This window comes from Saprospiraceae bacterium (assembly GCA_016717265.1).
In the GTDB taxonomy this organism is placed as follows: Bacteria; Bacteroidota; Bacteroidia; order Chitinophagales; family Saprospiraceae; genus Vicinibacter.
The window spans coordinates 4,000,172-4,057,842 of the sequence record JADKFX010000001.1; the positions used below are offsets into that span (position 1 = coordinate 4,000,172).

The 57,671-nt window shown below is 34.2% G+C and carries 26 protein-coding genes (2 of these 26 running past the window's edge); 20 read left to right on the forward strand and 6 right to left on the reverse strand.

What is annotated here, in order from left to right:
- Positions 1 to 311, reverse strand: the 5' end (the start) of a protein-coding gene (locus IPO86_15630) for a sodium-translocating pyrophosphatase (protein ID MBK9729537.1). 1,933 nt of this gene lie to the left of the window's left edge; only the first 311 of its 2,244 coding nucleotides appear in the window; its start codon is at positions 309 to 311; the stop codon falls past the left edge of the window.
- A 277-nt stretch (positions 312 to 588) separates the two neighbouring features.
- On the opposite strand from IPO86_15630, the gene IPO86_15635 reads away from it, so the two are divergent.
- The 5 genes from IPO86_15635 to IPO86_15655 all read left to right on the forward strand — a co-directional run bounded on the left by IPO86_15635 (position 589) and on the right by IPO86_15655 (position 10,161).
- The gene (locus IPO86_15635) at positions 589 to 993 is read left to right on the forward strand and encodes a DUF393 domain-containing protein (GenBank protein ID MBK9729538.1); all 405 of its coding nucleotides are present in this window, start codon (positions 589 to 591) and stop codon (positions 991 to 993) included.
- Positions 994 to 1,244: 251 nt separating this feature from the next.
- Positions 1,245 to 3,335 (forward strand): carboxy terminal-processing peptidase, encoded by a 2,091-nt coding sequence (locus IPO86_15640; protein MBK9729539.1) that lies wholly within the window; start codon positions 1,245 to 1,247, stop codon positions 3,333 to 3,335.
- Between the two features lie 201 nt (positions 3,336 to 3,536).
- Entirely contained in the window at positions 3,537 to 6,884 is a 3,348-nt protein-coding gene (locus IPO86_15645; GenBank protein ID MBK9729540.1) for a gliding motility-associated C-terminal domain-containing protein, read from the forward strand.
- Between the two features lie 68 nt (positions 6,885 to 6,952).
- Positions 6,953 to 9,523, forward strand: coding sequence for a zinc-dependent metalloprotease (locus IPO86_15650; GenBank protein MBK9729541.1), 2,571 nt, complete (start codon positions 6,953 to 6,955; stop codon positions 9,521 to 9,523).
- Positions 9,524 to 9,642: 119 nt separating this feature from the next.
- Positions 9,643 to 10,161: a thioredoxin family protein gene (locus IPO86_15655; protein ID MBK9729542.1), complete on the forward strand. Its 519-nt coding sequence runs from the start codon at positions 9,643 to 9,645 to the stop codon at positions 10,159 to 10,161.
- Between the two features lie 478 nt (positions 10,162 to 10,639).
- On the opposite strand, the gene IPO86_15660 is transcribed toward IPO86_15655, so the two are convergent.
- Together IPO86_15660 and IPO86_15665 are read right to left on the reverse strand one after the other, a co-directional pair.
- Positions 10,640 to 12,625, reverse strand: a complete 1,986-nt coding sequence (locus IPO86_15660) for a tetratricopeptide repeat protein (protein MBK9729543.1) — start codon at positions 12,623 to 12,625, stop codon at positions 10,640 to 10,642.
- Positions 12,625 to 14,184 (reverse strand): 5'-nucleotidase C-terminal domain-containing protein, encoded by a 1,560-nt coding sequence (locus tag IPO86_15665; GenBank protein ID MBK9729544.1) that lies wholly within the window; start codon positions 14,182 to 14,184, stop codon positions 12,625 to 12,627. Before IPO86_15665 ends, IPO86_15660 begins: the two co-directional genes overlap by 1 nt.
- A gap of 303 nt (positions 14,185 to 14,487) precedes the next feature.
- Here IPO86_15665 and IPO86_15670 point away from each other — a divergent pair, with 303 nt between their 5' ends.
- The 11 genes from IPO86_15670 (at position 14,488) to IPO86_15720 (ending at position 49,997) form a co-directional block, all read left to right on the forward strand.
- Positions 14,488 to 16,683 (forward strand): T9SS type A sorting domain-containing protein, encoded by a 2,196-nt coding sequence (locus IPO86_15670; protein MBK9729545.1) that lies wholly within the window; start codon positions 14,488 to 14,490, stop codon positions 16,681 to 16,683.
- Positions 16,684 to 16,700: 17 nt separating this feature from the next.
- Positions 16,701 to 19,598 (forward strand): CHAT domain-containing protein, encoded by a 2,898-nt coding sequence (locus IPO86_15675; protein MBK9729546.1) that lies wholly within the window; start codon positions 16,701 to 16,703, stop codon positions 19,596 to 19,598.
- Between the two features lie 414 nt (positions 19,599 to 20,012).
- Positions 20,013 to 23,561, forward strand: a complete 3,549-nt coding sequence (locus tag IPO86_15680; GenBank protein MBK9729547.1) for a tetratricopeptide repeat protein — start codon at positions 20,013 to 20,015, stop codon at positions 23,559 to 23,561.
- 821 nt (positions 23,562 to 24,382) lie between these two features.
- The gene (locus IPO86_15685; GenBank protein MBK9729548.1) at positions 24,383 to 27,592 is read left to right on the forward strand and encodes a tetratricopeptide repeat protein; all 3,210 of its coding nucleotides are present in this window, start codon (positions 24,383 to 24,385) and stop codon (positions 27,590 to 27,592) included.
- Positions 27,593 to 27,637: 45 nt separating this feature from the next.
- Positions 27,638 to 30,514, forward strand: a complete 2,877-nt coding sequence (locus IPO86_15690; GenBank protein ID MBK9729549.1) for a CHAT domain-containing protein — start codon at positions 27,638 to 27,640, stop codon at positions 30,512 to 30,514.
- A gap of 443 nt (positions 30,515 to 30,957) precedes the next feature.
- The gene (locus tag IPO86_15695; GenBank protein ID MBK9729550.1) at positions 30,958 to 34,089 is read left to right on the forward strand and encodes a CHAT domain-containing protein; all 3,132 of its coding nucleotides are present in this window, start codon (positions 30,958 to 30,960) and stop codon (positions 34,087 to 34,089) included.
- Positions 34,090 to 34,135: 46 nt separating this feature from the next.
- A complete protein-coding gene (locus IPO86_15700; GenBank protein ID MBK9729551.1) occupies positions 34,136 to 37,252 on the forward strand; it encodes a CHAT domain-containing protein in 3,117 nt (1,038 codons plus the stop codon).
- A gap of 227 nt (positions 37,253 to 37,479) precedes the next feature.
- Positions 37,480 to 40,497: a CHAT domain-containing protein gene (locus IPO86_15705; GenBank protein MBK9729552.1), complete on the forward strand. Its 3,018-nt coding sequence runs from the start codon at positions 37,480 to 37,482 to the stop codon at positions 40,495 to 40,497.
- A 335-nt stretch (positions 40,498 to 40,832) separates the two neighbouring features.
- A complete protein-coding gene (locus tag IPO86_15710) occupies positions 40,833 to 43,811 on the forward strand; it encodes a CHAT domain-containing protein (protein ID MBK9729553.1) in 2,979 nt (992 codons plus the stop codon).
- 30 nt (positions 43,812 to 43,841) lie between these two features.
- Positions 43,842 to 46,709 (forward strand): CHAT domain-containing protein, encoded by a 2,868-nt coding sequence (locus IPO86_15715; protein ID MBK9729554.1) that lies wholly within the window; start codon positions 43,842 to 43,844, stop codon positions 46,707 to 46,709.
- Between the two features lie 252 nt (positions 46,710 to 46,961).
- Positions 46,962 to 49,997: a CHAT domain-containing protein gene (locus IPO86_15720; GenBank protein ID MBK9729555.1), complete on the forward strand. Its 3,036-nt coding sequence runs from the start codon at positions 46,962 to 46,964 to the stop codon at positions 49,995 to 49,997.
- A 321-nt stretch (positions 49,998 to 50,318) separates the two neighbouring features.
- On the opposite strand, the gene IPO86_15725 is transcribed toward IPO86_15720, so the two are convergent.
- The 3 genes from IPO86_15725 to IPO86_15735 all read right to left on the reverse strand — a co-directional run bounded on the left by IPO86_15725 (position 50,319) and on the right by IPO86_15735 (position 53,003).
- Entirely contained in the window at positions 50,319 to 50,777 is a 459-nt protein-coding gene (locus IPO86_15725; protein ID MBK9729556.1) for a nuclear transport factor 2 family protein, read from the reverse strand.
- A gap of 149 nt (positions 50,778 to 50,926) precedes the next feature.
- A complete protein-coding gene (locus IPO86_15730) occupies positions 50,927 to 51,169 on the reverse strand; it encodes a hypothetical protein (GenBank protein ID MBK9729557.1) in 243 nt (80 codons plus the stop codon).
- Complete coding sequence (locus IPO86_15735; GenBank protein MBK9729558.1) at positions 51,129 to 53,003, reverse strand: T9SS type A sorting domain-containing protein; 1,875 nt, start codon at positions 53,001 to 53,003, stop codon at positions 51,129 to 51,131. The genes IPO86_15730 and IPO86_15735 overlap by 41 nt, the downstream gene beginning before the upstream one ends.
- Positions 53,004 to 53,688: 685 nt before the next feature.
- Here IPO86_15735 and IPO86_15740 point away from each other — a divergent pair.
- From IPO86_15740 to IPO86_15755, 4 genes are all read left to right on the forward strand, one after another.
- Positions 53,689 to 54,105 carry a hypothetical protein gene (locus IPO86_15740; GenBank protein MBK9729559.1) on the forward strand — a complete coding sequence of 139 codons (417 nt, stop codon included), beginning with the start codon at positions 53,689 to 53,691 and terminating at the stop codon, positions 54,103 to 54,105.
- A 210-nt stretch (positions 54,106 to 54,315) separates the two neighbouring features.
- The gene (locus IPO86_15745) at positions 54,316 to 55,872 is read left to right on the forward strand and encodes a hypothetical protein (protein ID MBK9729560.1); all 1,557 of its coding nucleotides are present in this window, start codon (positions 54,316 to 54,318) and stop codon (positions 55,870 to 55,872) included.
- Positions 55,873 to 55,930: 58 nt separating this feature from the next.
- A complete protein-coding gene (locus IPO86_15750; GenBank protein MBK9729561.1) occupies positions 55,931 to 56,854 on the forward strand; it encodes a T9SS type A sorting domain-containing protein in 924 nt (307 codons plus the stop codon).
- 478 nt (positions 56,855 to 57,332) lie between these two features.
- Positions 57,333 to 57,671, forward strand: the 5' portion of a protein-coding gene (locus IPO86_15755; protein ID MBK9729562.1) for an ABC transporter permease. The gene runs 414 nt beyond the window's last position; only the first 339 of its 753 coding nucleotides appear in the window; its start codon is at positions 57,333 to 57,335; its stop codon lies off the right edge, out of view.

Below are 57,671 nucleotides of genomic sequence, written 5' to 3' on the forward strand. Positions count from 1 at the left end.
ACACGCATTCCAATAAATCCAGCGATTATAGAAAATAAGGCACCTAAGATAAATGCAATAACTATAGTCCAATGCGTAGTTTCTACTTTAAAACTTAATAAACCCAATAGGAGCCCTGCAACTACTACATAAATAGCTAACACTCTATATTCTGCTTTTAAAAAGGCCATAGCACCTTCCGCTATATTATCTGCAATTCCCTTCATTTTTGCATCTCCTGCATCTTGAGAGGATACCCATTTATATAGATACGCCATATAGAGTAAGCCTATAATTCCAAAGGCAGGTAATAAATAAACCAGATTTTCCATTTAATTTGAATTTTAAGAGGTGCAAAAGTATAAAAAAACACAGATTTTAGACCTAGAATAAGCAGATTAAACGAATTCTTACATAGTATTGCATATAAAATGCTCTTAAACAAAGCAGGAAATTGCCTATAATTTAGCGCTCGTTATAAAATTTATAAATCAGTTTAAGAAACTAAATATCAAGAAACTATATTTATAAAAATAGTAAATTACCAAAGTATTGGAAATATTTAACAACAATCTATAGGCTAATTCAGCATTTTAATGTTCTAATAATATGGATATAGATGGAAAAGGGATCGTTTTTTATGATGGTGAATGCATTTTATGTAGCAAATGGATCTATTTTTTATCAAAAGCGGACAAAAAGAAAAAGCTGCTTTTTGCTTCATTGGATAGATTTCCAGAATTGACAAAAGGATTTGAACTTATAAAAGATGTCGATTTACCAGATTCCATATATTATTTCAAAAACAATCAATTGTATTATTATTCAAAAGCAATTTTAAAAATCCTAATGGACTTGGGTGGTTTTTGGAAGATTTTTAGTATTTTATATTTGATTCCCAAGGTATTACGAGATTCAATATATAAGTGGATTGCCAGACATCGATATTCTATTTTTGGTAAACGCACTTCTTGTTCTATACCAGATGAATTTGAGAAATCCAGGTTTTTATAAACTATCCATGGCAATTTATTAATTGAATGCGTAAAAAATCTTGAAAATTGAGGACTGCATAATCACATTTGGAAATAAAAATTTTAACCTCTTGTTTTTATTACGAAACATTTCGTAGTACATTTGTGTTAATTCCGTCAAGGACCACTGAAATTATCATCTTTGTTAAACTTTTTATAAAGTAAAGCATTGTTGATAATTAATTAGGACTTATAACGGTTGTATAGATTAATTCAAAAATGAAAGAGAAAATGAAATCTAAAAAAAGTTGGTTTTTATTATTGCCATTAATTATTTTAATTGCTTATTTTTCAGGGAATTGCAGTCAAACTCAAGGAGATCCTACATCAAAAGAAAGCCATCTATTAAAGCTGGTTTACGAAAACTCACAAAGATTTCATTATGCACCTCCTGTTATTGATGATTCTTATTCCCAAAAAGCATTTGAAGACTTTTTAGTAGATATGGATTCAGGCAAGCGATTTTACACTCAAAAAGACGTTAAACAACTTGAAAAGTATAAAAATGACCTGGATGATCATTTTAAAGAAGGTAAATTAGAGTTCTTCGATCTTTCTTTAAAACTTATTGACGAAGGCATTAAAAAATCTCAAACATATTACCAGGAATTTATCAATGCCCCTTTTGATTTTACAAAAGATGAAAAAATTGAATTAGATGCAGAAAAACGAAAATGGGCATCAGATGATAAAGAAATGAAAGATTATTGGAGAAAATCTATTAAATATGAAAGATTAAGTCGCTATATAGAAGACCATCAGCAATTAGAAAAAGAAGGTAAAAAACGACCTGAAGATTCTATTCAAATGGACATCAACAAAGAAGTAAAAGATGTGATGGACGGATGGTTTGATCGTTTATCTAAATTAAAACGTTCGGATCGATTCGAATTATTTGTCAATACTTTTATCCACTTATATGATCCACATACGGATTATTTAAATCCTAAAGAAAAAGAAGATTTTAATATCAATATGTCCGGAAAACTAGAGGGCATAGGTGCCCGATTACAAACAGAACGCGAATTTACAAAAGTCAGTTCTATTGTTCCGGGTGGCCCTGCTGCAAGACAAGGAGAATTAGAAGCCAATGACTTAATCATAGGAGTACAACAAGATGGCTTGGAGCCTGTAGATATTAAAGGAATGAGAATTGATGATGTGGTTAGTAAAATCAGAGGCAAAAAAGGAACGAAAGTTACTTTAAAAGTTAAAAAACAAGATGGCAACCAAAAAAATATCACCATTACAAGAGATGAAGTAATTATGGATGAAGGATTTGCCCGATCTGCAATTTTGGAACTTGAAGGAGATCAACAAAAAATAGGATTCATCCGATTGCCAAGATTTTATGCAGATTTTAATGATCCACAAAGCCCTTCTGCTGCAAAAGATATTGCCATTGAATTAGAAAAATTGAACCAAGCCGGGGTTACGAGTTTAATTTTAGATTTGCGAAATAATGGCGGTGGTTCTTTACAGGAAGTGGTAGATATGTCTGGTTTATTTATTGAAGAAGGCCCTATTGTACAAGTAAAAGATAAACGAGGCACCAGAGCTTATAATGATCAAGATAAAAATGTAAAATTTACAGGACCCATGGTGATACTTGTAAATAGCAATAGTGCTTCAGCATCAGAAATTATTAGTGCTTGTTTGCAGGATTATAAAAGAGCGGTGATTGTTGGTGGAGAACCAACTTTCGGAAAAGGAACAGTTCAACAATTTAGAAATCTTGACCAATTTACTAACTATCCTGAAATGCGACCTTTAGGAGAAATGAAAGTAACAATTCAAAAATACTATCGTGTAAATGGTGGTTCAGTGCAACTTAAAGGGGTAGAACCGGATGTCTTATTGCCAGATACTTACAGTTATATTATTAATGGAGAAAAAGAATATGATCATCCATTACCTTATGATGTAATTGAAAAACAAAAATATTATCAGAATACATTTCTGATCAATAATATAGAAGAAGTAAAAATGAAAAGCATGGAACGTGTCAAATCAAACACAGAATTTAATTTGATTGATGAAAATGCAAAACGCTTGGCTAAAAACCGAGAGGAATCTGAATATCCATTAGAACTTAACAAATATAAAAGTCTTGTAAAACAACGTACAGAAGAAGTTAAAAAATATGAAAAAATAGGAACAACAGCAATTCCTGGAATCAAAACCGATAATTTAAAAGAAGATCTAGCATATATTAAGGCTGATTCATCTCGAATTGCCCGGAATGATGATTTCTTAAAAGGATTAACAAAAGATGTTTATGTATATGAATCCATGCATATCCTAAAAGATCTTCACAAGTAATATATTCCAAAATCAGTATTATTTCTGGGTTCATCTCTGTCATGGAGATGAACCTTTTTTTTTGAAGGATTTCTAAATCTTAACGAAAGAATTCCAGGCTGCTTATTTTGATTGATTTTAAATAAAATTCTACTTGGCTTGAAATTTGAAATTGGATGTTGAGACCGAAATTTTATTACTTTCGTAGAAAATATCAACGACTTGTTTCGATTTACAATCCTTGTCTGTTTTGTAATCCATTCACTTCATACTTTTGGGCAAAACCAACACTTTGTTCCACTAGTGATGGGTGGCAGCTGTTGTTGTGGAGAATTTGTTGAAATTTTTTACCCAAATTTAGATTTTGAAGATTCTCCTGCTCCTCCACCGGGCGGTTTAATCCTTTATTCAGCCGGAGATTTTTTTTCAGGTTGGACCTGCACAAGAGCTACCATTGATCACAAGGATGGACTTTTTGGTAATCTAACCCTTGGAAATCCTAATGGACGATCTAATTTTATCGACTTACATGGTTCTCCTGGTTTTGGTGCCATTGAATATAATTTAACAGGTCTTACTCCCGGAAATACTTATCGGGTTGATTTTTGGACAGCACAAAATGGCAGTGGATATACATCTACTGGAACCTTAAAAATAGCGGGTGGCGCCTGGCGCAATGTAAATTGGATTGTGAATACAGACGGCAGTGTTTTTTGGTTTAAAGAGTCTCATCTTTTTATGGCAATGGCTACTTCTGCAAAAATGGAATTTAGCAGCGTTGGTGGAAGCGAATGGGGCGGAACATTACTGGACGATATTAAAATATTTGAATGCCCCGGTGATCAGGAAGAACCTATCGTAAACAACCCACCAGAAGATTTTGATGTTGAATGTGATACCGAGATTCCTAAAGTTCCGGTATTAAGTGTCAGTGATAACTGCGATCTGAATCCAGATTTCACGTATAAAGAAACCATAGTTCTCCTAGACCCCTGTACAAAAGTTATTACCCGTACCTGGGATATAAAAGATGATTGTGGTAATATCCACAAAGAAGATCAAATCATTAAAATACAAGATAACACAGCACCTGAATTCATAAAAGACCCCGAAGACAAATGGGCTGACTGTGCAAGTGATGTGCAAAAACAATTCAACGATTGGATTAAGAAAAATGGAAATTCAATTGCAACGGACGCCTGCGGTAAAGTGAGCTGGAGAACTACTATTGATCACGATCCTAAAAAATCATGCGATACGATTTTGGTAGAATTCATTGCCATTGACCATTGCGGTCAGGAAAGTTCTGCTTACGCGAACTTTTATATTCTTGATACAATGGCACCAAAAATCATCAAAAAGGCAGAAGATAGAAACTTTTTTTGCATCTCAAATACGAAAGACTCTTTAAAAATATGGCTACGCAATAACGCATTTGCAAATGCAATAGATAATTGCGATACAACCCTTTGGTCAAATAATTTTGATGGTGATTCTTTAAAGTCAACTATTAAAGTTCAATTTTATGCCCGGGACTTATGTGGAAATTTAGATTCTACGGAAGCCACCTTCCAACAAAGAAACAATAGTGATACATTTCGAATATTTCAAACTTCATGCACCATTTCTCAAAGCACTTTGGATACTCTCGTTTATACCCTCAATGGTTGTGATAGTATTGTAATTCTAGAGAATACCAAAGTCAATTCAGATACCACGCGTTTCATTTATACAAGCTGCGATGCTTCTCAAAACCCATCAGATACGAACACTTTAAAAAACATATATGGATGTGATTCATTAATCATAAATCTATACATTTTAAAACCAAAAAATACAACTTTACTTCAAGACTATTCTTGCAATTACATTTTAAATACATTCGATACTATTTTTATTCAAGGTCAATTTTGTGATTCTATTGTGATTACAGAAAGAATCCCACTAAAAACTGATTCGATTTTAATCCTAAATAAAACCTGTGATACTACGCAAAGTGGTATCGTTTTTATTCAATTAAAAAACCAATTTTCCTGCGATAGTATCATTCAGATTATTACCAGCTATGCAGCTGAAACGATTACAAAACAAACGTCCTTCGAATGTGGTTTAAAATCTGCATTTACGGATACCTTAAAATTTAGCACAAGCTTCTGCGATAGCTTGGTAATTATAGATCATCTACCACTTTCAACAGACAGCATCTATTTAATAACACATACCTGCAATTCTAAAAATGCAGGTATTTTTAAAAATAAATATCAAAATAATTTTGGATGTGATAGTATTGTTGTTCAAGAAATTGTTTTAGACCCTACAGATTCCATATCCATCTATAAAACTTCGTGTAATCCTTTGGATACTGGAAATATAACTACAATATTCACAAATAAATATGGTTGTGATAGTATGATCGTTACTAAAACCAGTTTCATTCCTGGGGATAGTACATTCTTACTTAATTTGAGTTGTAATCCAAATGAAACTGGAATTAAAATAACGTACTTAAAAAATAAAAATGATTGTGACAGTGTCATTGTAAATCAAACTGATTTTCTAAAAGCTGATACTACTTATATAAATAAAATAACTTGTAATCCTTTAGATCAAAAAATGGATACTACTGTATTTCAAACCAATTTTTGTGATAGTACGGTAATTACAAATATTCAGTTTATACCATCTGATACTTTAAGGGTCACAAAACAAACCTGCAATGCAGCATTCGCCGGATTAGATACTTTAGTTTTGAATAATTCCAAAGGCTGTGATAGTATAATATTCATAAATACCCAATTTGTAGCTTTAAAATTAAAATATGAAATAGACTCAATATCCTGTTTTGATAAAAATGACGGCTCTTTCCGGATCTTAAATAAATTAGATTTCGGCAGTCCTTTTCAATTAATTAGTAATCAAAAATCAAATGGAAACATAGATCATTTAGATCAATTAAAACCAGGAATGTATCAAATATATGTTAAAGACAATAATGGTTGCATTACCGATTCAATAAACTTTAACTTATTCAATCCGGCAGTCTTGATTACAGATTTAGGAACTAATCTTCTCGTTGAAAAAGGTGCTACCGTAGATTTGAAACTACAATCAAATGCAACATTACAACAAATATTCTGGCAACCTACTTCATTGACTTCATGCCAGAATTGTCAACAAATCAGTTTGGTAGCTAATCAAGATATCTGGATTTACACATTGGCAATAGATGAACGAAATTGCAGTAGTTTAGACTCCTTGTTTATTAAAATCAAAAAATCTTCCTATGTTTATGCACCCAATGCGATATCGGCAAATGGAGACCAAATAAATGACTTTTTCTATCTGATAGCAGATGAAACATCCATTATAGAAATATTAGAAGTTTATAATCGTTGGGGTGAATTGCTTTTTTCAGCAGAACATATTCAACCAAATATACCAGAACTGGGATGGAATGGTAGTTTTAAAAATAAAAAAATGAACCCAGGCGTTTATATATATTATGCAAAGCTTAAATTAAGTGATGGGCGTATAGAAATCCTAAAAGGAGATTTTACATTAATCCGATAAGCTTTTCAATTTTAAACAAGTGCACAAATTTTATATTATTTGACCATTAATTTTTAAAATTCTCATTTATGAATCAAAAATTACTTTTAATTATTCTGCTATTCATTGGATTTGAATTTCCAATGCTGTTACAAGCCCAGGTTAAAAAAACAAATCTAAAAAAAGAAACAACGATTGATTCTGTTAAAGTTGCAAAAGATACTACTAAAAAAGTTTCACTTCAAGAAAAGGTTAAAAGCAGTCAAAAAATAACAGGTTTATTTACTTTATTTCAAGATACAGCAAATGGTTCGATCCAAATGTACATTACCAAAGCACAGTTAAATAAAGAGTACATTTATCAAAGTTTTAGTTTAGGTGGTCCGGCTGAATTATTTTTAAATCAAAACATGATTCGGGAAACCTGGGTTTTTACAGTTAGAAAAGTATTTGATAGAATTGAATGGATTCGTACGAATACCAATTTCTATTTTGATCCAAATAATCCAATAAGTAAAGCAGCGAATGCAGATGTGTCGGATGCCATTTTCTATTCGGAAAAGGTAATGGCTGAAGATTCGTTAGGATTTTTAATAAATGGTGACAACTTATTTTTAAGTGAAAAATTAGACCCTATAAGACCATTTTTACCTCCAACACTTCCACCTGGTGTTGTATTTAATTTAGGATCCCTTAATAAAGACAAATCCCGATATATAAAATTGCGTTCATTTCCACAGAATACCGATGTTGTGGTAAATCTTGCATATGAAAATGCTGCTCCAATAAATTTTGGAGGAAGAGATATCACAGATGCTCGATATGTACAAGTTAAAATGCAACATAGTTTTATTGAAATGCCTGTCAACGATTATAAACCTAGAATGGATGATCCGAGAGTAGGATTTTTTACACAAGAAGTTAATAACATGACAACTACAGAGATCCCTGGTTATAGAGATTATATACAACGTTGGCATTTGAAGAAAAAAAATCCTAAAGAGGCATTAAGCGAGCCCGTTGAACCCATTGTTTGGTGGGTAGAAAATACAACCCCACTGGAATTGAGACAATTCATCCTAGAAGCTGGTAACAAATGGAATGTCGCATTTGAAAAAGCAGGCTTTAAAAATGCAGTGGTTATGAAAATGATGTCTGATACTGCAAGTTGGGATCCTGCGGATATCAGATATAATGTAATTCGATGGGTTAGTTCCGATTTGGGCTATGCCATTGGACCCAGTTTTGTAAATCCCAGGACCGGACAAATTCTTGGTTCTGACATCACGATTGATTATGGTTTTATGAGGGCATTTACAAGAGAAAGTGATTTATTTGAAGCCACTGGACATCAACATCCAGTAAATCATATAAATCCTAAAAATTGCAGTTTGGGAATGGGTATGAGAATGCAACATTCAGCAGGACAAGCTTATCTTGAATGTATGGATGCTACAGAAAAAGAATTCAAAGAATTACAAAAACAATACATCACAGAATTAGTACTTCATGAAATGGGCCATACTATGGGTTTGATGCATAATATGAAATCCAGCCATATGTTAAGCCCTGAAGAACTTTTAAACAAAGAAATCACTGGTAAATATGGTGTCACTGGTTCCGTTATGGATTATTCTGTAATAAACCTATCTCCAGATCCAACAAAGAAAGTAGATTTTTATACAAGCATTACGGGTCCATACGATGCTTGGGCTATAGAATTTGGTTATACACAATTTCCAGAATCAGAAGAAAAAGAAGGACTTGCAAAAATTTTATCAAGAAGTACTGATCCAAAATTAATTTTTGGGAATGATGCAGACATTACATTTACAGGTAGTGGCATCGATCCTCGGGTGATGGTTTGGGATATGAGTAATGATATGGTTAGTTATGCAGAAGGTAGATTTAAGTTAGTAAATAAATTAATGCCCACTTTAAAAGCGCGATTTATTAAATCCGATAAAACTTATGAATCTTTAGTAGAAAAATACTATTCCCTACTGTATCAGCGATATGGTATGGCAAATTCGGTTAGTAAATATATTGGTGGCATTTATATTGACCGAAGCTTACCAGGACAAAACTCTGGAAACCAACCTTATACTCCGGTTCCGGCATCTTATCAAAAGAAAGCCATGAATTTATTAAACAACTATGTTTTTTCACCAAATGCATTTGAAGCAGATGCTCAATTATTCTCCTATTTACAAAGTCAACGCAGGGGCTTCAATTTTTTTGGTGGAACTGAAGATCCAAAATTAGATGGACATATTCTTGGTTTACAACAGTCTACTATAGACTATCTTTTAAATACCACTACTTTAAGACGTGTTAACAATTCTAGCTTATATGGAAATACGTATTCTGTTGTTGAAATATTAGAGGATTTAACAAAGGGTATATTTGATGGCGACCAAGCAGGAATAGTGAACATATATAGGAGGAATATTCAAACCAAATTTGTTCAAAAATTAGGATCTATAGTTGGCAATTCATTAAATACTTATGACCAATCCTCAAATGCCGCGTTATATAATTGTCTCCTTTCAATCCAAACTAAAGTTAAAAAAATGAAAGCAACGGATGCTCAAACTAAAGCTCATAAAAGTTATTTAATCTACCTTATTGAAAAAGCTTTAGATACCAGTAAAAAATAGTCATATAGTATTTGTTAATACATTTTAAAATCAATTAGAAATAGCTGATTTAGGTTAAAAATCAGTTAAAATTGGAGTATTTATAATCATTTTGTTTCAAAATAAATTTAGTTTTACGCATGCAATCAACTACTTATTTAAAATCGTCTTTATTCTTCTTGTTTTCATTCTTGGCGTTCAATATGACCTCGAATGCTCAAGCATCCAGTTCAAGCTACAAAGCAGAAAATGCAGGCTGGCTTGTTGACCTCGATGAAGCTTATAAACTATCTAAAAAAACAGGTAAACCAATTCTGGCAAATTTTACTGGAAGTGACTGGTGTGGATGGTGTAAAAGATTAACTGCTTCCGTATTTAGCAAACCTGAATTTAAAACCTGGTCAAGCAAAAATGTTATTCTATTAGAACTCGACTTTCCAAAGAGAAAAGAGATTCCAGCTAATATTAGACAGCAAAATGCTTCCCTTCAACAAAATTTCCAAATACGAGGTTATCCAACTATTATTGTTTTTGAATTAGATAAAGATAAAAAAACGAACCAATATAATTTTGGCATTTTAGGTCAAACAGGATACAAAGCTTCAGTAGATGAATTTACAGCGGATGTAAATCAGATGATTGCAAAAAAACGTAAATAAATATATTTCATTAGCAATTATTGCTAAGGTTTTAATTGCACTTTATGGTCTAATCTAAATTTATAAATTTAGATTAGACCATTTTTATTAATTGCCATTTTACTGCTTTGTAATGTAACAATTATAGTATCGTTTCAAATAATTTAAATTTAGTTCATGGAAAAATTCTATCGTTAAGAACTAAACATAAAATCCTTTGAAAGTGATTTCCTGAAATTAAAAAAAATATACTTCCAGCATTTTTTGTTTAAATTCCACGGCATACAGAAAGAATGCACAGGCTTAATCTACCTATAAAAAATATAAACCTTATACTTTCAACAAAAAATGATCCGCTAGATAAAATAATTTCGCAAACAAATTCATACTCCAATTAAATTGCATGAAATAAATCCATATTTCCAATTAAAACTTGAAGTAAAATTATAGATCTATAAATCGATTCCACGTATAAAGATTCCAGTTCAAAATTTCAGGTTTATTTTTTTGGTGGGTTGCGTTGTGCAATTTCAAAAAAGGACATTGCTTTTGCTGTATCTCCTAAATTTAGATATGCTAAACTTAGGAATTTTAAATTTTCATCATTCGTGGAATCTCTCAAAAATGCTTTATCCAGGTATACAATTGCGTTTTGATACTGCTTAAGATTAATATAAGCTCCACCAATATTAGTCCATGCTTTTGCAAAAGTAGAATCTACTTTTAATGCCTGGAAACTTGCATCAATTGCTTCTTGATTTAATCTCTTGTTAAGGTAGCATACTGCCAAATTCGAATATCCTTCAGCATCATTTTTTTGCAATTCCAGATATTTTTTATAATCCATAATTGCCAGATCGAATTCTTTTAATAAAAAATAAGCTGAGGCTCTATTTTTATAGGCTACATCAAATTTAGGATTGAGTTCCAAAGATTTATTTAAATCTGCCATGGCAAGTTCTGATCGTCCGAGCTTTGCATAAACTGAACCCCGACCATTTAATGCATTCAAATAAGATGGATCCAATGCTAAAGCCTGATTATATTCCAAGATGGCCTGACTATCCTTATTCATATTAAAATAGATCACCCCTCTATTATAGAATACTTCTTTATCAATTACATTTAATTTCAAGGATTTTTCATAGGCCGACAATGCTTTTTCTTGCAAGCCTTCCTGTTGGTAAACATATGCTAAATTGGAATAGGCTTTAGCCGTTGGAAAACTTTTGATCGCACCTTCCCAGAGTGCTCTTGTATTTTTCCAAACAGCGGCCTGGCGAAAACTTAAAAAAGTACATATCACGCCAAGACACATAACCAGTATATATGCGTTCAATTCTTTCATTTTCAATATCTTATTTATATACCAAAACAATAAATAAAAAAGTCCGATATATGGCACATAAGTGTATCGCTCAGAAATGATTGCACTACCAACTAAAAAAAATTGAAGAACTAATACTAAATTGAATAAATAAAAACTGAAACCAAATGTAATCTCCTTATACTTCTTAAAAGTCTTCAAACACAAATAAACCGAAGCAGCAAATAGGAATGGAGACAATAAATAACTTTTAGACAATGCCTCATTGATCGGAGAAAATGGATAAAATGCAGACAATTTTAAGGGCCAAAACATTTTAAAAATATACATCATATATCCATAAAATGGAAAAAAAATACGCTTTGAAAGTTCGATTGTATTTTTTGTATCTGTGGCACCTGCCGTTGTCTGACTATGCAATGTTAGGTAGACCATGATACCTGAAAAAATAATAAACGGAACTTTTTGTTTTATTGCATTTAAATTGAGGGGTCGATCTTTATAATAATCCAATACAAATAAAATTGCCGGGAATACTAATGCCGCAGGTTTGGATGCTAATGATAAAAGAAACCAGATAAACGTTTTAAAATAGTCAGCTTGTTTATTAGTATCCAAATAATTAAGATAACTGGAAAGTCCTAAAATGAAAAACAAGGTATATAATACGTCTTTTCGCTCTGTTACCCAAGCTACAGATTCAACGTGCATTGGATGAACACCAAAAAATAATGCTGTAGCAAAAGCAATAAAAATAGTTCCTCCAGATAATTTTAAAATAAACTTATAAACTAAATAAACATTAATTAAATGAAATAGAATATTAAAAAGATGATAACTAAATGGATCATAACCTGAGATTGCATAATTAATTGCTAAACTTAGCATCGTAATTGGATGATAATTTCCCTGCACCGGTGTAATGAAAAACTTACTAAAATCCGAAAAACTTCGAATCATTTTATTATTCATCACATAGTCATTGTCATCCCAATTTACAAAATCGGCAGTCAGTGAAGGTATATATGCAATAAATGTAAGTGCCAGTGCAATGCAAACTAACCAAAAACCTGCATTAGGAATAGCAAATACTGACCGCTTAGGTACGTCTATTTGAATCACAGGCTTTGCATCATTCTGTTGTTTGTTTTTCTTCATTATCTGCCACCTTTTTTCAAATAATCAATAATTGCCAATCGTATATCATTTCTTAAATCCTTTGGATCTTCTTTATTGCCGTATGTAATTTTAATGATCTCCGGATTTTTAGGTGTTAAAAATTCCATAGCCTTTTCTCCACCTGTTAGTAAAAAATCATTCATTGCAACCTGATAATTATTACTTAAATTCAATAAATTCTTCTGTATTTTCCAATTCCCATCCTGCATTCGCTCTATTTGATCCCACTGCAAATATCCTCCTGACCCTTTATTACTCCATCCAGCATCCAATACTTTTTTTAATAAACTTCCTTTCAGTTCTACTTCAACAATACTACCTCCAAAAGGTAATGAACGTAAAATGTCATATTGAGACAGATTATCTTTTAAAATATCATCCACCCTAACACTTCCGGAATTTAAAATTGAACATACACTTTTTGAGCATGCTTTAATCATTGATTTACAAATCATCTGACAAAATGGAGCTTGCTCATTTCTAACAATCACTTCTCGAGCATCGTAGGGAGTAAAAAGTTTAGTCAAAATTTCATCCGGATCAAAACCCATTTCACGCATAACTTTATTCTCAATAGCTTTCCATTTTTGGACTAATTGGTGGACCTCACCATCTAACTCGATGGATTTATCTAAACTTACTAAACTAGATCGTATAATAGATTTTCTTGTTAATGAATTAAAATAAATGCGATGCACATAAGCAGTTTTTGCATTTGCATCCGCTTTTGTCAGAATTGTATTTCCAATTTTATACTTCATATTTTCATGCTCGTGCCCACCAACTATTAAATTAATACTTGGAAAACGCTTTGCCATTTTAAGATCATCTTCTTTGTTTAAATGACTTAATAAAAGAATAAAATCAGCATCCTTTTGCACTTTTGAAATTTCCTTTTCTACACTTTCAAAAATATCTTCGTATTGAACATAACTCACTTTGTTTGCTGGAAGGCATGGTGAGATTACCGCGATCCTCACTTCATTGCCAGTTGCATTCTTAAATCGAATTGAAATGTGTTTTGGTATTGGAATTTTTTGTCCATTTGTTTCTTTCATAAACGGATTGCTAATTCCTGATTTTAATTGTGAAACATTTGTAGAAACCCAATCAAATTTAGATTCATTAATTCTTTTTTGTAAAGATGCTTCATCAATATCAAATTCATGATTTCCAAATGTTACGAGATCAATACCCGTTGCATTTAAAACATCTACCATATGTTTCCCCTTAATTCGTTCACCTTCCCATTTTAAAGTGCCCAACAAGGAAGGACTTAGAAAATCTCCTGCAAGCACCGTCAGGGTATTTGAGTTTTCTGTCATCAATTTTTTTCGAATAGTCGCAATTCTTGCAGCTCCTCCAATAGTTCCATTATCCAATGGTGCTATTTCATAAAAATCATTTATCTGCAAAATCGTAAACTGAACAAGCTCTTTGTCGTTTAATTTTTCAGATTCTATTGAATTATTTTTTTTACTTACAGCACATCCAAAGAGAAAAACTGCACATAAAATAATATTTATTAAAACTTTCATTTAAATTGGGTTCAGGTTAATATTAGATATTCGTTAAAAATAGTATTGGTTTTCAGGTAAATGTATTCTAAATTATTAAAAAATCTATTACAGTTTGAAAATAAATTGATTTTTTTACTACAATTCCCGCTTATAAAGGATCTTATAGATAACATTTATTAAATTTCGGTAAATTATCTGAAGATTCGTAATTTTATAAATTGATTCATCAAGCTCTTTAAGCTTTTTTTTTGCAAAAATAATATCAAAAGGTTTATGCTCAAATATTTTAACTACTTGTTGAAGGCTGCAATATGGATTTTTATGACATTTTGTTCTTTGCAACTTGAGGCCACTCATATAATTGGCGGGGATATTAGTTACCGATGCCTGGGAGGTCAAGAATATGAGATCCGATTAACCCTAAGAAGGGATTGTATTAATGGCAATCCTGGTTTTGACAATCCAGCCAATCTGGGAATTTTTGATTCAAAAGGGAAACTCCAGATAAATCTTGGCCAAAATGGTGTATTGTTAATGCCGTATCGGACAGATGATACCCTAAATGAAGTTTTACGCGAAAATTGCGGTATCATCGGTGGTGATTTGTGTGTACACACCACGACCTATAAAGACACCTTAACTTTACCCTATGTAACAGGCGGATATATTTTAGCTTATCAGCGGTGTTGCAGAAATTACACAATTTTAAATATTGTCGATCCGCTTGCAACAGGAGCCACTTATACCGTTCATATAACCGAGAATGCTTTGTTAAATTGCAATTCAAGTCCAGTTTTAAGTCCTTATCCACCCATTTATATATGTGGCGATCAACCGATTAAATTTCATCTGGCAGCAATCGATGAAGAAGGAGATTCCCTGGTTTATAATTTATGTAACCCCTATTTAGGTGCAGATCAAACAAGACCAGCTCCATCTCCACCATCATCACCACCCTATGCTTCTGTTAGCTTTAAGCCACCCTATAATTTTCTTGATATGATTGGTGGAAATCCTGCATTAGCAATAGATCCAAAAACGGGTATTATGACAGGATTTGCAGTACCTATTATAGCTCAATATTTAATTGCTTATTGTGTAGAAGAATACCGCAATGGTAAATTACTTTCCATTTTGCGAAGAGATTTTCAAATTAATGTCAGAATATGCAATTCTGTACCTAAAGCAAATTTTGAATATACCCTAAATACCTGTTCTGATCCTATTGAATTAAAAATTCTCGATCAATCAACAGATCTATTTTCTCAGATAAATTTTTGGGATTGGAAAGTGATTTTGAATTCAATAGAATACAATTCTTCTAACCAAAATCCAAGCTTTAAATTTCAGGATACCGGACTTGCAAAAGTACAATTAGTAATACGCTCGAAAGAATTATGCAATGATACATTGATACAGAATATATTTATTAAATCTGTCAAACCAACTTTTGATAGTTTAAACTATACTATTTGCAGAGGAGATTCCATAAATTTAATCAAATCATTTAATACCAATGCAAGATATACCTGGACACCTGCTACGGGTTTATCCTGTGCGAATTGTCCAAATCCAAGAGCAAGTCCACAAAAAGATACAAAATACGTATTGACTACAAGCGATAGCACTTGCACACGAGCAGATAGTCAATTTGTTTTTGTAAAAAATTGCACTATTGATTCCTGCGCGATTGAAATTCGAAAAACATGTTTAGCGAATGGGATGATAGAACTTGCAGCAATTGATGCATATGGGAAATTGATTCAAGCGAAACCAAGAGTTCATGAATTATTTTGGGATATAAAACAAAGCCAACAGGACCCAGCTGTTTCCTTGCTCAATCGCAATCCAATTTTATTAAGGGCTCATCGCATATTTAGTTTAACTTCCAAGATATATAACTGGGAGCAGGGAGTCCCTAAAACCATAGAGTTTGCAAACATTTGCAAACGCATTTTAATAGATTCTTCTAATCTCGAATGCGCTGGTCCCTGTGCAGAAATTCAATTCATTCTTTCTTCCTGTGAAGATGACTATGATCAGGAACATAATTTAAACTTTCCTAGCGCTATTTGTGAATCTATTTGCAGTAATGCATGCAATTATATTGTTGCGCTATTTGAAACAAATGGAACTTTAATTGATCCTTCAAAATATAAAATTAAATGGTCCACTGGTGGAACTGGAGCTTATGTAATGATGATGGGACCTTATTACAATACACTCACCGCGGAAGTTCAATATGGAGATTGTATATGGTATGGAAGATATTGGAAACGTTGTAAAAATTATTCAGGAAATTTTCAATCGAATTCTAGTGGTTGGAATTTAATTACTGATGGAATTATAGACATTCAGAAAACGCAAGAACTTATTCGTCAATCAGAATCCAGTGCCATTTATAATTTGACAGGACAGTTAATTGAAAAAAGTCAAATTGAAAATTTGCAAAAAGGAATGTATTTTCTTCTTATAGGGGAGGACGCACAACAGAAAGTCTATAAATTTATTAAGTAAATTGATATTACAAAGCCATGTATATTCAATTTATTCTAATTGGGTTAATCGTTTTCTGTGATTCAGAATTAAAGGCACAAAATTCAGATTCACTTATTATTAATAGGAAGGTAGATAGTCTAATGCAAGTTGTACAGGACTATTTAGATATATTTGATTTTCAAAAAGCATTAGAAATAAATTCTGCCGCTGAAACCATAGCTTTACAAAAATTTGGCCACTATTCTTATTTATATGGCAAAACTAGTTTTAATCGTGGAAGAATATATGACCATAAATCTGAATTTACCAATGCAGTAAAATGGTATCTTGAATCGTTATCAATATTTGAAGAAACTAAAATTAAACCAACCTTTGATATAATTAAAAACCTAAATAAATTAGGCAATATTTATAGAATATTAGGTCAATTTGAAATTGCGGAATCTTGTCTATTGGAGTCTCTTAATTTACAAGAAAGCCAAATTGAAGCAAATCCAATAGAATTTGCCTTTTGCTTAAATAATCTTGGAATAATCTATTTCTCTTTAAGTCAATATGAAAATGCTGAGTTGTATTACCATCGTGCATTATCCATAAAAGAAAAGAGCGTAGGTAAAAGACATCCCGATTTTGCAGTAAGTTTGAACTGCCTAGCAAATCTATATTCTACATTAGAAAATTATCAAAAAGCAAATCTCTTATATTTACAAGCCAAAGAAATTTATGACATAAATCAAAATACAAAAAGTGCTGAATATGCATTATTACTAAATAATCTTGGAATTAATAATTTACAGCAGAATAACTTTGAATTATCTGAAAAATATTACCTAAAAGCAATCTCAATTCAACATGAATTGCTTGGAAATGAACATCCTGAGTATGCAACGAGTATAAATAACTTAGCCGCACTTTATTTCAAAATAGGTAAATTACCACAAGCTGATTCACTATTTTTAGAAGCCAGCTCAATTTGGCTTAAAACACTTGGAGAAGCACATCCTGAATACTTAGCTAGCCAAAATAATTTGGCTGCAATTTATTTTGCAATAAGTAATTTTGAAAAGGCAAAAGCAATTCTTAAAAAAACAAATGCAATTTGCAAAAAATTACTTGGTGAAAAGCACCCTGATTATATTCTAAATCTCATAAATTTAGTAAGTATTTATTGGCTTACAAAAGATTTTGATACAATTAAATCATATCTATCAGAAGTAATGAGTGCTGAAAAAACAATATTATATCAAGCTTCAAATTACCTTACTGAGTTTGAATTATCGAAATTTATTCAAAATTTTTCAGAAAAACAGAATATTGCATTATCAATTAATCAAGAAAGCTTGAATTTAAACGAAATTTGTTTTGACAATGCACTTTTCTTTAAAGGATTTATACTTAACGCCAGTGTGCAATTAAATAGACTAATTAAATTGGATACTAAAAATTATGAAAAATTACAATTTTGGAAGCATTGCAATCAAAATTTAGCTACACTATATGCAACGAAAGTTGTCGATAGAGATAGTCAAAATTTTGAATCTCTAATTGAAATTGCAAATACACTAGAAAAGGAACTCATTCAAACTGTAAAGGATTTCAAAAAAACGAACATGCAAGTTTATTGGAAAGACGTACAAAATAAATTAACGAATAAAGAAGCTGCTATTGAATTTGTTAGCTACTCCTTATCAAACTCTGAGTTCAATACAGACAGCATAATGTATGCTGCATTATTACTTAAACCTGATGAAAGCCAACCTATATTTATTTCCCTTTTCGAGGAAAAATCATTAGATTCTTTATTACAATTAAATGCAGAGCGGAAAACTGATTATGTAAACAATCTATATTCAATTGCAGGCCGAGGTGCTGTTGCATTAGAAACTCCAAAAAGAACTTTATATGAAATGATCTGGGAGCCAATAGAAAAATATATGGAAGGAATCAAAACGATTTATTTTTCTCCAAGTGGATTACTGCACAGAATTAATTTGGATGCAATACCTGTTTCGGAATCCGAAACATTAGCCGATAAATATAGACTCATTGAATTGAATAGCACCCGTCAATTGGTTATCCCGGATCAAGTCGAAATAGTGAATAACGATGCCGTATTATACGGGGGAATACAATTTGAAGCAGACACCACATTTCATAAAAATGAACCTGTAATTGCATCCCGATCAAGAGGAGAATTATCTTTTTCTAGTGTCGACTCAAGCCTGCGAGGGGGAAGTTGGAGTTATTTACCTGGAACTGCACGAGAAATAAATTCAATTGAAAGTATTTTGAAAAAATCAAAAGTAAAAATAACTTTGAAAACGGGAAATGGTGCTACAGAGGAATCATTTAAAAACTTAGGAGCAAATAATACATCTTCACCGCGAATATTACACATAGCAACACATGGATACTTTTTTGAAGATCTAATAAAAAGTAGTCAAAAGTCAGAAATTAATAGTCAAAATGAAAATGTTTTTAAAATGTCTGATCATCCGATGCTACGTTCAGGATTAATCATGGCAGGAGGAAATGCAACTTGGCAAGGTAAACAAACAATAGAAGGAAGAGAAGATGGAATATTAACTGCCTATGAAATTAGCCAAATGAATTTATCCAATACTGAACTAGTAGTGCTCTCGGCTTGCGAAACCGGATTAGGAGACATTCAAGGAAATGAAGGAGTGTATGGATTGCAGCGCGCCTTTAAAATTGCCGGTGCAAAATATCTCATCATGAGTCTTTGGCAAGTACCCGATAAGCAAACTTCATTGTTGATGACTACTTTTTATAAGAAATGGTTGAATGCCGAAGGTCCCGACAACGGCGGGAAAAAAATGACTATTCCGGATGCATTTCATGCAGCACAAAAAGAACTGCGAGAAATTGGATTGGATCCATATCAGTGGGCGGGGTTTGTACTTGTGGAGTAATCAATTTTTTATTCTTGCTCTTCTTTTCTAAAGTAATTTATTCGGTTTCGTCAGCATTTGTATCAATGGAATAATGATTATTTCATTCTCGCTCTCATTCTCCCTCTTTTCCTTGCGGTCTGCATGCTGACAAGCCTAATGGCTTCGTCAGCATTTGTGTCGGTGGAATAAACTTGAACATTGAAAATTGTTTGTTGAATATTGAAGAAATAGTCAATATTTTCCAAAGACATCGTAGTGGAAAAAATTGAATCAAATCAATTTTCCAATGCTCAATATGCAATGTTCAATACACAATGTCATTATTGTACAAACACTCAAATCCAAACCCATGCTGGATTCAGGCCATGTTTATTTTAGCGTGGTAGTTTTTATAAAAAAATGTTTATTTTTAATGGCATAAAACCTCATTTGATGAAATACGCAATTCTATTTTTACTGGTATCAACTCTAACTGGTGTTTCCGCACAAACGGTCGATTCAGATACTATCAAACGGGTTGACAGCCTCATTAAAGTTTCCCGTGAGCTGACAGGTAAGAAAGATTTTCAAAAAGCATTAGAATTGAATGCTATCGCTGAAAAGCTTGCATTGGAAAAGTTTGGGAAAGAGTCCGCAGCATATGGCAGTTGTTGTTTCAACCGAGGTAGAGTGAGTAGGAATAAAGGTGATTACCCCGAGGCCGAAAAATGGTACCTTGAATCCAAAGCCATCCGGGAAAAAGTGCTTGGAAAGGAGCATCCGGATTATGCCTTAAACCTGACCAGCCTCGCAATCCTTTACAAAGACATGGGCAACTACGAAAAAGCCGAACCGCTATACCTTGAATCCAAAGCCATCCGGGAAAAAGTGCTGGGAAAGGAGCATCCGGATTATGCCTCTAGCCTGAACAGCCTCGCAATCCTTTACAAAGACATGGGCAACTACGAAAAAGCCGAACCGCTATACATCGAAGCCAAAGCCATCCAGGAAAAAGTGCTGGGAAAGGAGCATCCGGATTATGCCTCTAGCCTGAACAGCCTCGCAATCCTTTACAAAGACATGGGCAACTACGAAAAAGCCGAACCGCTATACCTTGAATCCACAGCTATCCGGGAAAAAGTGTTGGGAAAGGAGCATCCGGATTATGCGTCTAGCCTGAACAACCACGCAACCCTTTACAAATACATGGGCAACTACGAAAAAGCCGAGCCACTCTGCCTTGAAGCCAAAACCATCCGGGAAAAAGTGCTGGGAAAAGAGCATCCGGATTATGCCTCTAGCCTGAACAGCCTCGCAAACCTTTACAAAGACATGGGCAACTACGAAAAAGCCGAACCGCTCTGCCTCGAATCCAAAGCCATCAGGGAAAAAGTGCTGGGAAAGGAGCATCGCGATTATGCCTCTAGCCTGTACAACCTCGCAATCCTTTACAAAGACATGGGCAACTACGAAAAAGCCGAACCGCTATACCTTGAATCCAAAGCTATCCGGGAAAAAGTGCTGGGAAAGGAGCATCCGGATTATACCTCTAGCCTGAACAGCCTCGCAACCCTTTACAAAGACATGGGCAACTACGAAAAAGCCGAACCGCTATACATCGAAGCCAAAGCCATCCGCGAAAAAGTGTCGGGAAAGGAAAATCTCGACTATGCTAATAGCCTGAACAACCTGGCAAACCTATATTTGGATCTGGGCAACTACGAAAAAGCCGAACCACTATACATCGAAGCCAAAACCATCCGCGAAAAAGTGTCGGGAAAGGAGCTTCCAGACTATGCTCGAAGCCTGAACAACCTGGCAATTCTGTACAGTAGGATAGGCAAATACGAGAAATCCGAACCGCTTTACCTGAAAGCCAAACCCATTTTTGAAAAAGTGGTGGGAAAGGAGAGTCTTGATTACGCCGTGTTCCTGGAGAACTTCGCAGATTTTGTCGGTAATATAGGCAATTATGAAAAAGCCGAACCGCTATACCTTGAAGCCAAAAGTATTTACGAAAAAGTGCTGGGAAAGGAGCACCCTGTTTATGCGATAAGCCTAACCAGCCTCGCGATCCTTTACAAAAATTTGGGCAACTACGAAAAAGCCGAGCGGCTCTGCCTCGAAGCCAAACCCATCTTTGAAAAAGTGCTGGGAAAGGAGAATCCCAATAATTCGAGTAACTTGGGAAACCTCGCGGATTTGTATGAAAGACTAAGTCGATTTTCTCTATCTGCACCTTTACTTGCAGAAGTGTACTCCCTGAACCAAGCAAGGCTGTCGAAAGCCATTTCTTTTCTTTCCGAACAAGAACTCGCAATCTACACGGCTACTTTTCAAAAACAAGCAGACGCTTTGGGATCCTATATCCTCGCTCGTCTTACTCCGGGAACAATAGGAGCAGAATTTGACCAAGCAGGAATCCTGCCAGCCCTCCAATATAGCAATGCCCTTTTTTACAAGGGCTTCCTGCTTACTGCCACCACTCAGATAAATACACTGTTAGCGTCAACCCCGGAAACACAAGAAATCAACCTTCGCTCAAAAAGCTACCGTCGCCGCCTGGCAGTCGAATATGCCAAACCTATTGCAGATCGAAAGAATGTAGCCGAACTGGAAGAAAAGACCAATTCCGCTGAAAAAGAACTTGCTCGCACCATGGCAGGTTACGCAGAAGCGAAGCGACAAGTAAAATGGGAAGAGGTCATGTCCACTCTAAAAAAGGAAGAAGCAGCTATAGAGTTTGTTTCTTTTAAAGTGAATTTTCCAAGATTTACAGACAGCCTAATGTATGCTGCATTATTACTTAAACCTGATGAAAGCCAACCTATATTTATTTCCCTTTTCGAGGAAAAATCATTAGATTCTTTATTACAATTAAATGCAGAGCGGAAAACTGATTATGTAAACAATCTATATTCAATTGCAGGCCGAGGTGCTGTTGCATTAGAAACTCCAAAAAGAACTTTATATGAAATGATCTGGGAGCCAATAGAAAAATATATGGAAGGAATCAAAACGATTTATTTTTCTCCAAGTGGATTACTGCACAGAATTAATTTGGATGCAATACCTGTTTCGGAATCCGAAACATTAGCCGATAAATATAGACTCATTGAATTGAATAGCACCCGTCAATTGGTTATCCCGGATCAAGTCGAAATAGTGAATAACGATGCCGTATTATACGGGGGAATACAATTTGAAGCAGACACCACATTTCATAAAAATGAACCTGTAATTGCATCCCGATCAAGAGGAGAATTATCTTTTTCTAGTGTCGACTCAAGCCTGCGAGGGGGAAGTTGGAGTTATTTACCTGGAACTGCACGAGAAATAAATTCAATTGAAAGTATTTTGAAAAAATCAAAAGTAAAAATAACTTTGAAAACGGGAAATGGTGCTACAGAGGAATCATTTAAAAACTTAGGAGCAAATAATACATCTTCACCGCGAATATTACACATAGCAACACATGGATACTTTTTTGAAGATCTAATAAAAAGTAGTCAAAAGTCAGAAATTAATAGTCAAAATGAAAATGTTTTTAAAATGTCTGATCATCCGATGCTACGTTCAGGATTAATCATGGCAGGAGGAAATGCAACTTGGCAAGGTAAACAAACAATAGAAGGAAGAGAAGATGGAATATTAACTGCCTATGAAATTAGCCAAATGAATTTATCCAATACTGAACTAGTAGTGCTCTCGGCTTGCGAAACCGGATTAGGAGACATTCAAGGAAATGAAGGAGTGTATGGATTGCAGCGCGCCTTTAAAATTGCCGGAGCAAAATATCTCATCATGTCGCTTTGGCAGGTTCCGGATAAACAAACTTCCTTATTGATGACTACTTTTTATAAGAAATGGTTGAATGCCGAAAGTCCCGACAACGGCGGGAAAAAAATGACTATTCCGGATGCATTTCATGCAGCACAAAAAGAACTGCGAGAAATTGGATTGGATCCATATCAGTGGGCGGGGTTTGTATTGATGGAATAAACATTTTTCATTCTCATTCTCGCTCTATATTTTCGTTCTATATTCCCGTTTTCATTCTCGCTCTATATTCCCGTTCTCGTTCTCATTCTCGCTCTATATTCTCGCTCTACATTCCCGCTCTCGTTCTCATTCTCGCTCTATATTCCCGCTCCATATTCCCGCTCTATATTCTCGCTCTATATTCCCGCTCTATATCCTCGTTCTCGTTCTCATTCCCGCTCTATATTCCGGTTCTCATTTTCGCTCTACATTCCAGTTCTCATTCTCATTCTCGCTCTATATTCCCGTTCTCATTCCAGTTCTCGTTCTCATTCTCGCTCTATATTCCCGCTCTATATTCCCGTTCTATATTCCCGTTCCCTTTCCAACTCAATTGTTTAGTTTCTGATTGACTATTCTTCTCCTACTATATCTCAACTTGCATTTAGGTTTTTTGATTGAACTGAATAGAATCAAAATTATACCCCGATATTGCATTTTAGATGCAACTTATTAAATGAAGCAAATATTCATTTCATAATCAAATTATAGAATTTATAGCTTATCATATCCTGACCTATGGACTAATCAATGCAATAATTCAAAATTCGGGTCTAAATTAACTTTAATTATAGATTGTCAGTATAAAAATGAATATTTAATTATTAACTATATTTAAATTTTGGCGAATTCAAATAAGTTGATTTTAGATCACAGATAAAAAATAAATAAAACGACTTACTTTTCAAGACATTTGAATAATAATTTGTTTTCTTTGTTGATAAATAGCAACTAAAAATTAAATTAAAAATTGAATATTCTATCGAATTGAAAGAAAATTTATGAAATATTTGTTTATTTTTTCTTATTGCATACTTCCTCTAATCATATTTGGGCAAGTGAATGACACCTCGATCATACGAATGAAAATAGACAGCCTGTATACTTCAATAGATATAGCCTCCAAAGCCCGTGAATGGAACAAATCGATCGCGCAGGCAGACCTTCTGTCAGATCTTGCAAAACAGAATTTTGGAGAAATTTCTGCTGAGTTTGCGGATGCTTGTTATAAAAAAAGTACCATTTATTTAAACCAAAGTTTATTTTCCGAAGCTGAAAAGTTAATGTTGAAAAGTGTAGCAATAAGAGAAATGATATTAAATGAAGGACATCCGGATTTTGCTCTTGGCTACCTCAATTTGGGAATTTTATATTGGAAATCAGGTCAATACGAACAGTCAGAAAAAAATATTTGGAAGGCTACCAGATTGCGTGAAAAATATCTGGGCAAGGAGCACTCTGAGTATGCAAAATGTTTGAATAACTTAGGTGTTTTATATTACGATATGGGTCAATATGAAAAATCTATTGGTTATTATCAAGAGGCCTTAAGTATTCGGAAGAGAGTTTTAGGGCCAGATCACCCATCATATGCATACAGTCTATACAATCTTGCAATATTATTTAGCGGAATGGGCCAATTTGATCAATCTGAAATATACCATTTGGAAGCAGCAACGATACGCGGTAGAGTATTGGGTAAAAACCATACGGATTATGCGAAAAGTTTGAACAGTCTAGGTGTACTTTATGGTGAAATGGGCTTACGGGAACAAGCAGAAAAGAATTTAAAAAATGCCATTGCCATATTAAAAAATTCTTTAGGAAGTGAACATCCTGATTATGCAAATAGTCTTAATAATCTTGGAATTCTATATTGGAAATTCGGTCAACTCGACAGCGCCGAAATTTGTTTCATGGAGACCTTTTCAATTAGAATAAAAGCATTAGGCACTGAGCATCCTGACTATGCGAATTCACTCAACGTCTTAGGTAACTTTTATGGGGATAAAAAACAATTTGAACTTGCAGAGAAATATTATTTAGAAGCTATAGAAAAAAGAGTAAAACTTTTAGGTAAAGAACATCCACTTGTCGCATCAAGTTATAATAATCTTGGAGTTTTGTATCGCAAAATGAGTTTATACGATAAATCCGAAGAATATTTATTACAATCCATGGAGATCCGGGAAAAAGTATTGGGAAAAGATCATCCACTTTACGCTTCAACGCTTGAAAGTCTTGCAAATCTTTGCATAAATAAGAGTCAATTCAAAAGAGCCCAATTATATTTAACAGAGTTAGCTAATTTGAATCAATCATTTTTGCAAAGAGCTCAGCACCATTTACCTGAATCTGAAATGAAAAAATATTTGTCAAAGTTTGTGCTGCAAATGAATGTCTTTTTTTCTCTTGCAACTAAACATCATTCCGGTGAATATAATTCTATGCTTGCGAATCAAGCAATTTTTTATAAAGGCTTTTTACTTGAAGCAGCAAACCGACTAAATAAAATAGCATCTGCAAATTCTGAAACTAAAGAACTCTGCAACGTACTTAAAGCTTACCATAGACGTCTTTCCAACTTATATTCTAAACCACTTGCAGATCGTAAAGGGATTGATGAATTATTAGCAAAAGTACAGGATCTAGAAAAGGAGCTTACTCGCAAGGTTGCTGGTTACAATAATGAAATCCGTCAAGTAAACTGGCAAGAAATAAATACAAATTTAAAACCGAATGAGACTGTTGTGGAATTTTTTCATTATCAAGATTCCGAAAAACAAAAATCGGATAGTAGCTACTATGCCGCGATAGTATTTAAACAGGGATTTACATATCCTATTTTTATTTCACTTTTTGAGGAACATAAACTTCTTGAATTGTTTCGCCAAAACCAAAAAGGACAAAACATTTCAGAAGTTTATGCAAACCGTGGCGTTAGCCCAATTAAAGAAGAATCCCTACAAGGCATCTATGATGTAATTTGGAAACCACTTGATAGCATTCTTAAAAATATAAATACAATTTATTATTCTCCTTCCGGATTATTACATCGAATCAATTTTGATGCTATTCCAATTAACAATTCAACGCATCTTGCTGACAACTACAAATTAGTTCGACTTGGAAGTACAAGATCAATAGTTGTTCCTGATAATCCAAAAATTGAAGCAAACAATACAGCGATTTTGTATGGTGGAATAAATTACAATATAGATACAACAATGTATGTTCTTGATTCTTTTTCCAAAGATATCTTGACATCGCTAGACGACGAACTTTCCTTTGCTTCTATAGATAGAAGCTTAGGGAATCGTGGAAACGCTTGGATGTATCTTCCCGGAACAGCAAAGGAAATACAAACATTGTCTATCATATTTAAAAAATCAAATTTTAATACAATCGTTTATTCTGATACCTATGCAACAGAAGAAATATTTAAAAATATAGGTAAAAAAGAATCTTCTCCCAGAGTATTGCACATTTCTACCCATGGTTTCTTTTTTGAGGATCCCAAAAATAATAGTCACCAATCAGAAATCAATAGTCAAAAATCAGATGTCAATAGTCAAAAATCAAAAGTCAATAGTCAAAAATTAGAAGTCAATAGTCACCAATCAAAAGTCAATAGTCAAAAATTAGAAGTCAATAGTCACCAATCAAAAATCAATAGTCAAAATTCAATAGTCAATAGTCACCAATCAAAAGTCAATAGTCAAAAATCAAAAGTCAATAGTCAAAAATTAGAAGTCAATAGTCAAACAGAAAATGCTTTTAAAATATCAGATCATCCGATGATTCGTTCAGGATTAATACTTACAGGAGGAAATTACGCTTGGACAAATGGAAAACCTTACAGAGAAGGAATTGAAGATGGCATTCTAACTGCTTATGAAATTTCACAATTGAATTTATCCAATACTGAACTTGTAGTTTTGTCTGCATGCGAAACAGGTCTTGGCGATATTCAAGGCAATGAAGGTGTATACGGTTTACAAAGAGCATTTAAAATAGCTGGTGCCAAATATCTAATGATGAGTCTTTGGCAAGTACCCGATGAAGAAACTAAGGAATTTATGATTCGCTTTTATCAAAATTGGCTAGAACAAAAATTAGAAATTCCGGATGCATTTAGAAAAACACAACAAGAAATGAGAAAGCAATATGCAGATCCTTATAAATGGGCAGGATTTGTGTTGGTGGAGTAGATCCATAACGTTATGACAATTTATTTAATTCAAAACAAATGTATAATGAAATACAGTTTTTGGTGTTCGTGTTTTTTCTTTCTCAATTTTCTTTCTGCTCAAAAAGTTGACTCTATAGCTATCAAACAGGTGGATAGTCTCATCAAGATCTCCCGCGCCTTCATAGAGAAACGGGACTTCGACAAAGCCCTCGAAGTCAATGCCACTGCTGAAAGACTTGCGATCGAAAAACTTGGTGTGAATTCAGCCGGTTATGGCAATTGTGCCTTTAATCGAGGTTGGGCATATTTTTACAAACCTGATTACTCCGAAGCCGAAAAATGGTTTCTTAAATCCAAAGCTATCCGGGAAAAAGTGCACGGGAAGGAACATCCTAAATATGCCAGTTGCCTGCACAGCCTTGGACTCTATTACAAGACGATAGGCAACTACGAAAAAGCTGAAGCCCTTTACCTTGAAGCTATGGCTATCCGAGGAAAAGTGTTAGGTAAGGAACATCCTGATTATGCCTCAAGCATGGGCAACCTTGCAAACCTATATTATGCAGTGGGTAACTATGAAAAAGCTGAGCCTCTCTTCATCGAATCCAAAGCCATCCGGGAAAAAGTACTGGGTAAGGAGCATCCCGAATATGCTAAAAGTCTATCCAACCTGGCAATCCTTTTTTATGAAATGGGCAACTATGAAAAAGCTGAGCCCCTCTACCTCGAATCCAACGCCATCAGAGAAAAAGTGCTGGGCAAGGAGCATCCCGATTATGCCAATAGCCTGAACAACCTGGCAATCCTTTATCATGACATGGGCAACTATGAAAAAGCTGAGCCCCTCTACCTTGAATCCAACGCCATTTGGGAAAAAGTATTGGGCAAGGAGCATCCCGATTATGCCAATAGCCTGAACAACCTGGCAGTTTTCTATGATGATATGGGTAACTACGAAAAAGCAGAGCCCCTCTACCTCGAATCCAAAGTCATCATGGAAAAAGTGCTGGGTAAGGAGCATCCCGATTATGCATCTAGTCCGAACAATCTGGGAAACCTATACTATCTAATGGGCCGCTTCGAAAAAGTTGAGCCTCTCCATCTCGAAGCCAAAGCCCTCCGGGAAAAAGTGCTGGGAAAAGAGCATCCCGATTATACTTCAAGCCTGAACAACCTTGTACGTTTGTATGAAAGACAAAACCGATATTTAGACTCGGATCCTTTACTTGAAGAAGCGTTTATTCTATCACAAACCAGACTGGTAAATTCCATGTCATTTCTTTCCGAAAAAGAACTCGCTAAATACATAATAAAATTTCAAAGTAGTAGTTCCGAATTAAGTGCATACCTGCTAGCACGTCAGGCTGGAGAATCACAGATCGGCAACCTATCCACTTTGGTTTATGACCATGTTCTTTTTTACAAAGGATTTCTCCTTACTGCTGCTTCTAGACAAAATGCACTAGCTACAGCCTCAACTGAATCAAAGGAAATTAATATTCGGCTTAAAGGATACCGACGGCAACTCGCTGCTGAATATGCAAAGCCCATCGCCGAAAGAAATGATATTGCCGAACTGGAAGAAAAAGCCAATCTTGCTGAAAAGGAACTTACCCGATCTGTAGCAGGTTATGCTGATGCCATTCGACAAATAAAATGGAGGGATGTGCAAGCTACTTTGAAACAAACAGAAGCTGCAATGGAACTTATTTCCTTCAAAGTAAAGTTTCCTAAAACAACAGACAGTATCCTTTATGCGGCTTTACTGGTTAAATCTGGCGACAAGCAACCAAAGTTTATACCACTTTTCGAAGAAAAATCTTTGGACTCATTTTTACATTCCAAATCTGAACGCAAAGCAGATTATGTAAATTCATTATACACACTTGCTGACCGCGGTATAGTTGTAGATGCAGTGCCTAAAAAATCTCTATATGAAATTCTTTGGAAACCACTTGAGAAAGAGTTAACAGGAATCAAAACCATTTATTTTTCACCAAGTGGATTGTTGCATCGTATCAATTTGGATGCAATAGCTATCTCAGAAACGGAAACTCTGGCCGATAAATATCAATTGATCGAATTAAATAGTACCCGTCAAATGGTGATTCCCACACAAATAAAAAATGAAAACAACGATGCCATTTTATATGGAGGAATTCAATTTGAACAAGATAGTACATTGCTAAATAATGAACCTTTAATTGCATCCAGAACCATAGGAGAATTATCCTTTCATTCAGTGGATTCTACACTAAGAGGCGGTAGGTGGAATTATCTGCTTGGCACAGAGCATGAAGTGAATTCGATTGAGAAGATTATGCAAACAGTTGGGCTTGCAGTCTCCCTGAAAAAATCTTACGAAGCAACTGAAGAGTCTTTTAAAAATATTGGTGTAAATAATAGTCTATCACCTAAGATCTTGCATATTGCTACCCATGGTTACTTTTTCCCAGACGTGAAAAATAATAGTAAAAAATTAGAACTTGGTGGAGAAAGAGAAAATGTTTTTAAAATAAGTGAACATCCAATGCTTAGATCTGGACTTATCATGGCAGGTGGAAATTCAGCTTGGCAAGGAATCCAACCACCAGAAGGCAGAGAAGATGGAATTCTGACTGCGTATGAAATATCACAGATGAATTTGTCGAATACAGAATTAGTAGTGCTTTCTGCATGTGAAACTGGCCTTGGAGATATACAAGGTAACGAGGGCGTTTATGGTTTGCAACGCGCATTCAAAATCGCCGGTGTAAAATATTTGATCATGAGCTTGTGGCAGGTTCCCGACAAACAAACATCATTATTGATGATCACTTTTTACAAAAAGTGGTTGGTAGAAAAAATGACGATACCCAATGCATTTCATGCTGCTCAAAAGCAGTTGCGTGATGGAGGGTTGGAACCTTATTATTGGGCAGGTTTTGTGCTGGTGGAATGAGAAATTAATGTTTAGCATTAATTTATAATAAAATAATATCAGGAATTCATTTTGAGTCCTCAAATTTTAAAATATTTATAAAATATATTTTTTGTACCTCCTATTTCATTCTTTTTGCTCAAAGATCAAATTTTGAATTAAACATACTCGTAGAAAAAAAATGTAATATTAAAAATTAGGTTTACTCGTTTTACAAATTGGCCAATCATATTAGGTAAACATATACTTCTTCAATACTAAGTCACTTATAAACAAAATGCTGTTATTTTGCATTAACATTACATAACAAATAAATTTCCCTACTTTAACTACAAATGTACATTCAACATTAGGAATGCACTATATTGCCTATTGCAAATTCATAGGACTTCTAAATGTTAGTAAAAAATAAGAATTCTAATTAATTTGCACCTAATTTAAAGTTAATCCCAAATAGGAATAGAATGAAAATATTCATAAACATATTAATGCTGGTTATAACAACAAATGCCTGGGCGCAATCTGTTGATACAATACAAGTTAGATCAGAAGTAGACAGTTTAATTAAACAAAGTCGTGTTTTGACTAACCAACAACAATTTGACCTAGCAATTCAATTACTGGATTCCGCAATACTTGTTTCAAAAACTACTTTAGGACCCGATCATGCATATTTTGCAAAAAGTGTGTTTAATAAAGCATACATTTTTTATGTAATGGGAAAACTAGATGAAGCAATCCAACTTTATTTCCAGGCAGAAGAAATTCAAAAGAATTATTTAGGTCGTTTAAATGCTTCTTATGCAAATACAATCAACAATATTGGGATTATTTATTATCTCAAAGACAATTATGCATTGGCTGAAAAATATTATGTAGAAGCAAAAGAAATTAGAGGTGAAGTACTGGGCATAAATAGTAAAGAATATTCCGGCTCTCTAAATAATCTAGCACTGTTATATAGATTGCAAGGAGATAATCCAAAATCTATTAAAATGTTTCTTGAAGCAAAGGAAATATGGAAAGGGGCTAAAAATAAATTGGATCCTGGTTATGCTCATATTATAAATAATATAGGACTTGGTTATGTATATTTAGGAGATTATGAAAAAGCTGAACCGCTGTTTTTTGAAGCTCAAGAAATTTGGGAGAAGACAGTTGGAAAAGCACATCCTGATTATGCACTATCTCTGGATTGTCTTGGATTCCTATATAATACGAAAGGCGATTATGCTAAAGCTGAACCTATATACAATGAAGTGATTAAAAGCAGGTTAAATGCATTTGGAAAAGATCATGTTGAGTACGCCTCTGCTATCAATAATCTTGCTACATTATATATGAAAAAGGGAGATTACAGAAAAGGTGAGACTTTATGTATAGAGGCCAAAGATATACGCGAAAAATTAATGGGAAGGGAACATAATGATTATGCAGAGTCTCTTATTAATCTGGCCAACTTATATACACTTACTTTACAATATGATAAGGTAGAAATTTTGCTTCTTGAAGCAAAATCAATATGGGAAAAATCATTAGGTAAAGAACATACACAATATTCTATTGCAATTCAAAATCTAGCTAATCATTATTTTAGATTAAAAGAATACAAAAAAGCTGAACCATTATACTTTGAAGCCATTTCAATACGCTCTAAAGCTTATGGCACTATGCATGAATTCTATGCTGCAGTGATTTATAATCTTGCAACAATGTATTTGGAAATGGGAAATTACGACCAAGCAGAAAAATTAACGATGGAAGCCAAAGAAATTTGGAGTAATGCCTTTGGCAAAGAAAATGAAAATTATATTAATACATTAGGTCATCTTAATGCAATATATCAAGGTACTAATAGAACCAATCAATGCGCCGCAATCGTTTTTGAAATGAATGAACTTGTCAGAAAACTGATCGAGAAAGCAGCCACGTATTCTTCAGAAAATCAAATGCTCGCTTATCTTCAAACGTTTGAAAGATCGATCGGTCAAATTCAATCCTTTAGCCAAAGCTACAAAAGTCCTGAATTAAGTAAAATGGCGTTTAATAATGCACTTTTTTACAATGGTTATTTGTTAGAAAATACGCAACGTCTTGCACGCTCTGTCTCTGGAATTGATACATTATTGCAAGTAACTTTTAAAAACTGGAAAAGTAGCCAACGAAAACTTTCCATAGAATTTGCAAAACCCATTTCTGAACGAAAGTATATTGCAGAAATAGAAGCAGAAGTGGAAGTTTATGAAAAGCAACTTACACAATTGTCACCTCAATTTAAAAATGCACGTGCTGTTCCATCCTGGGAAGATGTGCGAAATACCTTATTACCTGGAACTGCTGCAATTGAATTTGTTCATTTTAATGAAATTTCACAAAACAATGAAACCAAAACAAAGTATGCAGCACTCCTTGTAAAGTATGGCGAAACGCAACCCTACATTATCCCGCTCTTTGAAGAATCAAAATTATATAATATCATTAGTTCAAATAAAGAACAAGCGAACAGTGAGCTGTTAGCACAGCTATATAGTCGAGGAATAAGTCCTGCTAAATCCGTATCACTGGCAGGATTGTATGACATTATATGGAAGCCACTTGATAGCATACTTCAAAATACAACAACTGTATATTATTGCCCTTCTGGCTTGTTACATCGCATCAATTTTGGGGCAATACCGCTTTCAAATAATATGAATCTGTCTGATAAATTTAATTTAAAAAGATTGCGCAGCACGCGGTCCTTAGTAATATCCGATAGTATTATAATAAATATAACTAATGAAACCATATTGTATGGGGGCATTGATTTCGAAACCGATAAAGAAATAGTTCAGCAAGATACTTTCAATCATCAAGTATCCTTAGAGAATCAAGATGAAATCACTTTTTCACTAGTTGATCGGAGTGCTTCTAAACAAACTGATAAATGGAATTATCTTCCTGGTACCAAAAAAGAAATATTTGAAATTGCAGCAGTTTTAAAAGACATCAACTATAAAACAATTACATTTTCAGATACTAAAGCAACCGAAGAATCATTTAAAGAAATTGGAAAAACGAAACAATCTCCTCGTGTTTTGCATTTAGCAACCCATGGATATTTTTATCCTGATCCCAAAACAACTAATAAACAAACTGCAAGTAATGATCTAAATGGAAATGCATTTAAATTGTCTGATCATCCAATGTTGCGATCCGGATTAATTCTGGCAGGTGGAAATGCAGCATGGGAAGGCCAACCATCAAAAGGAGGAAGAGAAGATGGTATATTAACCGCATATGAAATTTCACAAATGAATTTATCCAATACAGAGCTCGTAGTACTCTCAGCTTGTGAAACTGGACTTGGCGACATACAAGGCAACGAAGGAGTATTTGGCTTGCAACGCGCATTTAAAATAGCAGGAGCAAAATATCTTATGATGAGTCTTTGGCAAGTACCAGATGAAGAAACTAAAGAATTTATGATTAGCTTCTATAAAAATTGGTTAATTAAAAAACATAGCATTCCAAATGCTTTCAGGAAGACACAACAAGAAATGAGAAAGCGATTTGAGGATCCTTATAAATGGGCAGGTTTTGTGTTGGTGGAATAATGTTTTCGATTTTAAACATATTACTATTACAAAATTTAAAAGCATTATGAAATATTGGCTTTTTTTTTCTTTTACTTTAATTCTGCAAAACATAACTGCACAAATAGTTGATTCAATAATAATAAATCGTGTAGATAGTCTTATTACAATAGCGCGTGATTTAACTTCAAAAAAAGAATTCGAAAAAGCCTTTGAAGTCAATGCAATTGCCGAGCGTATTGCTTTGGAAAAATTCGGACATGAGTCAGCATCCTATGGGACTTGCTGTTTTAACAGGGGTAGGATTAATGATTCTAAAAGGGAATTTCCTGAAGCTGAAAAATGGTATACCGAATCCAAAATCATATATGAAAAAGTATTTGGTAAGGAGCACAACAAATATGCTACTACTTTGAATAATTTGGCAAGTTTGTCTAAGAAAAAGGGCGACTTCGAAAGAGCAGAAATACTTTACTCAGAAGCTGCAACTATTCGTGAAAAAGTACTTGGTAAAAATCACCCTGATTACGCATCAAGTCTTAATAATCTAGCAATATTATACAAAGAAACAGGGAATTTCGAAAGAGCAGAAACATTGTATCTTAAATCTATTGCTATCCGAGAGAAAGTATTCGGTAAGGAACATTCCGATTATGCATCAAGCCTCAACAATTTAGCAGATTTATATTACTTCATGGGTAAATATGAAAAAGAAGAATCCCTGCTTTTCGAATCTAAAGCTATACTGGAAAAGACACTTGGAAAAGAGCATCCGTATTATGCATTAGTATTGAATAATCTTGCATTATTATACAAAGAAATTGGCAACTATGAGAAATCCGAGATAAACTATCTAGAATCCAAAGCGATTCAGGAAAAAAAACTTGGAAAAGAACATCCGGATTATGCATCAAGTCTGAACAATCTTGGGGCTCTATATAAAATAACAGGTAATTTTGAAAAAGCGGAATTACTTTATTTAGAATCGAAAGCAATTTGGGAAAAAATAGTCGGTAAAGAGCATCCCGATTATGCGATGAGCCTAAATAATCTTGCCGCTTTATATGAAAAAATGGGTAGCGATAAAAAAGCTGAATTGCTTTACATCGAATCTAATAAATTATTTGAAAAAACACTTGGCAAAGAGCATCCTACCTACGCAACTAGTTTAGATAATTTGGCTATTTTATACAAAAAAATAGGGGAGATCGAAAAAGCAGAAATCTACTACCAAGAGTCAAAAAAAATTAGGGAAAAAATACTTGGTAAGGAACATCCAGAATATTCATTAAGTCTAAACAATCTTGCCACCTTATTTGAAACACAAAAAAGATTTTCAGAGTCCGAACCTTTACTCCTAGAATTTTACACACAAGAACAGAATAGGTTGACCATAGCCCCATCCTTTCTTTCTGAAAGAGAACTTTCCAAATACTCTTCAATATTCCAAAAAAATGGAGTCAAATTAGGCGCATTTCTATTGGCCCGAAATTCGAAAAATATTAGTTTGGGTAATTTATCTACTATAGCCTATGATCATGCACTTTTTCACAAAGGTTATCTACTCAATATTTCTGCAAAGCTAAATACACTTGAGACTTCTACACTTGCTGCGACAGAGAAGTTCTATAAACTTAAAAGCTACCGACGTCAATTGGCTGCTATTTACAGTAAACCTATCGCTAAAAGAAAAGGAGTTGCCGAACTTGAAGAAAAAACCGCAATAATTGAAAAAGAACTCGCCAATTCAATTGGTGATTATTCAGAATTCACTAAGCAAATTAAATGGCAAGAGGTGCAAAATGTATTAACCAAAAATGAAGCAGCTATTGAATTTGTTCATTATCAGTTCTCTGATCAAAAGAAAAGCGATAGCTGTATTTATGCCGCACTCATACTTTATAACGGATGTCCTCAGCCACTTTTCATTCAGTTATTTGATGAAAAACAACTTACCCATTTACTTTCTAAAAATAAAGTACCGGAGTTAATATCTCAAGTTTATACAAGTCGAGGCATAGTTCAACGTAAAAATGAAACAATGCAAGGATTATATGATCTAATCTGGAAACCTATTGATAGTCTTTTAAAAGGAATAAACACAATTTATTATTCACCTTCTGGTCTACTCCACCGAATCAACTTTGATGCAATTCCGATAGCTAAAAATACTATAAACAATTTTGCGAATCTTGCAGAAAAATATAAATTAGTTCGACTGGGCAGCACCAGGTCATTAGAAATTTCTATTAAAACTAAAATGAGCTCAAGCAATAAAGCCATATTATTTGGAGGTATTAATTTTAACACAGATATTAGTCTATTCAACTTAGATACTGTTAACGATAATGAATTTGAATCCAAAAAAGAAGTGCCTTCATATACATATTTAGCCAAAACAATAAAAGATAGAGGAAGTAATTGGGAATATCTTCCAGGAACAGAAAAAGAAATAAAAGGCATTTCCAAATTATTAAAAAAATCAAAATTCCATACCACAGAACTATTGGATAAGTATGCAACTGAAGAAGTATTTAAACTCCTAGGAAAAATAGAATCATCTCCCAGAATATTGCACATTGCTACGCATGGATTTTTCTTTCCTGATCCTGACCGAACGATTTCTGAAGAAGGCAGAATGTCGCACGAGAGAGCGGCAAGTGAGGGAACCCTGCCAGACAGTACACAGCAGGCAGGCGAGAAATCGGTTATACCAAGATCAAAAGTGGAATTACAAACAAATGAACCTGTCTTCAAAATTTCTGATCAACCTATGCTTCGTTCTGGTTTAATACTGGCAGGAGGTAATACTACTTGGCAAGGAATACAAACGCTTGAAGGCAAAGAAGATGGCATCCTAACTGCATATGAAATCTCCCAGATGAATTTATCGAATACTGAACTCGTCGTACTCTCAGCTTGTGAAACAGGACTTGGTGATATTCATAGCAATGAAGGAGTATACGGCTTACAACGCGCATTTAAAATAGCAGGAGCAAAATATTTAATAATGAGTCTTTGGCAAGTACCCGATGAAGAAACTAAGGAATATATGATACGCTTTTATAAAAATTGGTTAAACAAAAAACTAAGTATTCCGGATGCATTTAGAAAGACACAACAAGAAATGAGGAAGCTATATGAAGATCCTTATAAATGGGCAGGATTTGTTTTGGTTGAATAACTGAATGCAGTATTCCTAATCACGATCACTTTTTTTGATTAGATTGTAGAATTGCGCATTTTGATAAATATAGGAGCAATCACTTTCTGCAAATTAGCCTCCAATTTAAATTTGTATCCTTCGAAAATTCAAATAAAACAATGTACTATGCAAATTTTTAGCCTATCTATTCTGGCTTACAAATTGTACAAATTAGTTTACTACATTTGGGAATTGAATCAAGTAAAATGATAAAAATCAAATCCATTTGTCTGCTTATATTAATTCCACTATTTGGTTTCTCTCAAATAAAAGATACCACGAAAATTTCGAAGAAAATAGATAGTCTATTACTTGAATCACAGGCTTTAATTGAAACTCGTAATTTAGATCTTGCATTTAAAAAACTTTCACTTGCAAAAACAATATGCTCAGATTCGTTCGGCACAAATTCTTTCCAATACGGATTGGTTTGCTATAAATTTGGAAATTATTTTGAAGAAGCAGGTGATTACCCAAATGCTGAAAAATGGTATCAATCCACTTTGGAAATTCAAACTCAATTTCAAGAACAACAAAGTCTTGAATTTGCTAATACCTTAAACTCACTTGCAGGTATCTATGCCGATTTAGCTCAGGTCGACAAAGCCAAACCTATGTATGAAAAAGCTTTAGCTATTCGCGAAAAAAAATTAGGAAAACTCCATCCCGATTATGCCAGAGTTTTAAATAATCTAGCCGGCATTTCTCAATATACCGGAGCGTATGAAAAAGCGATATTACAATTTCAAGAAGCCCAACAAATTTATGCAACATCTTTAGGCACTAAACATGTTCATTATGCATTAACATTAAATAATTTAGCCAATGTATATTTTGATATTGGCAACTTCAATCAGGCAGAATTACTTTATTCTGAAGCATTATCAATTCGCGAGAATTCGTTTGGTAGAAATAATCCAAAATGTGCAGAAAGTATAAATTGTCTTGGAAATTTATATTCTGCCATGGGCTTAAAAGAAAAAGCACTAAAATATTATCAGGAAGCACTTTTAATTAATATTAATACAGTAGGAGAAAATAACTTTGGCACTGCTAACTGCATGATCAATATTGCCGTAATATGTACCGAAATGGAACAATATGAAAAAGCAGAAAGTTTTTTTTTAAAATCAATTGAAATACTCAAGAATACCATCGGAATTGAAAATCCAGAATACGCCACAACATTAGATAACATGGCCAATATGTACATGGCCAAACATACTTATGATAAAGCTGAAAAATTATATTTAGAAGCATTAAAAATCAGAGAAACTGTTTTAGGAGTGGAACATCCTGAATATGCATGGAGCTTAAATAATCTTGGGAGTTTCTATAGTGTTCAAAATAAACCTAAAGTCGCAGAACCCTATATTATTAAAGCAAAAGAAGTTTTAGAAAATATATTTGGAAACGAACACCCAGACTACCTGCTTGGTTTAAATAATTTAATTATACACTATTGGCTAATCAATAACAACAAAGAGCTGGTAGAAAAATTTATTGAATCTGTTAATATTGAGAAAAAACTTGTTTTTGGAGCGTCGCGGCATCTTTCTGAAAATGAACTAGCCCAATATATAAATGGATTTACAAGAACTCTAGATCGATTGTTTTCATTTAATAATCTTACGAAACAACTGAATAGCCTTTGTTATAATAACCTCCTTTTTTATAAAGGCTATTTATTAAATGCTACGGCTAACCTTAGTAGATTAGTTAGCCTTGACACAATTCATTTAAATATTTATAACGAACTTAAAAAATACCATCAAGATCTTGGAAAAGAACTTTCGTTGCCGATAGCCATAAGATCCTTTGATAAAATAAAATTGCTTGAAGAAAATGTAAATACTTTAGAAAAAGAGCTGGCAAGAAAGCTTCTTGGTTTACATGAACCACAAAAAGATATTGTTTACCAGGACATATTAAATCATTTAAAACCTAATGAAGCTGCTGTTGAATTTATTCATTTTAATCTTGTAGATCCATTACCTACGAACAAAACAACTTATGCAGCGCTAATTTTAAAAAAGGATCTTCCAGAACCCATCTTTATTCAATTATTTGAACAAAAAACCCTGGACTCTTTGTTGCATACAAACAATGGCCGCAGATCAGAATACGTAAATTCTTTATACTCAATTTCTGAACGCGGCATAAAAACACAAATTCAACACAAAAATAATCTTGCAGATCTAATTTGGAAACCTCTAGAAAAAGAACTTGTCGGCATAAAAACTATATTTTATTCCTCATCCGGCTTACTTCACAGAATTAATCTTGATGCAATTCCAATAAATGAAGCTGCAACAATCTCAGATTCATTTCATTTAATTGCATTAGGTAGTACAAGACAACTATTGTCGCCAACAAATATAAATTTTAAAAATAATTCTGCTATTCTATTTGGTGGAATTAACTTTGAAGAAGACAGCTCAAATATTCAATTCAAAGAAGATGCAGCTAAGAGCGCAACAAAAAATTCAGATCAAACAGTTGCATCAATTGAAAAATTTATCAATTTCTGGGAATATTTACCAGGAACAGAACGGGAAGTGAATGCTTTGGAAAAAATAATTCAAAAGTCAGGAATTAACACAACGCTAATAAAAGGATTTAATGCAACAGAAGAATCATTTAAAAATATTGGTTTAAATAATAATCCATCTCCAAGAATTTTACATATTGCAACCCATGGATACTTTTTTGAAGATCTAATAAAAAGTAGTCAAAAGTCAGAAATTAATAGTCAAAAAGAAAATGTTTTTACAATCTCTGATCATCCGATGTTACGTTCAGGATTAATCATGGCAGGAGGAAATGCAGCCTGGCAAGGAATACAACCACCAGAAGGCAGAGAAGATGGAATATTAACTGCCTATGAAATTAGCCAAATGAATTTATCAAATACTGAACTAGTAGTGCTCTCGGCTTGCGAAACCGGATTAGGAGACATTCAAGGAAATGAAGGCGTGTATGGATTGCAACGTGCCTTTAAAATTGCAGGAGCAAAATATTTGATCATGAGTTTGTGGCAAGTACCCGACAAGCAAACCTCATTGTTGATGACCACTTTTTATAAGAAATGGCTAGAAGCCGAAGGTCCCGCCAAAGGCGGGAAAAAAATGACGATTCCGGATGCATTTCATGCTGCTCAAAAAGAATTGCGCGACAATGGTTTGGATCCTTACAATTGGGCGGGGTTTGTGTTGGTTGAATAATTAAACCCAAAAATATAATGATAACCATGCAGGATTGGGTTTGTATTTTCAAAATAAGTATTCCACTCAAACATTATACAAAGGTCTTCCTATATTGGACAAAATTATGCTGCTTGAGTTAGAAACAAAAGATAGCATAGTCCCTTGGCAAATAATTATAAACTTTTTAAGAAATTCTCTTAAATCTTTAAAAAAGTCAAAAATTTAATATCACTCATAGGCTTGGTCTGATACTATTCTAATTAATTTTCAAGGTTTCCTGATAAATTAAATTGAAATATTTTCTTACTTTTAGGATTGAAGTTAGTAACATGATATATATATATAGGATTTTAATGCTTTTAATATCCGCTGAATTATCTGGACAATCAACAGATTCTATAGTAATTAAACAAGTGGATAGTCTCATTTTAATTTCCCGTAAGCTATTGAGTAAAAATGAACACGAAAATGCCCTTCAAATAATTGGTGAAGCAGAGAAAATCTCATTAAAATACTTAGGTAGGAAATCCATTGCTTATGCAAAGTGTTGCAATAACCATGCAAGAATTGTCAGCAGAAAAGCGGAATATATTGAGGCTGAAAAATGGGCTCTGGAATCAAAATTAATTTTAGAAGAAATTCTAGGCAAGCACGATACGGAGTATGCATTGGCTGTTAATAACCTGGGTATCCTCTATTTAGAGAAAGGAGAATTTGAACGGGCAGAACCTTTTCTATTAGAAGCAAAAAATATTCGTGAAATTAATCTAGGGAAAAATCATCGTGATTATAGTCAGAGCCTGAATAATCTTGGAATATTGTATCAGGATATGGGAATTTATGAAAAAGCTGAACCACTTTTTATAGAAGCGCTTAAACTTAAGGAAAAAAATCTAGAAAAGGACCCACTTTCGTATGCTAAAGGGCTAAATAATCTTGCTGTCTTATATCTTTTATTAGGAAAATATGAAAATGCTGAGCCTTATTTTATTCAAACCATTGACATCAGATCTAAAGCCTTAGGAAAAGTGCATATAGATTATGCTAATGGTTTAGCAAATTTGGCGCTTTTATATTTGAAATTAGGTAATTTTGAAAAAGCCGAACAATTATTCATTGAATGTAAATCAATCATCGAAAAGACCTTAGGTAAAGCTCATCCAAATTATGCAGAAATTCTAAATAACTTGTCTGTTTTGTATATAGAGATAGCCAATTCCGAAAAGGTGGAAGCATTTTTACCGGAAGCTAGAGATATTTGGGAGAAATTTCTTGGAAAAGAACACCCATTATATGCTTCCTGTCTGAATAATTTGGGTAGATTTTATTGGGATTCTGGTGACACTGTAAAAGCAGAAGTTCTTTTTATGGAATCTTTATCCATTAAAGAAAAGCTTCTGGGGAAAGAACATCCAGATTATGCAGAGACTTTGGCGAATCTTGTGCAAATGAAAAGCGATAGCTGGTCTTATAAAAAAGTTGAATCGGCTTACATTGAAACAAACTCTATATGGGAGAAAACATTAGGAAAAAATAGCCTGGAATACTTAGGGAACCAATTTAATTTGGCTCAATTTTACGAAAAAAATAAGCAATTTTCAAAATCAGAACCTTTATTGGCTGATTTGATTAATCAAGATCAGAAAAAACTAGCAAAAGGAATTACTTTTTTGTCTGAACGAGAACTCCTTAAATATGTTTCTACTTTTGAAAAAAGGATGAACAGTATAAATTATTTTTTGTTGACACGCCATCTAAATCAAGAGAAGACAGGAATTCTAAATAACCTGTGTTTTGACAATGCACTTTTTTACAAAGGCTTTATACTTTCGTCTGCTTCTCAATTAAACAGTATGACTAAAATATCTCCTGAAGCAGAAGAAATCAATCTTCGTTTAAAAGCATACAGACGTAGATTAGCCATTGAGTATGCAAAACCATTTTTAAATCGAAAGAATGTCAACGAATTAGAGGAAATGGAAAATCGCACAGAAAAAGAGCTTTCCATTCGAATTGCTGGTTATCGGAAAATATTTGAAAATGTTTCCTGGACAATGATTCAAACTGCATTAAAAAAAGATGAAATTTGTATAGAATTTATTTCATTCCCAACACCTGATTTAATAAAATCAAAAGAGAATCAATATGGTGCAATATTACTTCGATCAGATTCCAAACAAACCTTATGTATCCCGCTCTTCGAAGAAAAATCCCTGGACTCTTTATTGCATTCCAAATCCGAACGCAAAGCAGATTATGTAAATGGATTGTATACTTTGTCAGATCGCGGTGCCATTGCAGTTGAGAATCCAAAAAAATCATTATATGAAATACTTTGGAAACCTATTGAAAAAAATCTAGATGGCATAAAAACCATATATTTCTCACCAAGTGGTTTGTTACATCGGTTAAATCTGGACGCCATTCCTGTTTCTGAAACAGAGACCTTGGCAGACAGGTATAATTTGATTGAATTAAACAGTACCCGTCAGTTAGTAATTCCAACACAAATAAAAAATGTAAACAACGAAGCTGTTTTGTATGGCGGCATTCAATTTGAACAAGATAGTATTGTCCAAAATAATGAACCTTTAATTGCATCTCGGTCGAGAGGAGAATTATCCTTTTCGTCTGTAGATTCCACTTTAAGAGGTGGCTCCTGGAATTATCTGGCAGGAACAGAACGCGAAGTGAATTCTATTGAGAAGATAATGGAAACTTCCGGTTTAAAAGTGAATTTAAAAAAAGGATACGCTGCAACAGAAGAATCTTTTAAAAATTTAGGAGCAAATAATAATTCATCTCCTCGAATATTACACATCGCAACGCATGGATATTTTTTCCCAGATACCAAAAATAATAGTCAAGAATCACAAGTCAAGAATCAAAATGAAAATGTTTTTACAATCTCTGATCATCCGATGCTACGTTCAGGACTTATAATGGCTGGAGGAAATGCAACTTGGCAAGGAAAACAAACACTAGAAGGAAGAGAAGATGGAATCCTAACTGCCTATGAAATTAGCCAAATGAATTTATCAAATACCGAACTAGTAGTGCTCTCGGCTTGCGAAACCGGACTTGGAGATATCCAAGGGAACGAAGGAGTGTACGGCTTACAACGTGCATTTAAAATCGCTGGAGCAAAATATCTCATCATGTCTTTGTGGCAAGTTCCTGACAAACAAACAAGTTTATTGATGACCACATTTTACAAAAAATGGCTGGAGAATAAAATGACGATACCAGATGCCTTTCATGCAGCACAAAAGGAATTACGTAACATCGGATTGGATCCGTATCAGTGGGCTGGATTTGTATTAGTGAAGTAAATGAATTACAAGAACTGAAAATAAAATTTCATGAAATATTTATTGTTTTTTTTAATGACCTTTTGTTTATCAACCATTACAGCGCAGACGGTTGATTCGATGGTCATTAAACAAGTGGACAGCCTCATCAAGGTTTCCCGCACCCTTACAGGGCAGCGGAACTTCGACAAAGCCCTCGAAGTGAATGCCGCTGCCGAAAAAATCGCCCTCGAAAAACTGGGGCGTGAGTCGGCGGCGTATGGCAGTTGTGCCTTCAATAGGGGCAGAGTGAATTATTTAAAAAAAGACCATCCCGAAGCTGAAATATGGTATCTTGAAGCCAAAGCCATCCGGGAAAAAGCTATCGGCAAGGAGCATCCCGACTATGTTTGGAGCCTGAACAACCTTGCGCTTTTGTACAAAGACATAGGCAACTACCAAAAAGCCGAACCCCTCTACCTTGAAGCCAAAGCTATCTCGGAAAAAACCGTCGGCAAGGTGCATCCCGACTATGCAATGATTTTAAACAACATGGCGGTTTGTTACAAGGAAATGGGCAACTATGAAAAAGCCGAACCCCCCTTCCTTGAAGCCAAAGCCATCCGGGAAAAAGCCCTCGGCAAGGAGCATCGCGACTATGCCCAAAGCCTGAGCAACCTGGCTGCTATGTACATGGAAATGAGCAACTATGAAAAAGCCGAACCCCTCTACCTCGAATCCAAAGCCATCCGGGAAAAAGCTATCGGCAAGGACCATCCAGACTATGCGGGGAGTCTTAATAACTTGGCAATTTTGTACTCGGACATGGGCAACTACCAAAAAGCTGAACCATTCTTCCTTGAAGCCAAAGCTATTTGGGAAAAAGCCCTTGGCAAGGAGCATCCCGAATATGCAAGAAGCCTGAATAACCTTGCGATTTTATACAGGACCATGGGCAACTACGCAAAGGCCGAACCCCTCTACCTAGAAAACAAAGCCATCTGCGAAAAAGCCTTCGGCAAGGAGCATCCAGACTATGCAAGGAGCCTGAATAACCTTACAAATTTGTACTCAATCATGGGAAACTACGAAAAAGCCGAACCCCTCTACCTCGAATCCAAAGCCATCTATGAAAAAAGCTTCGGCAAGGAGCATCCCGACTATGCGAGGAGCCTGAGTAACCTGGCGCATTTGTTTAAGGACATGGGCAACTATGAAAAAGCAGAACCCCTTTACCTTGAATTATCCTCAGTAAATCAAAAGCTACTGGAAAAAGCCTTGCACCACCTCTCGGAGAGTGAACTGAAAAAGTACATGAACAATTTTGCCACAAGTCAAAGCCGGGCGCTATCCTTTATGCATCAAACTGCAGGGACGAAGGCAAGGGCTATCTGTTACGACAACAGCCTTTTTTATAAAGGTTTCTTGCTCAATGCCGCCAACCAAATTAAAAACCTGGCGCACACCGACGCCACGACCACCGAAAAATTCAACCTATTGAAGTCTTACGAACGCCTCCTCGCTGCCCAATATGCTCTGCCCATTGCCGAACGTGACAGCGGAAAAGTCGCCGATTTGGAAGAAAAATCCAACACCCTCGAAAAAGACCTCGCCCGCACTGTAGCAGGCTTCGGCGATGCCATGCGGCAGGTCAATTGGCAGGAAGTACAGCGCAATCTGGCGGCTGGTGAGGCGGCAGTCGAGTTCGTCCACTACGGGTTTGCCGAAATAAAGCAGAATGATAGCACAATGTACGCCGCCCTCTTACTTTTACCAGAAGCCCAACAGCCCATCTTCATTCTGCTTTTCGAAGAAAAATCACTGGACTCATTACTACATTCCAAATCAGACCGCAAAGCGGATTATGTCAATTCATTATACACACTTGCTGACCGAGGGGCAATAGCTATTGAAGCAACTAAAAAATCCTTGTATGAAATTTTATGGCAGCCTTTGGAGAAAGAGTTATCAGGTATTAAAACCATTTATTTTTCACCAACTGGATTATTGCATCGAATCAACCTCGATGCCATTCCTGTTTCTGAGACAGAGACCTTAGCAGACCGATACAATTTAATAGCACTCAACAGTACCCGACAGTTGGTCATTCCGACTCAAGTAAAAATTTCCAATAATGATGCCGTTCTATTTGGTGGTATTCAATTTGAACAAGACAGTATATTGCAAATTAATGAACCATTACTTGCATCAAGATCCCGAGGAGAATTAACTTTTAAGTCAATGGATTCAACACTTAGAGGTGGCACATGGAATTACCTTGCAGGCACTGAGCGTGAAGTCAACTCCATTGAAAAAATCATGCAGACTTCAGGAGTGAATGTTAGCTTGAAAAAAGGCTACCAAGCTACGGAGGAATCCTTCAAAAATATCGGTGCAAATAATTCTGCTTCTCCTAGGATATTACACTTCGCTACACATGGTTACTTCTTTCCGGATCCAAAAAGCACTGCTCAAAAATCAAGTTTAAACGGAGAGCAGGAATCTGTATTCAAAATTTCAGATCACCCCATGCTTCGTTCCGGATTAATCATGGCCGGAGGCAATGCAGCCTGGCAAGGCAAACAAACACTGGAAGGAAGAGAAGATGGCATTCTAACTGCGTACGAGATATCCCAGATGAATTTATCGAATACAGAATTAGTTGTTTTGTCGGCATGTGAAACCGGATTAGGTGACATAAAAGGCAACGAAGGTGTTTACGGTTTGCAACGCGCATTCAAAATCGCAGGAGTAAAATATCTGATCATGAGTTTGTGGCAAGTGCCAGATAAACAAACATCTTTATTGATGACCACATTTTATAAAAAATGGTTGAGTGAAAAAATGACTATTCCGAATGCATTTCATGCAGCACAAAAGGAATTGCGTGACAATGGATTGGACCCTTACAATTGGGCGGGGTTTGTGTTGGTGGAGTAATCACTTTTTCTTTATCGTTCTCGCTCTATATTCTCGCTTTTCCTTTCAGCTGGGGTTAATGCTGGAGGAATAAATAATAAATTGGTATAATTTCAACATTCTCTATGCTGATCAAATTTCTTTTATTTGAGTCTGTTTTTGCGTTGATAGCCTATTTTTATTTACTAATTTCCTAAAAAGAATAGAAGTTTCTTTTCATTGATAAAAAGTTCAGAATTATTCTTAATTTGCTTGGTCCCTAATAGAAACGGAATGAAATACTGGCTAATATTTTCAGTGCAATGTTATATATCCGCTGTCTTATCACAGAATGTTGATTCAATTTCAATCAAAAAGGTAGACAGTCTAATTTTAGTTTCTAGGAACTACACTGCAATGAGAGATTATCAAAATGCAATGCAGATAAACGATCTTGCAGAGAAAATCGTCTTAGAAAAACTCGGAAAAGAATCTTCGGCTTATGGAAGCATCTGTTTTAATCGAGCAAGAGTGCATTATAATGTAAGCAGGAACTATGCTGAATCTGAAAAATGGTACCTCAAAGCAAAAGAAATTTGGGAAAAAACCTTGGGTCATGAAAATCGCAGTTATGCCAATTGTATTAATAACCTGGCTGTTCTTTACTATGAATCAGGCAAGTATTCATTAGCTGAAACACTCTATCTGGAATCTAAAGGTATCCGGGAAAGGGTATTAGGAAAAAGACACCCTGATTATGCTGCAAGCTTGACCAATTTATCCAATATTAATTCTCTTCTGGGAAACTACATTCAATCCGAAGCATATTTACTCGAGGCTAAAAATATCCGGGAAGAAGTATTGGGCAAGGAACATCCTGATTATGCATTAAATTTAAATAATCTTGCAGTTTTGTATTTTCGAATGGGGGAATATGAAAAAGCGGAGCCGCTTTATCTGGAAACAAAATCTATAAGAGAAAAAGTATTAGGAAAAGAGCATCCTGACTATGCCATGAGTTTAAACAATTTGGCTGCTCTGTATCTGGAAATGGCTAATTACGATAAAGCGGAAATGCTATATATTGAAGCGTTAGACATATTGAAAAAAATATTGGGAAAAGAGCATCATAATTATGCGGATTGCCTCAACAATCTTGGATTAGTGAATCATAAAAAAGGTAATTATGCTAAAGCCAACCAATTTTTTCTGGAAGGCATGGCGATCCGTGAAAAATTATGGGGAAAGTTACATTCTGATTATGCCAATAGTCTCATTAATTTATCTGCCCTTTATTTTGAAATGGGTAGTTTTGATAAATCCGAAAATCATTTATTAGAAGCGATGAATATTTTGGAAAAAGTCTTAGGAAAAGAACATCCATTCTATGCCACCACAGTTAATAATCTTGCCATTTTTTACAACCATATAGGAAAATATGAAAAGGCAGAATCCCTTTTCCTACAATGCAAAGCCATTCAAAAAAAAGTATTGGGTGATGAACATGCGGATTATTTAAATAACTTAAGTTTATTAGCAGAGCTTTATGAGAATATGGGAGAAACTGAGAAAGCGGAAAAACTTTTACACTATTCATCTGAAATGAATTATTCCAAAATGATCAAATCCGCTTCCTTTCTCTCTGAACAAGAATTGGGTAATTATATTAGCTTGTACGAAAAAAATATGTACAAGATCGGATCCTATATGTTAAAGCGTTCAAGAGCCGAATCGTCTGTCAACCCAGGGGTGATACCTTCCTTATTGTATGATCAATCTTTATTCCATAAAGGGTTTCTGCTCCAGGCTGTCAATCGGTTGAGCATATTAGCTTTAACTACTCCAGAAACTGAAGAAATTCACAATCGCCTTAAAGCTTATCGGCGTAGGCTTTCCATTGAATATAGTAAACCAGCCTCTGATAGAAAGGGTGTATCTGAGTTGGAAGAAAAAGCCAATACCGCTGAAAAAGAACTCGCCCGTTCACTGGTAGGCTATACTGAAGTAAAGCGCCAAGTAAAATGGGAAGAGGTCCTGTCCACTTTAAAAATTGACGAAGCAGCCATAGAGTTTGTTTCATTTAAAGTTAATTTTCCTAGCAGGACAGATAGCGTAATGTATGCGGCCTTAGTTTTAAAGTCAGGATCAAAACAACCCAACTTCATTCCTCTTTTCGAAGAAAAATCATTGGACTCTTTGTTACATTCAAAATCAGAACGCAAAGCAGATTATGTCAATTCATTATACACGCTTACTGACCGAGGGGCAATAGCTATTGAAGCAACTAAAAAATCCTTGTATGAAATTTTATGGAAGCCTTTGGAGAAAGAATTAACAGGAATTAAAACAATCTATTTTTCTCCAACTGGATTATTGCATCGAATCAATCTGGATGCGATTCCTATATCTGAAACAGAAACACTAGCAGATAAATATCAATTGACTGAATTGAATAGTACCCGACAATTGGTTGTTCCAACTCAACTGAAAAATGTAAACAATGAAGCAGTATTATTTGGTGGAATTCAATTTGACCAAGATTCTTTATCGGTTATCAGCGAACCAATTTATGCTTCCCGATCGAGAGGGCAGTTGTCTTTCAAGTCAGTTGATTCAACGCTGCGGGGCGGCATCTGGAATTACTTAGCAGGAACAGAGCGTGAAGTGAATTCCATCGAAAAAATCATGCAGACTTCCGGTATCCATACCACCTTAAAAAAAGGCTACTTTGCAATAGAAGAATCTTTTAAAAATATCGGTGTAAATAATAATCCATCTCCTCGAATATTACATATAGCAACACATGGATATTTTTTCTCGGATACCAAAAATAATAGTCAAGAATCACAAGTCAATAATCAAAATGAAAATGTTTTTACAATCTCTGATCATCCGATGCTACGTTCAGGACTTATAATGGCTGGAGGTAATGTTGCTTGGCAAGGGAAGCAAACTTTGGAGGGAAGAGAAGATGGAATCCTTACCGCATACGAAATTTCACAAATGAATTTATCCAATACAGAGTTAGTTGTTTTATCTGCATGCGAAACAGGACTTGGTGATATCCAAGGCAATGAAGGTGTTTACGGATTACAACGTGCATTTAAAATAGCGGGTGCAAAATATCTTATCATGAGCTTGTGGCAAGTACCCGATAAACAAACTTCATTGTTGATGACCACTTTTTACAAAAAATGGCTGGAGGCCGAAGGTCCCGACAAAGGCGGGAATAAGATGTCGATTCCGGAGGCATTTCATGCGGCGCAAAAAGAATTACGTGAAATAGGATTGGATCCTTATCAGTGGGCAGGGTTTGTATTGGTGGAATAAACCCTTTATCATTCTCACTCAATATTCCCGCTCTATATTCTTCTCGTTCTCATTCTCGCTCTCGTTCTCATTCTCGTTCTCGCTCTATATTCCCACTCTATATTCCCGTTCTCGTTCTCATTCTCACTCTATATTCCCCCTCTATATTCCCGCTCCCCTTCTCACTCTATATTCCCCCTCTATATTCCCGCTCCCCTTCTCACTCTATATTCCCCCTCTATATTCCCGCTCTATATTCTTCTCGTTCTCATTCTCGCTCTCGTTCTCATTTTCGCTCTATATTCTCATTCTCGTTCTATATTCCCGCTCTATATTCAGGTGTCAACTTAACTTAGTGCTTTGTCTTGCCAATAACTTCCATTTACCTTTTGTTTTTATCCAGGTTTGACAAACATGCAATTTAAGACTTATACTTTTGCCATTCAAAATAATATCATGAAGTGCATGAAAACGAACTATCGCAAGCTTATCAAAACAATGAATTTGTAAACTATCCATTTCGATTTTTTCATAAATTAAATATTTCGATTGGTTATTAATCAAAAATTCATTTTTATTCTCAACCCAACCATTAGAATGTCCATATGTCAAATCCGAATGCACTAATTTGTCTAATTGCTTCGCATCTCTTGAAATCAATGTATTGTTAAAATCTTTGACAAGCGATTCTAAAATAATACATTCTTGTCCATTTAAAAATACATGTAAATTAGTCAGTAATACCAACAATATAAATATTCTCTGAATATTGTTAAAAAACAACTTCTCTAAATAACCCATGGAAATTATATTTTACAAAGCAAAATAAAGCTATTTATACCAGGCTTACCTTTAGAATTGAACGAATTACAAATTAAGAATCTAAAATTGTTCATTTAATGAAGCTAACATTCGAAAATGATCAAACCGATATCCGTTTACACCCACTTTTATCTCGGCTTGATTTTAGTTCGTTTAATTGAATCGATTCTATGTTGATCGTATTCTTCATTTGGAGATCCTGCTTTTGGGATTCGGTGCATGATGCTGTCTTTATTTGTTGGTTTACCAATAACCGGATCCTTTCCTCCTTGATTAGATGAAGGCTTATCCATTGCACGATGATTGCATGCAAATAATACAAAAAGCAGATTAACGATTAACCAATACTTTTTCCGTTTTAATAATTTCATGCTTCTCGGTTTCTATGCTTAGAAAATAAATACCATTTGACAGGGCACTGGTACTAAATGAAAACTTATTTTCACCAGTCATCAGTATGCCTTCATACATTTTGCTAATAGTCTTACCCTGTTCATCTTTTAAAATAAAATAAACTTTTAATTGTTGCTTCACTTGAATTTCTAAATGTAAACGGTCTTCTACAGGATTCGGAAATAAAACAATTTCTTGCGTTAACTTTTTTTCTATGGTTGCCGTGGGTGATGAATAAAGTTCTGCGATATAGGTCCACCATTTACCATTAATATTATTTCCAACACTACCAGCAACCCAAACGGTTGGTACACTTGCATTATATTGTCTAGCAGTACCTGTATAGTCACCCCATCGAGCATAATTTTTTGTAGAATTATAACAATTTTCCTGCGGACCAGGTCCCACTTTTACGCGGATTGAAGTTGCTGATGAAAAATCATTATAAAATAATTTTGCTCGTATATCCGGATAATGGTTTTCTCCTGAAGAAGTAAAGTGAATAATTGCTGATTTATCATTTACATTATTTGAAAAAGGAGCAATTGAAGGATAACAATAATCCCGAAGATCTGAAGATGAAAAAATTTCAAATGCATTCGCATCAAGCATCACTGGATTCAATCTATGATATCGAACACCACTAAATCCTTGATCATCTGCTGAAAATACAAAATGAATCAAGCCATCTTGATAATACCCATCCTGTAAACGACAATCGCCGATATCAAGACGTATCGTGGTACCCAATTGATATGCATTTCCAGAAGGTTCATAGGCCACAGTTGATAATTTTTGATACAATAATTTACTATTCGGGTCTGATAGACTGCCTGTAATATCATAAAAATAAAAATAATCTGAACCACCAGCAGAAGCTTGAACTGCATAAACCCCGGGTCCATATTGTCCATTTGCACCTGATCGAATGGGCAAAATAGTTCCTGGTTGAAATCCACTCCAAATCTTATAACGAAGTGTTTTAGACGCGTATCCATCTGCCTTATTTAGCTGATACATTATGGATTGTTTATATTTACCGGAAGCACCTCTACCGAATAAATTTAAACTAATAAACACTTCATCACGATTGACAGCTATTTTTGGATAATCTGACCACGAACCATCATTTAAGCCATCGGATTCAAATAAATAAATTGCCCAATTGCCATTTGGATCATTCGTTTGAGAAAAACCAAATGCTATGTTTTGAGGATCCTCATTACACCCCTGAATAAACATAAAAAATCTATCTGCTACTGGATCATATTCAACTTTAGGATCGCATACCGTTTCTGAAATAAATCCATTAAAAAAATCATTTAAAGTATAAACATTGATTTTACTGCCTTGAGAATTATAAATTCCAACAAATTCATTCATCATACTCATAATCCGACCCGCTTTAGAGACCGCGATCGTATTATCATTTGGACAGGAACCATCGATATCTGCATAAAATGAACGGCCCACTAGAATTTCAGCAAGTTGGGGACTTGCTTCCCCATGACCTTTGCGAAGAGTACTATAGGGAGCCTTTTTTAAATAATCTTTACGCGCTTTTAAAATTTGAATGTCGTCATCAAATTCAGATTTATTAGGACTTATAGGATGTTGCAAAAAAGGATTAAATCGAACATCTGCCTGACTAGGACGCAACACTACTGAAAGCTGCTTTTCTTTCATAGCTGGACTATTGATAATTTTAAAAGCTTGAACTACGCTGCCATTATAATCTACCTTATGCTCCACATACTGGGCGAATAATAGTCCTTGAGAAAATACTAAAATCAACAGAAAAACATGCTTCATCTTTAAATTATTTTGCGAATAAGCAAATTTAATGAAAAAATTGGAATTGCAATATAAATTTAGAACTACTTACCATTTTAAAAGGCTCAACAAGAACATAGAAAAGATTTATATAATGTAGTTCGTTACAAAAGAAGTTCGCAAAATCTGAGTTTGCAAAATTTAGAAAGCATATAAATAAATAGCTTTGAAATAGAACTGCCAATGTCCAATTCCAAGATTCGGAGAATTGCAGATTGCAAACTCAAATGCAGGGATATGACAAAGCAGACTCTTAAATAAAAAACATCAGGAATTAAATAAATTAATACCATCATTCAATAAATTCCCATTTATTGAAAATAAACAATTCATATTTTTGAGAATTGAATTTTAATAAAATTATAAGAAATTATAAAATTCGACGAAATCCGCATAGTGCGCCAAATAGTATGATCCTTATAAAAAAAATAAAATACAGTAGAACTATAAATAATTTTAAATAAAATAAATGCATCCTAAAATGAATACACGCAATAAGTTCTCATTCTTAAATCCAAAAACGAATCATATGGCAGGAAAATATTACGAATGTTGGTAAGCATCCGAATATACCAACTTAAAATAATTAATTTGAAGGACGGATGTCTGAATCCGATAATCAAGACAACTCCAATAACACTAATGTTAACAAAAGCACTAAAAAATGAAACCATTATTTTATTCAAACTACATTCAAAACAAACGCGATCAATGGATCCATGCGAAACTATTCAACAGCTTAGTGGACTCCTCTATTTCAACAGATAAAATGAATACTACAGGACTGCATTATTATTGCCTGGCTGTTCAATCTAAAATTTCTGCTTGGACATCCGATGGATTCTTGCTCAAACGATTAAAAATACAAAGCTTTTGCAAACCAGCAATACTAAGATATGCGCATGTATTTAGGGTTTTAAAATTGAAAAATCTAATATTGGAGTATAAAAAAATAAAATTGAGGCTCTACACAGTTTGTATTCCAAGCCTTTCAAATCATGGCAAAATATACAATCCAATTAAAGATACTAATTTCAGGGTACTTAAATCTTTTGAAAATCAAATTAGGATACGGAATTAAAATTGGATTCAAATCTCAATTAATAAAATCAGATTTGAATTGCCAATAAGAATCTTTTAAAATATACAAAAAGTCGAACATTCAGTTTAAAATTTGTAAAAATAAATTAAGATAAAAATTCACTTCAATGAAATTTAAACATAAAAGGTGAAAACTATGATCCGAATACACCTTAAAACAAAGTAGGACATCAAAATAAATAACACGATCATGAAATACAATTCTAAATTAATACTTATCTTTATAATAATGAATGTTTACAATCAAAAAATGAATTCTCAAAATATAGATTGCTATGTTCTACCTGATCCCATACAATATTCCGCTTCACCAATCCCATGTTTTAATGTAGACTCCATTTACGAAAATTGTATTCCAGTTTACTTAAACGTTAATATTCATTTTTTTGTAAATGATGACTGTACTGGAAATGTATCCTTACCTCAGGATGGCACAAAAGTAACTCAGGAAGGAGCCACTGGATGGGCGAACTATATGCTTTATATTGCAAATGAAGAACTTGCGCATAATACTGCCCAATTAAATCCCAAAGGGTATAATACACCATCCCAAGCTGCTCATTGCAATCCGGTAAGGTGGTTTCTAAGTGGCGTTTATTTTCATTGTGACAACACCAATAAGTTTAATGGTTATGATTTAAATTTACTAAGAAATAAATATGCCGTAAATCCCAATTCCGAATTAAATGTGTTTATAGCTTCTTATAATCATTCTCATGGGAGTGGTGTTGCATTTTTAGGCGGAAATATTAGTTCCATAAATCGATTCGATTGGGGAATTTTAAACCATGAATTAGCACATAATTTAGTGCTCTACCATAGCTTTGAAAACGATGGCTGTGACGATACTCCAATGCTTACGTTCAATTGGGATAAAAACTGTGATGGTACCATTGGAATTGATGAAATGAATTTAAAATGTTTTGGACTAGAACCTCCAAATAGCCCCAATTGTAATCTGGAGCCTGCTTGCCCCAATTATCCATGTTGTGATTCGGGTTGGATAAATAATAATATCATGGGGTATAATAATCCTAATGGAGCCTGGTCAGCCTGTCAAATAGCAAAAGTCCTTGGACATATCTCCAGATATAAATGCGAATTTATAGCCCAGATTGGTGGAAATTGTCCCCCTTTATCTTCCTTTATTACCAGATTACCTAAAGATCTAATAAAACCTAAGCATTGTACTTATTGTTTTGACATCGGAGCAAGTACAGGATATAATAAATATAAAATTGAAATTTATGATAATCTAAATCCAACAAATCCCATTTTAATAAGAACTACTCATTGGTTATCTGGCTTAGCTCAAAAGTATTGCATTACGGGAAATTTACAAAGTGGTTGGCAAGATGACATGCAATCAAATCATCCTTACCTAATAAAACTTATTGTTAAAAATGATTGTTCAGAAAATGAAAAATCTGAGCCCTTTAGTTTACCGATAAGAGACTGTACAATAACCGGAGATCATCCAAATAACGATTTAAAGTTTGCTATAAGCCCAAATCCTGCAACCGATAACTTGACAATTCAATATGAATTGAACGAAGAATCCAAAGTTAAAATACTACTTACGCACCAATTGTTTAATAACTTTAATTATACTGTGAATCCTTCATGCTTTCAAAGCCAAGGAGAATATACCATAAATATTCCATTACAATCAGTTTATCCAGGAATTAACGTAATTTTATTCATGGTTAATGATAAAATTTATACTTCCTCTTTTATCAAACAATAAAATATTTAAATGCGCTAATTATAAAGAACTTTTGTATAAATCCTTTAAATCAAAATAAATGAATAAATTGATGGTATTAATCGTAATGACAACATACGTTTTGAATTGTGTTGCTCAAAAAAATGCGCTTTACGAATTCAAATTCTATTTTGAAGATGCCGCCGGCTACAAAGACACAATACTTTATCGAGCAGATACTTCGATCGTTGATAATCTCAATCGTCCAGATGATGATTTAAATTTAGAATGGGGAGAATTTATTGATGATTCCCCATTTGATTCTATATTTGAAGTGAGGGCAAAATCAAAATTTGAAATTTTAGGAAGTTTTTACCAAAACATTATACTTGGAGTTCGAGATCAAGGATTAGCTTGCAATGCACCAGATCCACTCTTAATATTTGTATATACAAAAAACTGGCCCGTTACAATGACATGGGATCCTAAAAAATTTAACAATCAACCCTGCTTAAATGGATCCGTGGTTTCACCCGATGCTGATTATGAAAAAAAATGGAGATTCTCAGATCCTGTTCCTATTGGACCTATTGCATGTTTATCAAATGATACGAGTTATACAAGAGATTTAAGATTTATACCACTACTAAAAAAATTCGAACTCCCAATTCTTATTCAACACGATGTCACAGGTTTAGGTAAAATAGATATTACTGCCCTCGGAATCGATTTCGGACCACCATACTTTAAACTTTGCAATACACTCATTGGAACAAACGATCTAAAAAGGAATGAATTCTTTATACAATCTACTATTGTGGAAAATGAACTCACAATATTCACTACCATTGTTGATGTAAAATCATATACCATCTTTGATCTCCAGGGTATCGTTACTTTGAAAAATAAATTTAATGAAAGCACGCATAAAATCAATGTCGAATCTTTAAAAAATGGAATCTATTTCTTGCAATCTAAAAGTTTAAATGGCAAGCCAATGAATCAAAAATTTGTAAAAATCTGATTTGGAATTTAAAATTTGAATTATAAATTAAATCTGAAACGCAAGTTTCAACGATTCCTGCACTGAGGCTAATAGTAGTATATTTAATAAATGAATCTAAAAAATGAATACTCCATAAAATATTGAGTCCAATTCAATGAATCCATAAACTTTATTTTGAATAGTTAAAAAGCAAAAAAATCAATGAGCCACTCTAATTAAATAAATTTGTAAAATAAGTGAAAAAGCTACTATTTAAAATAGATTGCTGAATTAAGATATCCTCCAATAGAATTCCTAAACTCATCCATATTTCATTGGCTTCATAACGATTCTGTAATTATGAAATAAACATATCAATCAAATTCCTCTTCCATTTCTGGAAATTTTCATTTATATTTGGATATTATTAGAATTCGGAATGAAAGAACATAATTTAATTGAAAAGAAAATAAGTCATACGGTTGAAAAACATGAATTTCCTATTTTACCAACAGGAATGAAAATACTCTTTAATGAAGTTGGTGAAATATCAAGATTTGCAGGTAGGTTCTTTCGCGAATTTTTATTTCCTCCCTATGAATTTCGCGAAATAATTAAGCAGTCTTTTGAAATAGGTTATCGCTCTTTATCCTTAGTTGCACTCACAGCTTTTATAATTGGCCTCGTAATAACTTTACAATCCAGACCCACTTTAGTAGAATTTGGAGCTGAAGCCTGGTTACCATCTATGGTAGGAATAAGTTTAATTCGAGAAATTGGACCCGTTATTACAGCACTTATTTGTGCAGGTAAAATTGGTTCCGGAATTGGAGCTGAGTTAGGTTCTATGAAAGTA

Bases quoted from the DNA above. Each gene is read 5' to 3' on its own strand.
- IPO86_15635 (MBK9729538.1), top strand. From the start codon at position 589: ATGGATATAGATGGAAAAGGGATCGTTTTTTATGATGGTGAATGCATT.
- IPO86_15640 (MBK9729539.1), top strand. From the start codon at position 1,245: ATGAAATCTAAAAAAAGTTGGTTTTTATTATTGCCATTAATTATTTTA.
- IPO86_15650 (MBK9729541.1), top strand. From the start codon at position 6,953: ATGAATCAAAAATTACTTTTAATTATTCTGCTATTCATTGGATTTGAA.
- IPO86_15655 (MBK9729542.1), top strand. From the start codon at position 9,643: ATGCAATCAACTACTTATTTAAAATCGTCTTTATTCTTCTTGTTTTCA.
- IPO86_15660 (MBK9729543.1), bottom strand. From the start codon at position 12,625: ATGAAGAAAAACAAACAACAGAATGATGCAAAGCCTGTGATTCAAATA.
- IPO86_15665 (MBK9729544.1), bottom strand. From the start codon at position 14,184: ATGAAAGTTTTAATAAATATTATTTTATGTGCAGTTTTTCTCTTTGGA.
- IPO86_15670 (MBK9729545.1), top strand. From the start codon at position 14,488: ATGACATTTTGTTCTTTGCAACTTGAGGCCACTCATATAATTGGCGGG.
- IPO86_15675 (MBK9729546.1), top strand. From the start codon at position 16,701: ATGTATATTCAATTTATTCTAATTGGGTTAATCGTTTTCTGTGATTCA.
- IPO86_15680 (MBK9729547.1), top strand. From the start codon at position 20,013: ATGAAATACGCAATTCTATTTTTACTGGTATCAACTCTAACTGGTGTT.
- IPO86_15685 (MBK9729548.1), top strand. From the start codon at position 24,383: ATGAAATATTTGTTTATTTTTTCTTATTGCATACTTCCTCTAATCATA.
- IPO86_15690 (MBK9729549.1), top strand. From the start codon at position 27,638: ATGAAATACAGTTTTTGGTGTTCGTGTTTTTTCTTTCTCAATTTTCTT.
- IPO86_15695 (MBK9729550.1), top strand. From the start codon at position 30,958: ATGAAAATATTCATAAACATATTAATGCTGGTTATAACAACAAATGCC.
- IPO86_15700 (MBK9729551.1), top strand. From the start codon at position 34,136: ATGAAATATTGGCTTTTTTTTTCTTTTACTTTAATTCTGCAAAACATA.
- IPO86_15705 (MBK9729552.1), top strand. From the start codon at position 37,480: ATGATAAAAATCAAATCCATTTGTCTGCTTATATTAATTCCACTATTT.
- IPO86_15710 (MBK9729553.1), top strand. From the start codon at position 40,833: ATGCTTTTAATATCCGCTGAATTATCTGGACAATCAACAGATTCTATA.
- IPO86_15715 (MBK9729554.1), top strand. From the start codon at position 43,842: ATGAAATATTTATTGTTTTTTTTAATGACCTTTTGTTTATCAACCATT.
- IPO86_15720 (MBK9729555.1), top strand. From the start codon at position 46,962: ATGAAATACTGGCTAATATTTTCAGTGCAATGTTATATATCCGCTGTC.
- IPO86_15725 (MBK9729556.1), bottom strand. From the start codon at position 50,777: ATGGGTTATTTAGAGAAGTTGTTTTTTAACAATATTCAGAGAATATTT.
- IPO86_15730 (MBK9729557.1), bottom strand. From the start codon at position 51,169: ATGAAATTATTAAAACGGAAAAAGTATTGGTTAATCGTTAATCTGCTT.
- IPO86_15735 (MBK9729558.1), bottom strand. From the start codon at position 53,003: ATGAAGCATGTTTTTCTGTTGATTTTAGTATTTTCTCAAGGACTATTA.
- IPO86_15740 (MBK9729559.1), top strand. From the start codon at position 53,689: ATGAAACCATTATTTTATTCAAACTACATTCAAAACAAACGCGATCAA.
- IPO86_15745 (MBK9729560.1), top strand. From the start codon at position 54,316: ATGAAATACAATTCTAAATTAATACTTATCTTTATAATAATGAATGTT.
- IPO86_15750 (MBK9729561.1), top strand. From the start codon at position 55,931: ATGAATAAATTGATGGTATTAATCGTAATGACAACATACGTTTTGAAT.